This is a genomic window from Ruminococcus flavefaciens (assembly GCF_900108555.1).
Lineage (GTDB): Bacteria > Bacillota > Clostridia > Oscillospirales > Ruminococcaceae > Ruminococcus > Ruminococcus flavefaciens_P.
Genome location: NZ_FNWV01000011.1, coordinates 50883 through 94828, shown reverse-complemented (window position 1 = coordinate 94828; position 43946 = coordinate 50883). Strand labels below are relative to the sequence as shown.

Sequence of the window (43946 nt, the reverse complement as noted above, 5' to 3'; positions counted from 1 at the left end):
TCTAAGCGTGAAGCCGACCTTAAGATAAGATATCCCTTCGTAAGAGTAAGACCTCTCAAAGACTATGAGTTTGATAGGCTCAAAGTGTAAGCGTGGTGACACGTTCAGCTTGCGAGTACTAATCGGTCGAGGGCTTTTCCTTTTTACTTCTGAATTTCTTTGTTCTTGCCTCGCATTACGCTTTATTCGTTTCAAAACTTCACAAATATTTAGTCGGTGCTTATGGCAATGAGGTCACACCCGTTCCCATTCCGAACACGGAAGTTAAGCTCATTCGCGTTGACGATACTTGGCTGGCGACGGCCCGGGAAACTAAATCAGTGCCGACACTCTAAAGGACTACTTCTTGTAGTCCTTTTTTATTTGACAACTATACTGTAATGTGATAAAATTAACTATCTGATTTAATAAGGAGAATGAAATGAAGATCAGTCATACCAACAAAAGCGGAACAGCCGATACTGTTTCGCGCATATTCGGATTTTTATCGTCACATTCCTATATTTCGGCTTTTATCGCCTGTGTGCTTGCCTTGCTGCCTTTTCACGCTTCAGTGATGGAAGAGTCAAGATTTGGCATAGGAGCCTTGTTCCTCGTTTACTGTGTGGTATCTTCCTTTGTTATCGCTGTTGTGTGCGGACGGCGCGGCTATGACATCAAGGTTTCACTGCCGTTTACTATCGCGGCAGCTGCCATAGGAGTACTTGGAATTTCCTACGTAAGGACATTCAACCAAAGGCTTGCAATGGTCATGATAGTGGGCACTGTCCTTTCGCTGACATTGTATTTTACGTTTTACAGGAAGGAGTTTAAACGTCAGTTCAACTGCCTTCTGATATTCTGCCTCAGCTTTACCGTTAAGCTTACCTATGTGCTTGGAACTACCGTTTACGAGCGTCAGCATGACGTTAACTGGTTCGGAGAGCCCGATGAAGCAGCTCCGGGACACCTTGGCTACGTGGCGTATCTTTTTTACAATCATCATCTCTACGACAGTGATTACAGAGGGATCTCTCAGTATTGCCACCCACCTCTGCATCACGCTTTAAGTGCGGTATGGTTAAAGATATTGAACGGTATTTTCGGCATGGATATGGACAAGGCTGTGGAGTCCATACAGGTACTCACTATGTTCTATGCATTGACCATAATCATTACCGCTTACAAGATATTCCGCTATTTCAAGCTGGACGGCAAGGCTCTTTACATTCCGCTCATCATTACGGCTTTTCACCCCTGCTTCACCTTCCTCGGCAGCCTCGTGAACAACGATGCTCTTGCGTGGGCTCTGACTATGGGAGCTGTCTGGTCCACCGTCAAATGGTACAAAGAACCTACCATGAAGAACATCGTCTGCATCGCCCTTTGCATTGGTCTGGGCATGATGTCGAAGCTCTCAGCGGCTCTTGTGGCTCCACCTGTTGCTTTTGTTTTTCTTGTAGTTTTCATCAGGAATATCAAGACTTCATGGAAGAAATACGTTGGACAGTTCACTGTTTTCGGCTGTATATGCGCTCCTCTCGGACTTTTGTTCCCTGTGCGCAGTCTTATCCGCTGGGGTATACCTCTAACTTATGTGCAGGAGCTCCCCGAAATGGATCAGTCCATAAAGGGTATAACTTTTTGGGAGCGTATTACCGATTTTTCACTTGTTCAGGTGAAAAACGTCTATGAGAACTGGCTGTGGCGTGACGAAAACGGCGCACCACATGGCTTTAACGAGCATAATCCGCTGATAGCCATTCTCAAGAATTCCATTTTCGGCGAGTTCATCAACGGAAATAACTTTGCGTCAAGGCAGTATATGGACAAGGTTTGCGTAGTCTTTTTCTGGCTTGCTACATTGATTGCCGCAGCTGCTTTCGTTTCGATAATTGTTGGTACTGTCAGAAAGTGCAAGGCAGACAGAGTTCAGAAGCTGTTTTTCGTAAGCTTCTACGTTATGCTTGTGGGCAATCTTTATATGCTGTCCATGAATTATCGGTTCGTTTGCAGTATGAATTTCCGCTATCTCATGCCGACTGTTATTATCGGAGCTCTTTTCCTCGGCTTTGTCATGCCTGACGACGAAAAGGACGGAAACGCTGCAGTAAAGTTAATGAAAACAGGTCTGCTTGCTGCATCGGTGGTATTTGCAGCACTGTCTTCACTGGTCTATTTTACCGCAATACTATATTGACGAAAAGTCCGAAAGCAATACGTTTGGTACACATAGAGAAGCTTATAGTTATTACTCGGGGAAAACCTTTCTGAGGAAAGGTTCTTCCCCGAACCCCTTTCCAAAGACTTTTATCTGATTTTTTTCCAGATAGGGCGCGTACGAAAAAAAAGACCTACAAGTATATAGGTCGCGCCCTATCTGAAAAAAAATAAAAACAGAAGTTTTAGGGAGGGAGTTTGAGGGTGACTCCCCGCAGTGCGGGGAGATGTCACACAGTGACAGAGGGGCTCGCCTCCGTTAGAGGGACCCTTTTTCAAAAGGGTCTCTCTCAATAATAGTTATAAAACTTTTCTGTGAGTATCGTACATATCGTTTTCGGACTTTTTACCAGTATGTGAAAACAAAACCTGCAAGGGGAGAGAGCACTATCATTATGACTGAGAAGCTGAATGACTCCACCGATGTGAGAGTTGCTCGCTGTTCTGAGGGGAACATCTTTTGCAGCTTCGCATTTGTTCTGACCTGTAGTGCGTCGTCGCCGACTGCGGAGATAAATCCGCCTATAGCAGCTGCAATATAGCTTGTCGAGTGTTCTATACCCACTCCCGTGAGCACAAGGGCTGTTGTTATCATAAATATGACCTTATAGCTTACTTTCGGGAATTTGAGTATAAGCCTTGAACCCACAACGCCGCCGAGCTCCATAAACAGCAGAGCAAGACCAAGTCCCCATTGAGGTATACCTTTTTCGGGCAGCTTCGCCTGTAAGAAGAACAGCAGCAGTATGTCTACAGCTCCCACAAAAGAATTGCACATCATAAGTCCGAGAGCCTTTCGCGCCTGTTTCAGAAAGGAAAGGCTTTCCCTGACGCAGCTTAGTATCTTATGCATGGTGCTTTCGGAGTGGGCTGATTCTTTGCTTTTGACTTCACTGAGAGTGGAGATGACGTAAAGCTGTATCAAGCAGGTTATGAGCTCTGTGCCGTATGCGAGCCTGTAGCCTATTGCAAGGGCAAGTCCTGCACAGAGAGTGGATATGCCGCTGCAAACGCGGTATATTACCAGCTGATTGGACTCGTATTTCTCGAATTTGCTTTGAATACGTGCCTTTTTCATAGAGTCGTAGGCGAGAGCATCGCCCGTGCCCGATGAGAAGTTATAACACAGCGCGTGTAATGCAATAGCAACACATACCATGAACAGGTCGTTTGAGGCTATCATGGCGATACTGCCCAGTATCTGCATAATAGTGCTGACTATGAGCATTTTCTTTCTGCCGAAAACGTCCGCCATGACTCCCGAGGGCAGCTCGAATATAATGCTTGTGATGTGAAATACCGTCTCGGCTATGCCTATTTCAACGAGAGAGAAGCCTCTTGCAGCGAGTATTGCCACCCATGCCCCTGTAAGGGATAAATTGCCGAGAACAGATGATAAATATAGCTTTGATAATTGTTTTCTGATATTAAACATAAAAAATCTCCTTAAACTGAATTTTAAAAGCAGTTAAGGAGATAATGCGCATATTTTATTATAGTACCTTTACAAACTTTAGCTGGCTAAAGCTGAAAAAGGGCGCATTATCCCCGTCATCGGGAAATAATAACCTTTTTTCAGTTGTACGTTTCTGATTTTCCAAAACATACTATCAGCCTCTTGCGTTTGAATTTTTTATCATTGTACCATAATTACGTTATTTTGTCAATACGTTATGATTATGGATTGGGTTTGAAGATAATAGACCTATGCTCATCTGCGGTTCGGTCTATAAGCTCTTCCTCACCGATTATCTGTACAAGATTAAGGATTATATCGTGCAGATCGCTCTTTCTGTAATAGTAGATCGTTGTTTTGTCAGATTTCCTTATAAGGTTTTTTATTATATCTTCGTCAGTTGTTGCAAGGGAGTGTCCATAAATGTAAGTGTGTATTCTTTTTTCGGGATCAATCACATCTTTAGGGAGCAGTTCCTTGTTTAACCACCTTGTATACGCGCTGCCTGTTCCTTTGAATATACGCTGATAGAATTTTTTGAATTCGATATATTCGTTATCGTTATCTTTTTCATCGCCTTTGAGGTATTCACCTATTCCGAGGACGAGGTTGCAGTTTTCAATAGTGTTTTCTTTTTTTGCTTTTCCGTGTATGTAGTTGCAGAAACCATTCTCAAATTTTCCTGTAAGATGTGGTGTGTATAATTTTATATATGTATTTGTATAATTAAAGTTAAGGACATGATCGAACCTTGTACTTTTAAATGGTTCTATTGGCGTACATTTATCATAATCAAAACATTCGTCAAGGAAATCGGTAAGGTATAGTTCAAGACAGCGTATAAGTTTATTCAGATCGTTGAAGAGTTCGTTTTTTATAGTCGATACTCTCTGGAGCGAAAAAGCATTTTCGCTAAGAGAAAAGCCTGACCCTAAAGGCTGACTTATGTTTTCTATTATTTCATATTCAGTATCTATTTTGGTATGTATTCTATCGTTTGTTATGCCTTTTGTGTTTAACAATACTTTTCTTATTCTGTCCAGTTCCTGAACAACATCGGCTATTTCTGCCTCAAAATCTATCCAGTTCACCTTGTTTTTCAGTTTTTTATCATACTGCTTATGGAAATGCTTAAACCATACATTGTCAATTATAAGGTCATAATACTCTTGCCATAAGTTTGAATCGAGATTTGCTATATAATCATAATATTTATTATCAGTATCATCTCCATAAGTACGGACTAATTGATCATAATTAAATTCATCATCGTCATTATCAATCAGATATAAATTTAAATACTGAGCAAATTTCAAAAAGTCCTGATACTTAGTAGGCAGACCGTGAGCGAGATCAAATCCGTTGCCGATAACAAGAATATTCATAGTATTATCCTCCGTCGAAAAGTGTAGAAAAATGTTGGTTTTACTAATTATATCACGATGAGCAGGAGCTTGTCAACAAAAAATACCCCTGCATAAAGCAGGGGTACAGTGAATTTATGAATCGAGGTCATTGTAAGTGATCTGACCGACTGTGGCGTTTTTGTTCTTATTTATCATGTCCTTGAGGACTGTGATGATGGAAGTATTAATAGCACCGCTCTTCTTGCAGACAGATGATCTGAACTCAAAATTGATCCTGCCCATAGGGGTATTCTGACCTGATGTAAGACGTTTGTAAGCGTCTGTAGCATCTTCGATAACGTCTGTATAAGCGATATCATTGATATTGCCCTTTACAGCAACGATGAACTCATCTGAGCCCGTACGGTATATCTTGCTGCCCTTGAATACCTGACCTAAGATATCAACAGTTCTGACGAGCAGCCAGTCACCTACATCGTTTCCATAGCGGGTATTTACATCGCTGAAACCGTTTATATTGTACATTACGAAGTAATAAGGTTCGTTTGGAGTTGAGCTTTTCTCCTCAAAATCCATAGAGAAAGCGATCCTGTTTCGTACTTCTGTAAGAACATCCTTGAACATAGCAGTATAAAGAGATTCCTTGGTTTTGTTGCTCTTGATGATAGTAGAAGCAAGCTTCTGATTTGCCTTTTCCTGCTTCTTGGAGATAAAGTTGAATATAAGTATAAGTACTATGACAGCAATACCGAATGCACCCATATAGATACGCATGAGATGTGAGAGTGAATAAACTTCGCTCTTGGTATCATTGAGAATGAACATCCATTTATAATCGGGTATGTAAGAGTAGATGCCGATATATTTTGTACCGTTTTCCTTATACTCAAAGTTACCGGTCGTGTCCTTGCCGTTGCCGCGAAGGTCCTTGCATATGGACTTGATAGTCTTGTTTGTGGTCTCAGTACCGATGAGTTCTGAGTTTTTATTGAAGATATACTTATCGTCCTTGACATTTATCATAGTGTAAGAAACATCTTTTACACCTTTGATAGAGAGCGTATCGAGTGTATTTACAAGCCCCTCTGTGTATATTCCGAGTCCGACGAAGCCGACAGGCTCTCCGTTGTCTCCGTATACGGCTTTATACATTGATACTATCTGTTTACCCGTTGCAGGGGAGATTATAATGCCTGTGTTGTATACTCCGTCGCCTGCACTTACAAGTGCGTCCTGAAGCTGGCGGAGGGAAGTTTCTTCTTTTCTTGTTGTAATTCCGACTGTTTCGGGATTTGTATGTGCGATACAGTGAGTGTTCCACTCGCCTATCCAGAGTCCTTCCAGGTTATCTATATCTCTTGAATAGTCCTCGGTATAAGCCTGAGCGGAAGCCTGAAGTGCAGAGTTTTCAGGATCGAGAAGGAGCTGTTTAACTTCGCCTGCCTTGCTGAAGTATGTAAGCTTATCCTCGGCATTCCTTACGTATGTTTCGATGATGTTTGCACGTTCTTCGGTAATTGTTTCAAGATTGCGGATAGAATTGCTTCGTGTCGTTGAGCTTATTGTTTTTGTGATAGCTAAAGACAGCACTACCATTATAATAAGCTGTATTATAAGCGCGAGGCTTACAGCAGACATCTTTTTTTGTCCTCTCATATTAAAAAATCCTCCCTGTTTTTTTAAATATTACTTCCTGAAGAAGCCAAATCTCTTTTTCTTTGTTGGCAAACTATCAAGAAACTCGTCAGTGTCATCGTCAACTGATCTTAAAAGACTGTTGACCTTGTTTTTCAGAAGATCGCCTGTAGCGTTTTCGGTGTTCGCTGCTGAAGTTTCTGAGACTGTTGTAATATCCGGTTCAGGGGTATCTGCATCAGATGCTTGAGGAACAGGTGCGGGGGGAGGTGCTGTAATGGAAGCAGCAGGTGGTGGAGGGATAGGTGCAGCAGCGACAGCGTGGGCTGATGTAAATTGCGGCTGTATAGGTGTATGTCCGACGAAATTAGGATTTTCCATCATTCCGCCCATAGGTGGCGGCGGTGCGGCGAACATCCCGACCTCGTTTATGCTGATCATCCTGTCCTGCAGCATGACCATACACCCCATGTTTTCCTGTGCAAGCGATAAGATATAGCCAAGACAGTTGCTGCATGGCAGCATGGGAGCCCTCATCTGTGTGCTTATCAGAAGAAGACCGATAACTATTCTTTCGCCTGATGCGAGCATATTGTTTACCGCGTCGATCTCGGCGTGGATAGGATTATTCATGTCTGAGCGGCTAATGCCGGTGAAGATCCTACCGGAGGCTGTCTGCAAAGCGCAGACTGTGTCAGACGGTGTAACAAAAGCTCCTGCTTCTAAAAGTCTTATAGCTGTTGAATGAGCAGCATTAAAGATCGCCTCTGAATTCATTATTTCACCTCACATTTTTAAATTAGTAGCATTAGTACCTCGTGATATGGTGATAAAAAAATCCCTCATAATCGAAATACTAATTGATTTTGATTGGAAGGCTTGTTACTGCATATGTTCTTTATAATAAAATTATACACCTTTATACAAGTTTTCATCAACCCCTAAAATGATGAAAAGGTGGATATTTCAACTTTATAAAATGTTCATATTGTGCTGTGAGCGGCAAAAATGCAAAAATTCAAATTTGAGTTTGGCTAAATATAGACAGTTATCACGCTTAGATAAAAAGTATGTTATATTAACCGAAAATTCATAATACGCAAAAAATATTACTTAATATTTAATACAAACGGTATAAATGGTAATCTCTGTTTATAAAAACTATATGTTGCTAAACAGTTTGTATATATCAAAAATATTGAGTAAATCTGTTGATAATAGCAAAATCTATACTTTATGAGCGGCAGATAACAGAAAAACTGCTGCTTTTCGGGGCGTAATTGTGAGCTTTGACGAAGGGAAATAAGCGGGATCACACTGCTTCATACGGGGACTATGATGATATGATATACGATGATATAATAGGAGATTTCGGAGAAAAAACGAGCTCTTTTCTCTGCGTTGACTGCTTGTGGTAGCTAAAATGTGATATTTTTAGTGATATCTCCCTTTTGCAGACCCCGAAACCTATGAGACTGCTGAATTTTTTTGCCTCCGAAAATAATAAATTCTTGCAGCGAATTATGATATGATAAAGGCAAAAGAAAAACTCGCAGGGGATACCTGCGAGCTGATGTTTCTGTGTGATATGCTTATTTAATTCTTATTTCCAGAGCTTCTGCACGGCGTGACTGACCTGTAGTTCCGCAAGTCATACCGTTTCTGCTGTAACCTGTCCAGCCTGTGCCTGCTAAGTGCATTCTGTATTCGATAGTGTAGTATTTTGCAAGTCTGCCTGTGAGTCTGATCTGAACAGCTTCGATAGCTCTTGACTGACCTGTAGTTCCTATTTCTACCATATTGGGGATAATCGCTCTTTTGAAGCCTGTCCAGCCTGTGCCTGCAAGATGAGCATTTATTTCAATGCCGCCGCCGCCGACAGGACGATTGATGATGCCGAACCTTAAAGCTTCAAGTCTGAGTGATCTGCCTGTAGTACCTACAACTACGCTGGCTCCGGTATTATCTCTGCCGCCCATTATCTCTGTTACAGGATCCTGCCAGCCGATGTTCTGAACGTGTGCCTGTACGCGGAGTGCAGGGTATGGTGAGAGATAATTAGGTGCTTCCGCTGTTGTAGTTCCTGTTGCAAATGCAAGGATAGATACAGAGATCACCATAGTTACGATCAGGCTGATGAGCCTTTTTAATTTGTTTGTACTTTTCATAATAAACCTCCTGTATAATTTGGGTAAAAAATTATGTTTTGAATAATTACATTTTATCATACTATAATTGAAAAGTCAATCGCTTATTATAAATAATATTAGGCATTTATTGCGCATTTTCGAGTATTCGGTCTCTCAAGCTTTGTATGGTGTAGTTTCGTGTTTCTCTTTTTCAAAAGATGATCTCGGGCATTTCTGTGCCTGTCTGACTTGTCATTTTTCTTTTCTGAAAGCTATTCGCTTCACACGGTTACACACTTCACACGCAGCGGCAGAGCTGACCGAAGTTTTATCATCAAAAAAGAAAAAATATTTCTTTGGCTTTCCCATATCAAAGAAACAGAATATCTGTGTAAGTGTGTAAGCCCCGATATCCTTTCTTTTCAGGTGTGTATAAAAGTGTGTATCGAATCGTGTAAAACTGTTGCTCAATACATGATCGTCGGGGGACGATAAGTGTATCTCATTCCGATAAATCCTCTGGCTCTCCTGCCTTGTTCATTGACGGCATTTTCCGTGTAGGTGATGTTATAGTCATCGGCGTGAGATTTCAGGTAGCCAGTGAATGTTCTCCTTGATAATTCATCAAGGCTGTTGAGCCTGCACCAGCTTTGATAAGCCCAGTATAATTCCTGCGAATGTATCTGTCCCACAGCGTCATACTTGAAGTCATGTTCGCTCTCCATAAAAGGAATAATATTATTGCTCTCACGCTCGCTTCGCCTGAGATTTTCTTTCGCCTGATCGCTGATCGTAAACTCAAAGTCATTGGCGATGAGCCGCTCCAATCCTTCAAGGCACCAGAGGAATATTCCTTCTTTTTCAGCAAGCAGTTTTTCTATCAGGTGCTTGTCATTTACCCTGTCTTTCGGAACGGGCTTTGCGATCAGTATCATCTGCCTGCGGAAGAACCCCTGACTGCGGTCATAAAGAGCAGAGAGCGGAGTGTTTCCGAATGCGATAACTCTTGTATACAGAAGTGCCTGAAATGAAGGGCTGCCTTTTGGTTCGATCTCCATTGGTATCTCCGCTGTGATAAGCTGTTTGAGAAACTCTGTCTTTTCAAGTGCCGACATATCCATATCATCATCTATCATGCAGAGCTTGCCGAGGAGCTTGACCTTGTTAAATCGGGCAGCAGCTCCGTTGTCCAGACCTGACACACTTCCGCTTACAGAATTCTTATATCCCATGATCTCAAAAAGCACCTTGCCGATACGGGACTTTCCCTCGCCGCCGTTGCCTGAGATCATCAGCATTTTCTGCGCTCTTGTTGACGGTATCATCAGATACCCCATATACTCCTGCAAGGTCAGTACGTCCTGCTCATTCAGAAGCTCGCGTACAAAGCTGAGCCAGCGTTCGGGCTTTGGTGCGTCAAGTTCGTAATTGATGTCCAGACGGTTCAGGGTGAACTTCTTTTCGTATGAAAATTCAAAGTGACCTTCTGATAGATGAAGTGTGCCGTTTTTAACGTGTATGGTCTTTTCATCGGGAACGGGTGCAGGGCGATAGCATTTTATCTTCATAGCCTCCACAAGACGCTTGGTGCGGTCTGCTACGTTTTTTGTCACATACTGACTTATACAGCGATAAATAAGGTTGTTCAGCTCTTCTAAGGGATATTCGCCGTCATTATCATAGAATATTCCATTGATGCAGGATAACTCCAGATATGACAGGAGCTCTGTACAGAACATATCCTCATTGATCTGCAAGCCGTCCCACCACTTCGGATATTCGCTCTTATCTTCGGTCTTTTCCTGATGTGCGGCTTCTTTGAGCTTCCTCAGTGCCTTTTCCTTATATGGAGCTGCAAGCCTGTCGAAGTCAGAAGTCAGTTTGAACTTCTTTGCTATCTGCCTCAGTGCCGTGATATACTGCGATATCGCAAACTCATCAGGCAGCATGAGGATCTTTTCATATGTCTCTGTATTGTTCAGTATATCATCATATGTCACAGCGGATAGTTCGGTATTGGTTTCAGTTATTGTCTTTTCCATTTTAAGACCTCCTTTTATAAAAGGGGTAAAAAACGGGACTTTTCAACGAAAAAACATTGAATATCAGAAAAAGTTTTCAGAAAGTTCAGATTATTCATCGCCGACCTCCGCTTCTGACCTGAAATAGCCTGAGTCCTCCCATACCTTCTTGTCAGGGCATAAATAGTTATACTCGCTTGCATTGCTTCAAGGTTATATAATAGTGGGTGCTGTATGGGTGCTGTACGGGTGCTACCGACAGTTTTTTAGCAGTTCTCAGCGCGCTTTTCATGCATAAAGAAAACCTCGCAAACGCAGTGTTTACGAGGTTTTTCGTTGTTTTTGATAAAAAAGTAAGTTCGGGACTGATTATCTCTTTGAGAACTGAGGAGCGCGACGAGCAGCCTTGAGACCGTACTTCTTTCTCTCCTTCATTCTTGGGTCACGAGTGAGGAATCCAGCCTTCTTGAGAGCAGGACGGAGCTCAGCATCGAATTCAAGAAGAGCTCTTGAGATACCGTGTCTGATAGCACCAGCCTGACCGGTAACGCCGCCGCCTGCAACTGTGCAAACAACGTCGAACTTCTCAACATTGTCAGTAAGAGCGAGAGGCTGACGAACGATGAGCTTGAGTGTTTCGAGACCGAAATACTCATCAATGCCTCTGCCGTTTATAGTAACATTACCTGAACCAGGGTAAATTCTTACTCTTGCTACGGAGTGCTTTCTTCTGCCTGTTCCGTAGTAGTATTTAACTTTTGATTCGTACATTTAAAAGCACCTCCTATTAAAGCTCGTAAGCAACAGGCTTCTGAGCCTCCTGCTTGTGATTAGCGTCCTTGTAGGTTCTGAGTCTCTTGAGCTGAGCTCTGCCGAGGCTGTTGTTAGGGAGCATACCGTTAACAGCGATCATCATAGCTCTGTCAGCCTGCTCAGCCATCATGTCCTTGTAAGAAATGGACTTGAGACCGCCGATCCAGCCTGTGTGCCAGTAGTACTTCTTCTGCTCGAGCTTTCTTCCTGTAAGAACAGCCTTAGCGCAGTTGATAACGATAACGTGATCTCCGCAATCTACGTTGGGAGTATAAGTGGGCTTATGCTTGCCTCTGAGAATGTGAGCAGCCTTAGCAGCAACACGACCGAGGGACTGACCTTCAGCGTCGAGGATATACCAAGTACGGCTTACTTCAGTGGGTTTTGCCAGTGTAGTTGACATAATATTTTCCTCCTGTAATTATATTTCGGAAGGAAAGCGAATTCGGAAACAAGAGGCAGAGCCTCCGAATGAAGCTTTAAGGACCTGCCTCTTGCTTCCCGAAAAAACGCCTGTTCCTTCACAGTGCAAGACTTATTATACACGATATAAAAGAGTATGTCAAGAGTTTTTCGGGAATTTTTTTAATATATACCCTGTTTTCTCTCTCAATCTCTCACTTATGCTCTGTTTCTCTCTCTTTCTCATGTTTCATTTCAATTTTTTGAAGTAGAAAAATGCGGAGATATTCCGTGAAATTGTGTGCAAATTGTTGAGCGTTAGCCCTTAGCCTTTAGCAAGTGAGTAGGGAGTAGTAATTAGAGAGTAGTACTGTAGGGACGACCATTGGTCGTCCGCAGGTAAGTAGTGAGTAGCGAGTTCCGCTCACCCGTATAATCAGGAAAAAGTGCAAAGGGCGGATATTATCCGCCCCTACTATTCGCTCGGAACGCCGAGCGACACCCTGTAGTACAGGGAGATGTCCATAGGACAGAGGGGACGTGCAGCATTTAGCTACGCCGTCCCCTACACTAACCACTATGCACTGATCACTAACAACTACTGACTACTCTCTACTCACTCGAACTGCCCTGACCATTTTTATTGTCATATATGTATTCTTGCCAATTATTGCTTTTTAGCCCCCATAATCATTGACTTATTTGCACAATCGTGATACAATATAAACACAAAAATTTATTTTTGGAGGAATTTACTATGAAAGGAAAACACATCAACAAGCTGATCGCAGGTGTTATGGGTGCAGCTATGACACTGACAGCAACAGCAGCAGCTGTTCATGCGGTAGCACCCGCAGACGTACAGCTGACAAACAACAAGGTTTCTGCATCAGCAGAGGGAAAGGTAGTATTCGATCTTGGCTTTGAGAGCGAGGACGATCTCGCTAACTGGTCAAACAGAGGCGGCGACGATACTACAAAGGTATCTATTTCGGCAGACGCTGCAAAGAGCGGCAAGAGCGGACTTCTTGCAAGCGGAAGAAGCGAGAGCTGGAACGGTCCTGCATTCCGTCTTGACGGCGTACTCGAACCAAATAAGCAGTATTACCTCAGTGCTTCCGTAAAGGGTAAGTACTACACAAGTGCTATGCTCAGCTTCCAGTCAACAGCTGACGGAGTTACATCTTACTCCAACCTCGTTCAGAACCTGAACGGCAGCGACTGGGCAACTGTAAAGGACGTGCCTATAAGCTACAGCGACGGTATGGAAGGCGTTTATGTTTACTTTGAGGGCGGCTCGGACGATCTTTACATTGACGACTTCAAGATCGTTGAAGCTCCTCATATAGATATTGAGAAGGATCTTCCTTCACTCAGCGAGTTATACAAGGATCAGTTCAAGATAGGTACTGCTCTTACTCCTGATGACCTTGCTTCACAGCCATTTATGGATCTGGTACAGAAGCACTTCGGCGAGAGCATCACAGTCGGCAACCAGATGAAGCCCGACTATGTTCTCAATAAGGACGCTACACTTAAATATTTCGAGGAGACAGGCGACGACGAGACTCCTCAGATAAGCTTTGCACAGGCTAAGCCTGTTCTCAATTATGCAAGAAAATATGGTATCCCTGTAAGAGTTCACACTCTCGTATGGCACAGCCAGACTCCTGAGTGGTTCTTCAAGGAAGACTTCGACGAGAAGAAGGACTACGTTTCACCCGAGAAGATGAAAGCTCGTATGAAGAACTACATTAAGAGCTATTTCGAGACTCTTACAAAGCTTTACCCTGATATAGACTTTTATGCCTGCGACGTTGTAAACGAAGCATGGACAGATGACGGTAAGCCGCGTGAGGCAGGTCACTGTGCTCAGTCCAACAACTATGCTGCTTCTGACTGGGTCGCTGTATTTGGTGACAACTCATTCATCGACTATGCTTTCGAGTATGCAAGAGAGTATGCTCCAAAGGGCTGTAAGCTCTACTACAACGACTTCAACGAGTACATGACAGGCAAGATGAATGCCGTGATCGAGATGGCTGAAAGAATAAAGAAGGCAGGTAATATCGACGGTATCGGTATGCAGTCTCACCTTGATGTAAGAGAGAGCTTACAGGCTGCATTCCCTTCACTTTCTATGTATGAGACAGCTCTTAAGAATTACACAGGACTTGGCCTCGATGTTCAGATCACAGAGCTTGATGCTACTGTACAGGACAGATCGGGAGATAAGTATTTCGATGTTCAGGGCGATTACTACAAGGGACTCTTCAAGCTTTACGAGAAGTATGCTGACAAGATCTCAGCTGTTATCTTCTGGGGCGTTACAGATACAAAGAGCTGGAGAGCTCCGCAGAATCCGCTTATCTTCGATAAGGACTATATGGCTAAGCCTGCATTCAAGGCTATCGTAGGCGACAGAACAGCTGCTGATCCTGTAAGAACTACTATTGCAGACGGCGGCAAGGTAACTACAACAACTACTACAACTACGACCACATCAGTTACAACTTCTGCTCAGACAACAACATCTGTAGGCGAAGAAGTAAAGGTAACTAAGTTCGGCGACGCAAACAACGACAGTCAGATAGACATGGGCGACGTTGTTATCATCATGCAGGCACTTGCTAACCCTAACAAGTACGGCATAGATGGTACAGACGAACACGCTATCACAAAGCAGGGCTGGGCAAATGCTGATATAGCAGGCACAAGCAAGGGCGTTACAAATGACGATGCACTTGCAATACAGGAGTATCTCCTTGGCAAGCGCAATCTTGAGGGCGGTTTAGACGGCTTACAGGAAGTCGGCGGAAACGCTTCAAAATAATTCAATTCAGACATGATATGGTAAATATAAAAGCTGCACGGCTGGTACGTGCAGCTTTTTGCTGTATATTGACTTTTTTCAGCATTTGTGATATCATAAGCGTGTATTGCATCACCCCGTAAATCTCGGAATACTTACGAATACTATCAAAGGAGAATTATTATGGATCTTAGAAATTTTTCGGACGGAACCCCAACATTTGAAGGCGGCAGAAAGAAAGCCTCGCCTGTACCTGCTATAATAATCATGGTTCTTTTGGCAGCTTTAGGTCTTTTTAAGGGAATATCAGGATTTTTCAATGAAAGCATCTCTCTTGAAGAGGCTTTTCAAAACGGCATATCAAGCGGAAAAAGTGTCAGCGGTGAGCCTGCTTACGGCGCAAACCACCCGAACTTTGAGTATTCTCACAAAATAAGCGGTTTGCCGATACTGAAAGAATACTACTATATAATCATGTCGGACGATATGCAGCATGGACTGCTGGTACGTGCTGACAAGGACTTCGGCGAAAACTTTGACAGCGATACCTATAAGAATATAAGCGGCGTTGAAATAAAGGGCAATGTAAAGAGCACAAGCAGAAAGGTAAAGGAAAACTTTTCCGGCTCGGATTACAGAATACTTCCAAATGAATACTACATTGATCTGCTCAGCAATAAAATGAGCATCAGGTGGCTCATTTTAGGCATTTACAATGCTCTGGCAGTGGTGCTTCTGACAATACATTTCATAAAGAACCGCGGTTCAGCTCCCGAAACAGTTGTCGGAAAGTGCATTGCGGGAGTAATGATAGTCGGAGCTTTAGTCTGCACATACCTGCTTGTATATATGTTAGTTCAGATATGAGCAGAAAGACTGCACTGACAGGGATTTTTGATTGACAATATCATAAATAGATGATATAATTAATGTATCTATTGAAATATTACAGAAAGAGGTCATATTTATGGCAAAAGATAAAAAGCTGGTATCTGAGATAACCTCAATGGACGAGGATTTCGCTCAGTGGTATACCGACATCTGCAAAAAGGCAGAGCTTATCGAATATACAAGTGTTAAGGGCTGTATGGTAATACGTCCTTACGGTTACGCTATATGGGAGAATATGCAGCATATCCTTGATACTACTTTCAAGGAGCTGGGACACGAGAATGTTTGTATGCCTATGTTTATCCCCGAGAGCCTTCTCCAGAAAGAAAAGGATCACGTTGAGGGCTTTGCTCCCGAGGTTGCATGGGTAACTCACGGCGGAAGCGAAAAGCTTGAGGACAGACTCTGCGTACGTCCTACTTCCGAGACTCTTTTCTGTGAGCATTATGCTAATATAGTTCATTCATACCGTGATCTTCCTAAGCTCTACAACCAGTGGGTAAGCGTTGTTCGCTGGGAAAAGACCACACGTCCTTTCCTCCGCTCAAGAGAGTTCCTCTGGCAGGAAGGTCATACTATCCACGCAACAGCTGAGGAAGCTATTGAGGAGACAGAGCGTATGCTCAATGTGTATGCTGATTTCTGTGAAAAGTCACTTGCTATGCCTGTTGTAAAGGGCAAAAAGACAGAGAGCGACAAGTTCGCAGGAGCTGTATCAACATACGCTATCGAAGCTCTTATGCACGACGGTAAGGCTTTACAGGCAGGTACTTCACACTATTTCGGCGACGGCTTTGCAAAGGCTTTCGGCATTGAATATACAGACAAGGAAAACAAGAGAGTAAATCCTCACCAGACAAGCTGGGGCGTAACAACTCGTCTTATCGGTGCAGTTATCATGACTCACGGCGACAACAGCGGTCTCGTACTTCCTCCTGCTGTAGCTCCGATACAGGCAGTTATCGTACCTATCGCACAGCACAAGGAGGGCGTTCTCGACAAGGCAAACGAGCTTCTCAATGAGCTCAAAGCCGCAGGTATCAGGGTCAAGGTCGATGACAGCGAGAACTCACCGGGCTGGAAGTTTGCCGAGTACGAAATGAAGGGCGTTCCTGTTCGTATCGAGATAGGACCTCGTGATATAGAAGAAAATCAGTGCATCGTAGCTGTACGTTACAGCGGCGAAAAGAAAACAGTATCTCTCGGCGATCTTGCTGTATATGTAAAGGCACTCCTCGAAAAGGAGATACCCGAGGGTATGTTCAATAAGGCTGCCGAGAACCGCGCAAACAGGACTTATACCTGTACAACTCTTGACGAGATCAAAAATGCTCTTGAAGAAAAGGGCGACGGTTTCGTAAAGGCAATGTGGTGCGGCGAAGAAGCCTGCGAGGACGAGGTTAAGGAAAAGACAGGCGTTGGCTCAAGATGTATCCCATTCGAGCAGGAGCAGATCAGCGACAAGTGCGTATGCTGCGGCAAGCCTGCTAAGTATATGGTTTACTGGGGCAAGGCTTATTAATGCGTAATTCATAATTGTAGGGACGAGTTCCGCTCGCCCGTGCCTTATGCAATGAATAACATTAGCGCGCTGTAGGGGCTGCCTTTGGCAGTCCGCTATTTACAATGCAAACAACAAGATACGATGTGTAGGGGCGAGTTTCGCTCGCCCGTCAATAACGAAAAAATAACTCTTGTAGGGAACGCCGCCCTCGGCGTTCCGCATATATGAATGAAAAAACGGGGCGATGTGGGCATCGCCCCCTACTAATAACTAACCACTAATCACTTAATCAGGGGTGAGACATATAAAAACAGTTGAGATATTCACAGACGGTGCTTGCAGCGGCAATCCCGGACCGGGGGGCTACGGTGTAGTGCTTCGTTTCGGCAATATAGAAAAGGAGCTCTCAGGCGGCGACAGTGCCACCACAAACAACAGAATGGAGCTTCTCGGTGTCATCACAGGGCTTTCTGCTCTGAAAGAGCCATGCAAGGTCATTCTTACTACCGACAGCAAATACGTAGTTGACAGCGTAACAAAGGGCTGGGTATACGGCTGGAAGAAAAAGGGCTGGATAAAGTCCGACAAGAAGCCTGCGCTGAACGTTGACCTGTGGGAGCAGCTCCTGCCGCTCCTTGAAAAGCATGACGTTACGTTCAATTGGGTAAAGGGACACGCAGGACACCCCGAAAATGAACGCTGTGACCGACTTGCAGTGGAACAGCGCGATATTTACTCAAAATAGGAGAAATATCCTTTGGAAAAGCGATTTGTTTACGCAGATAATGCTGCGACTACGGCAGTCTCGGAAGAAGTCCTGAACGCTATGCTGCCCTATCTCACAACGGAATACGGCAACGCTTCGAGTATATACAAGCTGGGACGCGACGCACAGAAGGCTGTTGAGACAGCCCGTGAAAAAGCGGCAAAGGCGATAGGTGCAGAGCCGAGGGAGATATTCTTTACAAGCGGCGGTTCAGAGTCGAATAACTGGGCTATAAAGGGTGCTGCGGAGCTTATGGCTGAAAAGGGGAAGAAGCACATCGTTACTTCCGTTTTCGAGCACCATTCGGTGCTTCACACCTGCGAATACCTCAGTGACCGCGGCTTTGAAGTAACGTATGTCCCTGTAAATGACAAGGGGCTTATCGACCCCGAGGGCGTAAAAAAGGCTATCCGCGAGGATACTGCACTTGTTGCTGTCATGTACGCAAACAACGAGATAGGCACTATCCAGCCTATTGATGAGATAGCCGCCCTGTGCAGGGAAAGGGGAGTGTTTTTCCACACAGACGCAGTACAGGCTGTGGGGCACGTTGATATTGATGTACACAGGCAGGGCATAGATATGCTGTCTCTTTCGGGACATAAGATACACGCTCAGAAAGGTATAGGCGCACTTTATATCCGCAGGGGCATAGTTCTGCCTAACTTTATACACGGCGGCGGTCAGGAGCGCGGAAAACGTGCAGGTACGGAAAATGTGCCTGCTATCGTAGGTCTGGGAGCAGCTTTAGAAGCTGCAGCGCGCAATATTGCAGAAAAAGCTGCTGTAACAGCTTCAAAGAGAGACCGTATCATTGACGGGCTTCTCAAAATACCGCATACCCGTCTTAACGGCGACAGAGAAAGGCGTCTGGCAGGGAATATCAATATCTCCTTTGAGGGCATTGATGGGGAAGCACTCCTGCTTATGCTTGATCTGAACGGTATCTGCGTTTCATCGGGTTCAGCCTGTACATCGGGCTCAAATGACCCGTCACACGTACTTATGTCTATCGGTCTCAGCAGTGAAGCTGCTCACAGCGCACTGAGACTTTCTATAGAGGAGGATATAACAGATGAGGATATCAGCTATATCCTCGAGGTTATCACTAAATCAGCCGAAAAACTGCGTTCTAAGTCGCCTGCATGGGAAAGAATGATGAAGAACGACAAAACTAACAGACAATGAAATGGAGGTAAGATCATGGGATTTCTGGATAAGCTCAAGGACAGGATATTCAACCGCGAACCGTCTGACACAGGTTTTATGACCGATGACGAAAAGGAGCTTCGCGAATACGAGGCGTATTATACTCCGCAGTCGGGAGTTGCAGAGGGTACGTATTCAGAGTTTGTTGTTACCGATGTTTTTTCTATAACAGGCAGAGGCACGGTAGTTACAGGTACAGTAACAGGCGGTGTGTTCTTTGTGGGTGACAATGTGCTGCTGGTACACAATGGAGATGCAGGCACACCAACGACTATTATTGGTATAGAGCAGTTCCGCAAAGTTTGCGAGTCGGTTTCCGAGGGGGCAAATGCAGGCTTTATTCTGAAGGATATCGACAGGAAACAAGTCTCCAGAAACGACATAATCAAGAAGAAATAGCATTTAAGCCCCGAGACATTATGTTTCGGGGCTTTTAATTGTTTTATTCAGTTGCGGACTGCCAAAGGCAGCCCCTACAGTGCGCTAATGTTATTCATTGCATAAGGCATGGGCGAGCGGAACTCGCCCCTACAATTATGAATTAAAGTTCAACTTTGCGTTTTTTATTCTTCTTCGGACTCTTCCTCGTCGGAAACGTCCTCTTCGTCATCATCGACATCTTCATCATCATCGTCGTCGTCATCATCATCGTCATTTTCATCGGCGATGAGCTTCTTGTATTCTCTTTCCTCGGCTTCTTCCTTAGCCTTTTTAGCAGTTTCTTTTGCAGCCTTTCTTGCGCTTGTGGGAGCTGTTTTTTTGCTGCGCTTCATAAGGACTATTGCGAATACGATAACGGCAATGATAATGCCTGCCATTGCGGCAATGAAAGCAAACTTCGCAATATTTACATCTTTTGCTGTATACTCTAAGCTGTTAGCCTTTGCGTATTTTTCAGCTGCCGAGCCTGAGAACACGCTCATAGAGAAGCCGCTTACCTTGGTTTTCTGCTCGTTTGCATAAGTGAAACCGAAAGCATCTTCGCCGACCTGAGATACGCTCTTTGGTATATTTACCTGTTTCAGCTCCTCACAGCCGAGGAACGCTTCCTTGCCTATGGTCTTTAGTCCCTCTGTAAGTACTACCTTATTAAGCTTCATACAATAGGCGAAACCAAGCTCGTCAATAAGTTCAAGAGAAGCCGGCAGGTCTACGGTCTCAAGTCCCATATCGAACATAAATGCACCAAATCCGATGCTTTTGAGTCCCTCTGCGAAGTCTGTTTTCTTGATAGATGAGCAGTTCCTGAACGCTTCGTCCTCTATGTATACCAGCGAATTAGGCAGGAACAGATCAGTTATCTGGGAACAGGTGGAAAATGCACCGCTTTTGACAGTGTTTATACCGTCGGGAATGACTACATCGCCGCTTATCTCAGTCGATGCGCGGTAGATAAAGTGCTTATCTTTATCCATGAGCATATCGTTCTCATAGATGAAATTGCTCGTTGCGGAAGCGTCGATATCATTTATCGAGAACCAGCAGCCCATAGCGTTGTCGTTTATTTCTTTAAGTGAAGCAGGCAGACGGAATGAGCTTATCTTGCCGCACTGATAAAATGCATAGTCACCGAATGAAGTTATGGTATCGGGAAGCTCTACATTTTCGAGATTGTCGCAGAGTGCGAATGTAAACGGAGCAACTTCCGTAAGAGTATCAGGCAGCTTTACGCTTTCGAGGGCACTGCATGAGAAGAAAGCGTATTCACCGAGAGATCTCAGATTTTTCGGCAGCTTTACGCTTTTGAGCGATGCACAGCCGTAAAAGGCTCTTGGCTCAATAGTAGTTATAGAGTCGGGGATATCAAGTGCGGTTATTGCAGTACAGTTCAGAAATGCGCCCTCACCGATAGCTGTTACAGCAGTACCGTTTCTCATTGAAGGTACAGCTTCTACGATAGTAGCCGTACACTGAGTTATCTTGTAAGTATTATCGTCCTGGAGCTCATAGACGAACGAACCGTCAGTCAGCGGATCATCGCCTGCACCCTGCAAATTATCGGCAGCAGCACTGAACGGTACGCTGCATAATGTCATAAAGCCTGCTGCAAATAAAGCGGCAGCCTTTTTTATATCAATCCTCATCGGATACTTCCTCCTCATCATCGTCCTCATATTCTTCATCATCTTCATCTGCGTCCTCGTCAGCCGCTTCTTCCTCCTGCTTTTTGCTGCGGAGCTCGGCTGCTTTTTCTTTTCTTTTTGCTTTATCGGCAGCAGCCTTTTTCTTTTTTACGCCCTTGCCGATAAGTATGCCGAGGACTGTGAGGATAGCTGCGCCTATGATACCGATGATGGCATAAAGGAAGCGTGTATCTATGTTCTTTCCGAGTATTTCTGTTGTATTTGCAATGACCTCGATACCGTTATCTTTAGCATATTCATATGCCTTAGAGCCTTCGGGAGCATAGAGCTTGAAGCCTGCAACGAGAAGGTCCTTGCCTGTTTCGGAGTCCTCCTCCGAGTCAGTGTCGGTGTCGGTATCGGTCTCGGCATCGGAAGAATGGTCTTTGCAGTAACCGAATGCACAAGTGCCGATAGTTTTGAGGTTTTCGTAAAGTCTCAGACTTTTCAGCGAAGTGCAGTTATAAAAAGCATCAGAGTCGATAGTATTAAGGTTTTCGGAGACCTCAACGGAGCTGAGATTGGTGCAGCCCTCAAATGCGTATGCAAGTATTTTCTCGACCTTGGACATCTTCACGCTTTTGATGTTCTTGTTGTTGAGGAATGCGGATATGCCTATCTCCTTTACACTGTCGGGAACAGTGAAGCTGTCGCCTGATTTGTTGGCAGGGTAGCAGAGGAGAGAGGACTTGTCCTTTGAGTAGAGGATACCGTCATTTGAGCTGTAATTTCCGTCGCCCTCGCCGATGTTTATTTCTTCAAGCAGCGGACAGTATACGAAAGGTTCATCGTCATCCCAATTTTTAAGACAGCCTGCGGCTGTTACTTTTTTCAGTGCGCCGCAGCCGCTGAAAACAGCCTCTGCGATAGTTTCAGCACCCTTGAATTCGATAGTTTCAAGCTTTGCACATTCAGCAAAGGCAGCCTGACCTATCTTCTTTACGCTTTCGGGGATAACGAGAGTTTTGAGCTCGGGACATTGCAGGAATGCACTTTCTCTTATTTCCGTAACGGTATCGGGGAGGATTATCTCCTCAGCCTGACAAGGTGTGAAGCAGCCGGGGTATACGACAGTAATTGTATTTCCGTCTATTTCCGAGGGTACGGTAATGGTCTTGTCCGCAGCTCTGCATGAGATAAGCAGAGTTGTATTGTTCTTGATAGCGTAGGTATAATCGCCTGAATTGACTGTTTCAAGGCTCAGGAGCTCTTTCTCCTGTGTATATTCCTCACGGGTGAGGAAAGTGAAGTTATTTTTATAGTCGTAGTCGCTGTCGGAGTCTGTGGAATATTTGTAAGCCGCACCGCCTATCTTACCGACTAAGGTAAAGTCATTCATGGGTATGATTCCGCCGTATTCCGATGAGCGGTAGCCGAAAGCGGAATAGCCGATCTCCTGCACAGAATCGGGGATAACTATAGTATCGAGACCTGTATCCACGAAGGCATACTGTCCGATAGACAGGAGCGACTCGGGGAGAGTTATATCCTTTATAAGACTACAGCTTGAAAAAGCACCGCCGCCTATAGCTTCAAGAGTATCAGGAAAAATGATGTTTTCCATTGTGCTGCAATTCGAGAATGCATAGTTAGGGATAGCCTTTATTGCAGTCTTGCTGAGATCCACGGATTTAAGGTATATCATGTCGCCGAATGCGAAAGCACCTATCATTTCAAGAGTAGTGGGGAAGTTCAGAGTAGTAAGCTTTGCGCTGTAGAACGAAGCAAATCCGAGAGTAGTAACTTCCTCGGGTATAGTAAAGCTGTCGCCCTCCTTGCACCACGGGTAGCAGATGAGAGTTTTCTTGTCCTTGGTGTAGAGAACTCCGTCTTCGGAAGTATACTCGGTATTACCGCTGTCTACCTTTATCTCCTTGAGCTTTGTGCAGTACATAAAAGGGTTGTCTGCGGAGATATACTCAATGGAAGCAGGGATAGTAACAGAAGTATACGGATTGTTTTCGTGGTCTTTACCCAGAGCGTTCTTGCCAAGCTCAGTGACTTTTTTGCCTTCGAGAGTATCGGGTATAACGAGAGACTCCGCAGTGCTGGTGCAGTCCTCGATACAGATATTTCCCTCGGAAGTAAGAGAATACTTGAAATCACCGCTGGTCTTGTAGTCCTCTTCCGCAGCAGCGGTTGTTATTTCGGTACCGTCATCTGCCTCAACAGATGCACCGTCAATAGCTGCAAATGATACCAAAGGTGAAGCCGCAGATGATGCGCAGAGTATAAGACCTGCAATAAAAGCGGCAGTTTTTTTACAGTTAAACATAAATATTACCCTCTCATTATTTATGCGGCATAAAGCCGTTAATTCACATTCATTATATCATAATATTGCAAGTATTTCAATGAATTTCACTTAGTTTTCGCATTTAAAGGCGGATATTTCAGATATTGTCCACATTTACGCCAAGACTTTCATACAGCATGGCTTTCAGAGACGATATGCTGAAAAATGGCTCGTCTGCGAAAAGTTCAAGGAGCTTTTCCATATTTTCCTCGCAGTATTCCGTCTCTTTTGAGTAGTTTTTAGCTATCTCTGAGTATTCTGACAGGTTGAGTTCAGTCCCTTTCAGTGCGGAATATCTGAACAGGCAGCTGATAACGATAATGCTCACTGCGGCAAACTTGGTATATCCCAGTATTTCACCGTCGTAAACGCTTTTCAGCAGGTAGCGGAATATAAGGTACTGTGCTATCCTGCGGAGATATATGTCAGTGGAGCTTTCGTGCTCAGGCAGACAGACGAGTTTCTCGTTGCAGTCCTTTATGTATGGCAGCCAGTTCACGTCAATGGGTTCAAGCTCGCTGAAACAGCCGAAAATACGGCTCAGAGCGTCACCGCTGTCATTGGCTTCATTATCGGGAAAGGGCATATCAATGCTTTCCTGTGCATCGGCGGCGATATCGAGGATAGCTGAAATTGCCTCGACAAGTGGGATATTCTCATCGCCGAGTATACGGAGCATATCGCTTCTTGCGGAGAGTATCAGCTCGAAAAGCTCCTCATCATAGCCGCCTGCGGCTTCTTCATAGGGGATATCAGTCTCCGAAAGCGCGAACGGACGGGACAGTATAAGCTCCGCAGCGGCTTCGCAGCACAGCCCTACGCCGCCCTCTTTCAGTCCCTCGAACCACTCGAAATACCGCGGGTGATCTGAGCATATGCGGCACAGCTTGTCCTCGCCAAGCTCGGTGTATATATCGCATAGTCCCTCAGCATTGAGAAAGGGGCAGCGTTCATCTTCCGTGAGTACGAAGCAGCCGTCACGGATATTGTCCCTGAGTCTTTTACCGAATTCTCCGCCTATACTTTCGTAATAAGCGGCAGTATCGGCGTCGATATCTATTTCCCAGCCCTTGCAGCAGCTGTCTCTGCATTTCCCTGCGATACAGCGGAAATCTCTGCAATATTCGGGTGTCCTGTATATCATAAGAAGTCTCCTTTATGGCAATAGTAAAGGGACTGAAGTCAGTCCCTTACATTTTCTACAAATTCTGTTTTGCTGTGCTTGATTATCTCAGCTCTGTTGAACTCCTCGGGAGTAATGAAGGTAGGAACTATCTCGTGGAGCTGTTCAACTACCAGATCACAGAGGTTTTCGTTAGCCGCATTGCGCAGCCTTCTGAGCTTTTTGATGAATTCTTCGCCGTCAAGCTCTATCTGCTGACCGATAAAGATAAGCTCGTTTGAGGTCTTTCTCAGACCTTCCTCGTTCATGAGGAGTTCTTCGCGGAGCTTTTCGCCCGGACGGAGACCTGTGAACTTTATCTCAACGTCTTTGTACGGTTCCTTTCCGTACATACGTATAAGGTTTTCAGCCAGCTTTACGATATGAACAGGCTGTCCCATATCAAGCACGAATATCTCTCCGCCGTGAGCTATTGCAGCGGCTTCGAGGACGAGGCTCACAGCCTCGGGTATTGTCATAAAGTATCTTATGACATCGGGGTGAGTTACGGTAACAGGCTTGCCCTGCTCTATCTGCTTTCTGAAGAGCGGTATTACAGAGCCGTTAGAGCCGAGAACGTTTCCGAAACGTGTTGTTACGAACTCGGTATAGCAGTCTCTCTGCTGTGAGAGGTACTGTATTATCATTTCGCAGCAGCGTTTTGAAGCCCCCATGACATTCGTAGGATTAACAGCCTTGTCGGTGGATACCATAACGAATTTCTTTACTTTGTGGAACTGCGCCAGCGAAGCGGTATTGAAAGTACCTATAACGTTGTTTTTGATAGCCTCCATAGGAGAATTTTCCATAAGAGGAACGTGTTTGTGTGCAGCCGCATGGAATACGATATCCGGCTTGTACTTTTCAAATATGCGGTTCATGCGGTAATAGTCTCTTACGGAAGCGATAAGCACGGTAAGATTAAGGCTGTCGCCGTAGTCCATAACGAGCTCCTGCTGGATAGCGTAAGCGTTATTTTCGTAGATATCAACAATGATTATCTGCTGAGGACCGTATTTTGCGATCTGGCGGACAAGCTCAGAGCCGATAGAACCGCCTCCGCCTGTTACCATACATACTTTTCCGTAGATGAAGTGACGTATCTCCTCGTTATCGAATTTTATAGGAGAGCGTCCGAGAAGATCCTCGACCTTGATGTCGCGCATCTGAGTGAGGATAGGAGTGTTTCCGTTGTCAAAGATAAGGTTTCCGATGAAAGGAACTACCTTAACGGGGAGCTTTGTACACGAACATATATCGAGGATACGCTTTCTCTCGTCCTCAAGGCAGGAGGGGATAGCGAAGATTATCTGCTCGATGTGCTGCTGATCCACGAATTTGATTATCTCATTTGTAGTACCTACAACTGTAACGCCGAGTATTTCCGAACCTATCTTTGATCTGTCGTCGTCGATGATACATACAGGATCGTATGCTGCGCTTACCTTGTCATCTGTGAAAGATGATTCGGTAGCATTTTTTATCTCGGTAAGTATCATTCGGCAGGTCTGACCGCCGCCCACTATCATAGTACGCTTTTTGCCGCTTTTGGTGACAGAGTCAGAGAAGGTGACAAAGGTCTCCTTAAAGAGAAATCTGAAAAGGCATACGCCGATAAGAGATATCAGACCGTGAACGCAGGCATAATTGATGTTTACGTTTTTTCTGATGATATAAATAAATCCACAGGCGATAATGATACCGCCGATGACTCCGTAGGCGCATGACAGATAATCACGTTTATGGAAAAATCTCCAGAGCTTGCTGTAAGCTCCGAATATAAACAGCGAGCCGCAGCAGGTGACAGAGCTGACGACAAAGCTCATTAGCATATCGGAGCGTGATATCTCCGAATTAAAGAACGAAAGAATAAAATTTGCGATAAGAGCAGATGACATGATGATGAATGCATCTGCAAGAGCAAGAATTACTCTGCGGAAACTAAACTTTTCTAATAGATTTTTCATACTTTTCCCCCATTAGCTCATAAATAAAGCCGTTAAAATTATGCCCCCTGTTCTCCGATCTCCGGCGGAGCCATGACACGAAGCTGTTCTTCTGTTACTTTCAGAAGAGAATTTGATGCTTCAAGCACATCGGGGTCACATACCTCCAAACAAACATCCCAGTTCGGACATCTCGTGTCCGTATTATGTGCATCGCTTCCGAAAATGATAGTCTTCTTCTCTTTGACAAGCCGTTTTAACAAGTCTCTTTCTCTCTGTAATAAGAACGCATCATTATTAAACTGAAAAATGGCGTCAGTCTTGAGTATTTTCTCAAAATTTTCGGGCGAATAATATGTGAGGTATCGGTGTATGTGAGCAAGCACTACTTTCAGCCCGTACTCTGAAGAGATAGCGTTTATTTCCTCAGACATCCAATCCTCATAATCTCGGAAAGGCAGCTCAAGAAGGATCATATCAGAATCCTCGATAGCAAGCTGCTGTATCCCGGGAATTTTCGATATTCCGTGTTCTATGGCGACTTCTGCGCCAAGAAGTATATTAGGTATTGCGGTATAATCGGCAATACTGTCAAAAGCGTCCTCACGCTTTAAAAGATATTCTGTCAGTGAACGTTCCTCATGCGCATAAAAATGAGGAGTTGCGATGATCCTTTCAACGCCCTGCTCCTTCATTATGTCTATCATGTCCAGAGCGGTATCCGCATCGGGCGCACCGTCGTCCATGCCAGGCAGAATATGACAATGATAATCAGTAAGCATATTTGGTTGTCTTCCTTTTTTCTACAATAGAGCATTAATTGCATATTATAAAGCATATTTATATCTCTGCTTTTGTTATATTTTTTATCCCAATAGTATCGCTATTTCTTTTTATATGTACAGCGATACCGTTATAATTATATAACAGTTCATATTGTTTTGTCAATAGGTAACAAATGTTAATATTATTTTATAATTGAATAAGTGCAAGAAATTATTAAATCAAAGCATAAAAAATGCAGCTGCGTGATGCAGCTGCATTTTAGAGGTATATGAGAACTGAATTAAGAATTAGTCTACAACTGTACCTTCAGCAACAGGAAGTGAATTGATCTTGTGGAGAAGGAAGAGCTGGATAACCTGAGCGTCCTTTACAGTAACGCCGTCGTTGCCGTAAACGTCAGCAGCTTCAGCAGCCTTGCCGTTGAGCTGATACTTGTTAGGATTTGCGAGAGACTGCATGATGAGAACTACGTCGCCCATGTCAACTTCGCCGTCCTGGTTAGCATCGCCGTTGCCTGTGCTCTTTGTGTTAGGTGTGCTTACTGTTGTTGTTTCAGTAACAGTAGTTGTTGCACTTGTAGTTGTAGTAGATGTAACTGTTGTAGTAGTAGTTGTGGTAGTTGTAGATGTAGTAGTTGTTGTTGTTGTCTGCTGAGCAGCACCAACCTTATAATCCTTCATCTCAACCTTCTCTGGGTTGTACCAGATCTGGAACTCTATAGAAGTTGCATCAGCAGGAATCTTATCAAGAGCGATAGTAACTGCTGCTGTACCGTCGGAACCGATCGTTGTTTCCCACTCGATCTGTGTCCAGTCAGGAGTCTTGAAGCCGAGGCAGCCGTTTGTGAGTGTGCCTGCTTCACCTGTGAGGTTGATTGTGAGGTTGCCGTTTCTGTTGCTGTCGAGGTCGATCTTGTACTTCTTTGTCTTGTCAACAGGAACTTCAACTTCTACGTCAGGAGCATTGAGAACTACCATCTGCTTAACAACTGTAACAGCAGCAGTTCTTGCCTGAATGTGGTTAACGTTTGAGAGATCGCCGCTCCATGAAGCAGGGAGCTGCTTGTCAACGAGGTAGTAAGCAATGCCGTTCTTCTCGTCTACTGTGTAAGGTGATATCTCTGTCCAGTTGTCATAGCTCTTGTCTGAGAAGCAAAGAACAGGTGTATCGCCGGTGTACTTTATAGCAACTTCCTTGCCCTTGAGATCGTTCCATGAGATCTCTACGCCTGGAGTTGTGTTTCCGTATACAGGAGCAGCAGCCTTAGCAGCGTCTATCTCAACGTCTGAGCTGATGAGAGCCTTGCCTGCTGAGAGATCCTGATGGCTGTACTCAGGCATCTTGCCTTCGCTGCCCCAAACGATCTTGTCATCGTTCATGATCTCCATCATCTTGTTGATGATAGGAAGGCTTGAAGAATACCATTCGCCTGTCTCACGGTTGATATAGCCGTGGCACTCACCCGGAGCCTTTGGATTTGACTCGATGTTGTTGTCCCAGAGAACGCAGGGGATACCATACTTCTTAGTTGTTGTGAAGTACTGAGTTGTCCAGTCTACACGAGCCTGTGTGTTGCCGAAGTTAGATGTACCCATCTCACCGATAACTACAGGAACGTCCTTATTGATGAACATATCGCGGAAGTTCTGGAGGTTGTAAGCAAGATCGTTGCTGAACTCCTTTGTGAAGGTGTCGTGATAAGCACCTGTCTTTTCGTCAGTGTTCATTGTGAAGTTATAAGGTGTGTAAGCGTGGATAGAAACAGCGAGGAAGTCGTCATTCTCAGGAAGAACGATCTGATTGAGGAAAGTCTTGTCTGAGCTTGCTACATAACCCGGGAGCATAAGGAGACGAGTCTTAGCGTAAGGACCGTCCATGCCTCTGATGAGCTTAACGAAGTCGGCTTCCAGCTTGTTGATAACGTCAGCCTCAGCAACAGGTGTTGCATACCACCATTCCCAGTCTGTGCCCTTAGCACGCGGCTCGTTCATGCACTCAAATATGAGGTGCTGATCGTAATCCTTGAATTCTGTAGCGATCTGCTCCCAGAGCTTCAGGAGTCTTGGCTTGATATCGTCATAAGCTGTAGCAAGATCAGGTCTGTTGATCCAGCCTTCCTCATGGTGAATGTTGAGGATAACGTACATACCGTTCTTGTAAGCGTAGTCAACTACCTCGTGAACTCTTGCCATCCATGCAGGGTCAACGTTGTTGTTTGAGTCAAGGTGCTGGAACCATGTTGTAGGGATACGAACAGTGTTGAAGCCCTTTGCCTTGAGAGCCTTGAAGAGAGTCTCGTTTGCCTTTGGGCAGCCCCAGCAGGTCTCTGAATCAAGACCGTATGTTGTGAGAGGATTGCCGTTCTCGTCCTGAGCATAAGCGTCAAGAGTATTACCTAAGTTCCAGCCCACCTTCATATTCTGAGTGATCTGGAAAGCTGTCATTGTGTTTGCAGCTGTTGCATAGTCGCCTATAGGAGCTATGCGGAGTGAAGAGAAGATGCAAGCTGCCGCAGCAGAGATGCTGACCAAACGTTTAACGTTCTTTTCAATAAACATTATGTTTTCCTCCTTAATAATATAAAAATGATATTTGGTTTATTCGATCGAAGCTCAGTGCAAAAAGCTTCAATCTAACTTTACAACTAAATTTTATCATATGTGTAGAATAAAGTCAAGTGGATTTGTGCAAATTACATAATATGTTATATAGAATTCTGATTTGTTATTTTAGCACAATTGTCCAGAGAGAAGCTATATACCGTGAAATGTTTATTTCTAATTTTTTATTTTGATATAACATTTCACACAATGAGAAAAAGAAATTAAATAACGAGATAAAGTATTTTACTATGTAACATTTATTTAATAAATTAGCTCTCATTTTACCATGTATCACAAGTGCGTTAAAGCAAAAAAGAAAGTCCCCGCACATTGGCGGGGACATGATATTACTTCTTCTTTTTCTTGTTTTTGTTGTTTGAAGAATTCTGCGCAGGCTTTTTAACAGCTTCCTTTACGGTCTCTGTTGCATTTTGTGCAGCCTCGGCGGCTTCTTCGATAGCCTCTTCAGCAGCTTCTTCAACTGTATCTTCTACTGTTTCTTCAGCGGATTTCATCTCTGCGGCAGTCACTTCAACAGCGTCTTCGATAGCCTTTAATGCATCTTTTGATATAGACTCGGTCTTTTCCTTGACATCATCTGCGGCATCTTTTGCATCCTCAGCGATATCCTCGGCTTTGTCCTTAGCCTTTTTGAGTGACTCTTCGGCGATAGCTCCCTTTGATTTTATCAGCTGTGATTTTTTCTTGCCTTTTTTCTTTGCAGCCTTTTCCTGAGCAGCTATCTCAGCAAGGTATTCATCAGCCTTGCCGCTCTTGATTATCTCTTTAGCCTTCTGTACTTCGAGGAGCACCTTGTTGTGCTTCTTATCATAAATAAAGAAAAGTACGAGAATAGCTATACCGAGTATAAGTGTGAATATACCGAAGTTAAATCCGGGAGGAGTATACTTCATTGAAACAGTGTGGTGACCTGCTGGGAGACGTATACCTATCAGAGTACCGAGAACGAGGACTTCGCCCTTAGCACCTGCCTCAGCAGACTTGCTGTCGTTTACGAGCACTGTCTTGTCAGAGCCCTCAGGCTTTGTCTCTGTAATGAAGTTCTCAGCAGCCTCACCGTCTATCTCTATCTTCCAGCCGGGCTCATAAGGGATAGTGGTCATGAGTATCTCGCCTTCCTGAGCATCAACATCACCTACAAGGTAGCGGTCTGTAGTCTTGCTCATATCGAGATTCCACTGACGCTCCTTAAGCTTGTTGATATCCTCAGCGAAAGCATCTTCATCAAGGTAATAGAAGTTGAAGCCCTGGTTCTTTCTTACCATGATGTACTCGTTGCTTCCTGTGTATCTGCCGTCTGTAGGCGGGATAGTAAGTCTTATCTCAACTTCGTCACCGGCATTGAACGGGCCCATTCTTACGATAGGTGAAGAGTTGGTGTTGAAGTAAGTACCGTAGCCGTCATAAGCTTCCGTACCTGTTTTCTGACCTCTGTATACACCGTCATCGCCCTTTACAGCTACCCATACGTTACAGGTCTTTCTCATTTCAGAGCCGAGGTGCATATAGATGTTGCCGTCCTTAGGAACAGTTACATCAACGTTTACAACAGCGTCGTCAACGCCTGCGAATGCTTCGTAGCAGTCGTGAAGAGTGCCGTTGTTATTGTAATCGTGGAGATATACCTTTGTATCATCGTATTTTACAGTACAATCGAAAGGAACATAATACTGCTTTGGAACAAGCGGAACAGCTGAGTAATCGGTAGTATTTCCTGTCATTGAGCTGAGGAAGTTGTTAAGGCTGTTGAAGGGGTTATCGTTGCCGAGACCTGAAAGTCTCAGGATATCCTGATTAGCCATGTAACCGATATTCAGCGCATTTGGATTTTCGTAGATGTCAACTGTTGCAGGAACGTCCTTGTCCTTCTTATAAGAAGTTGAGAAACGATATTCGTATGAGTGATCAAGCATCTGTGTGCTGCCGCTGCTTCTTGCAGGATCATCAAGGATATACTTGAAGCCGAGGATAGAATCGGCAACAGGGTTGCAGCCCTCATACTTTGACTCGAAGCTCTGAGTGAAATAGCCCATAGCCTCGATGAATGTGATAGCCTTTGCGTTCATTACCGAGCTTGAGTGGGAAATACCCTTGAGACCGTATGCAAGATCATCGTTTACCATACGAGAATAGGTCTTTTCAGCACGGTAGAAGCCGTTGTCGTAGTTCTTGAGCTCCTTTACAACATCGGGAGCGGAAAGTATCTCGGTGTAAGTGCTCTTGTCGGAGTTACCTACTTCCTTGAATATCTTTCTGAACGAGTCATAGCAGTTGTAGCCTGTCTCGAAGAATATGAACAGTGCCATAACAACGGATATAGCACTTTTAGCCTTTTTGGTCTTGGAATGGCTGTACAGATAAACGCCTGCGAGGTAGATGCCTGCGAGTATCATACCGAAAGCGATAGTACCCAGCCATGTCTCTTCCCAGCTCTCCGAGCCGCGCTCCATATTAGCTTTGTAAGGAAGAATAGCAACATACTTGTATTTGCTCTCGTTATAATTGAATGACTTCATCATCTTGCAGAATATCGCCGTCAGTATACCGATAACTGCTGCCGATGAGCCTACACTCAGCGGTGACAGCTTATAGCCGTCAAGCTTTGAGAATACCTCTGCTGCCATTGATACGAGAACGAATGAGAGCAGGAATGAATATCTGTATGGGAGCCAGTTAGGATCCTGACCGCCGTGCCACATCATATTGATAGGCTTTACATACATACTGAACAGAAGGGCAAAGGTCATAAGACCATAGCCTATCTTGTTGTTTGTCTTTATCTTCTTGTTCATGAAGAACAATGGGAGAAGAACGAATGTGAGAACGCCGCAGTATATCTCAGGTCTGCCGTAGAAGCGAGTTCCCTCGTCAACGTTAACTGAGTAATACTGGTTCGGGAGCAGACAAGGAACAAGTTCGATAGGATTGAACATAGCTTTGTAGCTGTAATCAGGAACAGAGAAGTCGAACTTACCAAGTGCAAGGGCGTTGTAGACAGGCAGTATCATGAACATACTGCAAAGCAGTACTACCACGGTGGAAACGCCCATAATACCTATGGTCTTTGCGTATTCCTCTATGCTCTTGAATTTGCGCTTAGTACCGAAGAACAGGTAATAAACGAAGTAAATGGCGATGAATATGGCTATCATGAAGCCAATATAGAAGTTTGCCACGAACATTATGGCTGTAGGTATGATGTAATTCAGCTTTCTGCCGTCATCAATGAGATATTCCACGCCGAGGATTATAAGTGGCAGGAATATAGGTCCGTCGATCCACATGGGATCTATGAGCTGGATAACAACATATGCCATCATAGCATACATTGTTGAGAACATTACAGACTGGAGCGGTTTGAGTCTCTTTGACTTCTGCGCATAAATGCAGAATGTAAGACCTGCCGCACCTACCTTTGTCATCTGCATTATCATAACGCTTTCGATTATCATTTTTCTCGGAAGCAGCATGACGATGAAGGTGAACGGACTTGCGAGGTAGTATCCTATGATACCCATGAAGCCGCCCGAAAGGTTTCGGCTCCAGTTGTAGAAAATACTTCCGTCGCCCCAGAAAGCATTTCTCAATGCTTCAAAGTAGTAGATGTACTGACCGTTAAGGTCGAGCGTCAGTACGGAACGTTCGCCGAATGGGTAAACATCAAAGCAGATATACGACACGAATGTCAGAAGAAAAGGTACAAGAAAAGCGATGACGTAATAAAGCGGCTTGAACTTCTGTCCCTTTTTCTCGGCTATGATGTCTGCGGCAGTTATTGCAGGTCTGGTGCTGCCGATCTTGTTGCGGGATGAGGACGAAGCAGTCTTCGTTCCCGTAGATATTGACTTAGCCAATTTTGTTCCTCCTTTTGTTTCGGGCGGTGAAAGCCATAGTACCCGATTATAATACTATTTTCTATTATACTACAAAACTTTCCGCTTTGCAATAGAAAATTCGTCCTGTTCAGATAAAAAAAGAACATCTACTATATAGACGTACTTTCCGCAGTATTCTCTCATAAAAAACGTGTAGAAATTTTCAATAAAAATGAGCGGCAGTGTTGTACTCTTTTGTAAATTTTCTCGGCAAGGCATTGACTTGTATTGCATAAAGTGCTATAATTTGAATGTTATGGGTGATTTACAGGTGTGTTACAGGATCTGGGATCCATACATTATAATATTTTAATCTAAGGAGATAATCAAGAGTGGGAAAATATTTTGGAACTGACGGCTTCAGAGGTACTGCAAACGAAAATCTTACTGCTGACCATGCTTACAAGGTCGGACGCTTCCTTGGCTGGTATTACGGAGAGCTCAAAAGAAGAAGCGGCTCAGATGAAGCACCGCGCATAGTAATAGGCAAGGATACACGCCGTTCGAGCTATATGTTCGAGTATTCTCTGGTAGGAGGACTTACTGCTTCGGGTGCTGATGCATACCTTCTCCACGTTACAACTACACCTTCTGTTGCATATATATCAAGAGTTGACAGCTTTGACTGCGGAATTATGATATCCGCAAGCCATAACCCTTATTATGACAACGGAATAAAGCTCATAAACGGACAGGGCGAGAAAATGGAAGATACAGTCATCGACCTTGTTGAGGCATATCTTGACGGAAACCTCAATGCTTTCGGTCAGGAGTGGAAGGAGATACCTTTTGCTCACGGCGACAAGATAGGCAAGAGCGTTGACTATGTTTCTGGCAGAAACCGCTACCTCGGATACCTTATCTCTCTCGGAATGTACTCATTCAGAGGAATGAAGATAGGTCTCGACTGTGCAAACGGTGCAGCATGGAATATTGCAAAGTCGGTATTCGATGCTCTCGGCGCAGAGACTTATGTAATAAATGCAGCACCTACAGGTGTTAACATCAACAACAATGCAGGCTCAACACATATCGAAGGACTCCAGAAATTTGTAGTTGAGAACGGTCTCGATGCAGGCTTCGCATATGACGGAGACGCTGACCGCTGCCTGTGCGTTGACGAAAAGGGCAATGTCATCACAGGTGACCATATCCTTTACATCTACGGAAGATACATGAAGGAGCGCGGAAAGCTTCTCAACAATACAGTCGTTACTACAGTAATGTCCAATTTCGGGCTTTACAGAGCCTTTGACGAGATCGGCATAGATTACGCAAAGACAGCCGTAGGCGATAAGTACGTATACGAATATATGAAGGAAAACGGCTGCTGCATCGGCGGTGAGCAGTCAGGACATATAATCTTCTCGAAGTATGCTTCAACAGGTGACGGTATCCTTACAAGCCTGAAGATAATGCAGGTAATTATGTCACGCGAGAAGAAGCTCAGCGAGCTTGCTGCACCGTTCACAGTATATCCTCAGGTGCTTGAAAATGTCAAGGTAAAGGATAAGGCTGCTGCACAGGCTGATCCCGATGTACGTGCAGAGGTGGACAAGGTTGCCGCAGAGCTTGGCGACGGCGGAAGAATACTCGTTCGTGAGAGCGGTACAGAGCCTCTTGTAAGAGTCATGGTAGAAGCAAAGGACGAAGCTGTATGCAGAAGCTGCGTTGACAGAGTAGTTTCTGTTATCAAGTCAAAAGGCCATGCAGTCTGATACATTATAAATGGTATATAAATAATACATCGGCGATCTCTGAAAAAGGGATCGCCGTTTATATTAGTACGATATGACAAAGGGGAACAGTATAAAAAAAATAAATTCAGTTAAATACTGGAAATTTCACAAAGCTATTGACTGATGTTTTTTTTGGTGATATAATGATTATTACGGCGTGTTATGCCACAAAATAAGTATATGTAGTTAATTGGAGGTCAAAATGGCTAAGAATAATGAGCGCAATCTTAATGTTACGATCAAAAATCCGAGCGATGAAAAGGATGAAGTTATTATTTCCATATCATCTATTATGAAACAGCTTAAAAGATTTCTTGTTTTATGGCTTGTAATAGCTATAATCGCAGGTATCTTCGCTTTTTCTTTCTCTGCAATAATGACTTTTTCAAAGAAAACACCTGCAAAGGCTCTGGTAAGCTTTTCATACAGCGGTATTGAAAAAGGTCTTGATCCTGCCGGACGTAAATTCGATATCAATTCCATGAAAAATCCTCTCGTTATCGAAAGAACTCTTACAAAGCTTGGTTTCGACTTGAAAATGGTTGAAGATATCAGAGAGAATATCACTTTTGATTCAAAGATCCCACAGGATGCTTATGAGAGACTTACTACATATAAAAGCGTAATGGAAAGTGCTTCAAGCGGAAATCTTGCCGCAGCACAGTCTATGCTCGATGTTACATGGTATCCTACACAGTTCACGATATATTTTGATTTCGGCAATGCAGGCTTTAGCAGAACAGACGGCGTTGAGTTCCTCAATACTCTTCTTGACTGCTACCGTGACTTCTTCTATGAGCAGTACGGCTACAACGAGTCACTGGGAGCTGCTGTAAAGGTCGTTGAGTATGACAGCTATGATTATGCACAGCAGATCGACCTTTTCAGAAATTCGCTCAGAACAGTAAGAAATTACCTTTCTTCACTTTCAAACGATGACAATACAGCATTCCGTTCAAGCGTTACAGGATATACATTCAAGGACCTTTCAGAATATGCAAAGACAGTTTACAGCATCGACCTTGACAGAATATCTTCTTACATCTCTGTAAACAATGTAACAAAGGATAAGGATTCAGCACTTGCTTACTATGATTACAGAATAGAGAACCTCAACCGTGATAAGGACGAATATGCAGAGCGTCTCGCTTCGATCGATTCTTCAATATCACAGTACCAGAAGGATAATATCACAGTATACGGTGATAATGTAAATACAGAGTCTACAGTTCATTCAGACCAGTATGACTCACTGTTCAGACAGAAGACATCAGTACAGGCAAGCCTCGCACAGGCAAAGCAGGATATCAATTTCTACGAGTCAAGACGCGATGCTCTCAAGAACAACAAGAACAGCTCTAAGGCAAACATCGAAAAGGTAGAGGCTGATATCAAGTCACTCAGCGAAAAGGTATCACAGATAGTTGACCTTACACAGAAGACAGCTGATGATTATTATGAGAACGTTCAGTTCGCACACGCATATAATATTCTTATCCCTGCTTCAAGATCAGTCGCAGCAGGAATAGTTGATGCAGTCAAGGGCTCTATAAAGCTTCTTGTAATTGTTGAAGCACTTATCTTCATGATCTACCTCTGCATGGCATTTTTCAGCGCTCTCAAGAACGATACTGCAAAAAGAGCAAAAGCTGTAAAGGCTTGCGGAAATGATGATGACGACGAAGATGCAGATCTTGATGAGCTCGTTGATATCATCGAGGAAGAAGCCGAAAAGGCAAACGCATCACAGAAAAACGCTAATAAAAACAAGAAAAAGTGATATTAAGGGCTGCATTTGATTGCAGCCCTTTTTTATGTATGGTCAATGTTAAATCCACGTAAAAAAAGAGCAGTAATTATTGACTTGTCTTTCTTTCCTGTTATAATAATAATGGAACAAAATAAAGGTATAAGAACAGGAGAGAATTATGGAAGAATTTTCAATATTTAATATCTTCACACTTCTTGGCGGACTTGCCTTCTTCCTTTACGGAATGAAAGTAATGTCAACGGGACTGGAAAAACTTACAGGCGGCAAGCTTGAAGTTGCACTGAAAAAAATGACCTCCAACAAATTCAAAGCGTTGCTGCTCGGAATGGGCATAACCATTGCGATACAGTCATCATCGGCTATGACGGTAATGCTTGTCGGATTTGTAAACTCGGGTATCATGAATCTTGAACAGACTATCGGTGTCTGCTTTGGTTCTGATATAGGAACAACGCTTACTGCATGGATACTTAGTCTTGCTGGTGTTGACGGAAAGAATCCGTTTATAAAAATGCTCAAGCCTTCATCATTTGCACCTTTAGTTGCACTTGTAGGTGTTATATTGATAATGGCAGCAAAGAAAAACAAGAAAAAAGACGTAGGACGTATCCTTGTAGGTTTTGCCATTATAATGACAGGAATGACTTTTATGTCAGATGCGGTATCACCCTTGGCTGATTCGCCTAAGTTCCAGACTATCCTCACGGCATTTAAGAATCCTATCCTCGGCGTACTGGTCGGAGCAGGCTTTACAGGAATAATCCAGAGCTCCGCAGCCTCTGTCGGAATATTACAGGCATTTTCACAGACAGGCGCTCTGACATATGGTATGGCGCTTCCGATAATCATGGGACTTAATATAGGTACCTGTGTAACAGCGCTTATTTCCAGTATCGGAGTAAACAAAAACGCCAAGCGTGTAGCTTGTATACACATACTGATAAAGGTCCTCGGAACGCTTATACTGCTACCGGTATCAATGATACTTGAAAGTGTTATTCAGCTTAGTATATTTGATAAGACCGTTGGTTTTGTCGGAATAGCAGTTATGCACTCTATATTCAATATAGCAACAACAATTATTCTTTTACCGTTCTCAAAACATATTGTAAAGCTTTCTAAGATAATAATAAAGGATGATAGCGTAGAACAGGTAAGTTCAAAAAAAACGATCACAGGTCTGGACGATATCCTTCTCAAAACACCTGCCGTAGCAGTTCATACTTGCTTATCAGCAACATTACAGATGGCTGAGCTCACAAGAGAGACTATCATCATGGCATTGAAGCTCCTTGTGGAGTATGACGGCGAGGCTTGCGATACAGTTATCGAGAACGAGGATATAATCGACGGCTTTGAGGATAAGATAAACAGCTATCTGATAAAGATAGCAAAGAGCAGTGTTACAGGTGCAGACAGCCGAAGCGTATCGAAGATGATGCACTGTGTGGGCAATTTCGAGCGTATTTCCGACCATGCTGTGAACCTTGTGGAATCGGCTCAGGAAATGCACGAAAAGGGTATAAACTTCTCTGAGGAATGTATAAACGAGATAGTGGTCATAACAGACGCTATCACAGAGAATGTTAATAAGGCATTCGACTCATATGAAAAGAATGACCTTTCTATCGCACATAAGGTCGAGCCGCTTGAAGAAGTTGTGGACAACCTTAGCACAGAGCTTAAAAACAGACATATCCGCAGACTCCAGAACGATGAATGTACTGTTGAGCTTGGATATATCTTCCAGGACGTGCTTACCAATCTTGAGCGTATTTCCGACCATTGTTCAAATATAGCAGGCTGTCTTATCGAGACAGACGAAAAGACCAATATCCACGCATATCTCCACGATGTCAAGGAGAATGACGAGGGATTCAGAAACGAGTACAGAGAGTATGCAGAGGAATATTTCCGCAGACTCGGTGCATCGGAAGTTAAAGCATAAAAACAAGCGGCTGACATTTCGTCAGCCGCTTTTGTGTGTATAACAGTATCTTTGATATCAATTGTAGGGGCTGCCAAAGGCAGCCCCTACATATTGTTACGTAAGCGATGTACGATTATGGGTTTTGATAATGGTTAGCGAGCTTACGAGCGACAACGTGGCAAGGGTGCAGCGTCACGCTGCTTAATACGGAAGCACGAACTTTCCTGCTTTCCAAACGCCGTTTTCGTTGACGACTGAGAAATCCTCTGTTTCTGTGTAAGGCTCATTGCCGTAATCGTCCCCTGTGTAGAAGTTTTCGACTGTGAACAGTATCTCGTCATCTGACTTTGACTTTATCTCCGTCACCTTTGAAGATGAATAGAAGATATCGCTGCCGCGGTTGCCGCAGAAAGCGTAGAGAGAGCCGTTCTTCTCAAAGTAGAGCTGTGAGAGCTCGCTGTTTGGGTAACGTGAGCTGAATACCTTGAAGTATTCGTTTTCGAGGTCGCTGAATGTTTTGATATTGCTGTCTGTTATGCGGTAGCACTTCCAGCCCATGTCGTTTTCAGCTGTGTCATTAAAGTCAACATCAAATGGACAGCCTACAGTGAAGCTCATCTGTGTCTTGCAGGCTGACTCGAAAAGAGCCTGTGCAGCCGCAATGAGTGTACGGTCATCGACCTTGTCCTGATCTGCTTCAAATACTACCGCACCGTCCTCGTTGTAGGCGAAAGCACCGCCGCCCAGCGGATCGGGCTGAGTTGTGGGAGCAGTTGTGACTGTCGTAGTAGATGTGGTTTTGGCAGTAGTTTTTGCTGTTGTGGAAACAGAGGTAGTCGTATCAGTCGTGTCTGCCTGAGAAGTGGTCTCGGCAGGCTTTTTCTTTGCGGTATTAGAAGATTTGCCTGTTTTCTCCCCGCATGAAGCGGCTGATATTACAAGTGCAGTTGCTGCGATAAAAGACAATATTTTTTTCATTATTCTTCCTCCTGTTCATCATCGTCAAGGACGAAATCAATAATTCCGTCACTGACATTTACAGCGGCACATATTACCTGAACGGTCTGTCCTAAGGTATAGGAAACGCCGCTGAATTTCTCTGTAAGTGCTACGGGCTCGGTATAGTCGTATTCGCCCTCGGGGAGAGTCCTTATGTGGACAAGTCCCTCAACTGTATTGGGCAGCTCGGCATAGAAGCCAAACTCTGTAACGCCCGATATCTTAGCGGTGAAGCTTTCACCAATGTGAGCTTTCATATACTCAGCCTTGTAACAGTCCTCACACTCGCGCTCGATAGTTACAGCGCGTATCTCCGCAGCGGAAGAACGCTCCGAAGCATTGACAGCGAAGCCCGAATAGCGTTTGCTTAGCCATTCGTTGTTGTAGCCTGCAAGTATATCCGTGATTATGCGGTGTATAGCAAGGTCGGGATAGCGTCTGATAGGCGAGGTGAAGTGTGCATAGTCATCGAGCACAAGTCCGAAATGTCCCAGAGGCTCGGGAGAATACTTCGCCTTAGCCATAGAGCGGAGCACCAGCATATTGATAGCCTCGAACTTCTCTGTACCCCTCGCGCTTTCCAGTATCTTAGCCGCGTGAGCAGGCTTGAACTCGTTGAAAGGCGGACATTCAAAGCCATATTTCGGCAGCATTTCGTGAAGAAGCTCTGACTTCTCTTCTGGGGGAGCTTCGTGTATACGGTAAACGAAAGGTACTTTTTTATCCTTTGCAAGCTTTGCAGCCGCTTCATTGGCTGTAAGCATGAATTCCTCGATTATACGCTCAGCCTTGCCGCGCTCACGGGGCTGTACATCATAGCAGATGCCGTCCTCGCCGATAAGCAGCTTGCTTTCCGTAGTTTCTATCTCAGGAGCATGGCGGAGCTTTTTCTTAGCGATGAGCTTGTCCGCAAGCTCGTTCATAAGTGTGATATTGTCGCGGACTTCTGCGTATTTTGCAGCTATCTCGTCAGTTTCCGAGTCGTCAAGTATACGGTTTATCTCGGAATAAACGCCCTTTACCCTTGAACGGATAACGCTCTTGCAGAAGCGGTAGGAAAGCATATTGCCGTCGTTGTCAAGCTCCATGAAAGCCGACAGCGTGAGCCTGTCCTCATTTGGATTGAGGGAGCATATGCCGTTTGAAAGCTCCTTCGGCAGCATAGGTATCACCTTATCTGCGTAGTAGATGCTTGTTCCGCGCATGAGAGCTTCCTTATCGAGAGCACTGTTGCCCTTTACGTAGTGTGAAACATCGGCGATGTGGACTCCGAGGCAGTAGCCCTTTTTAGTCTTTTGTACCGATACTGCGTCATCGAGGTCCTTTGACTCAGCACCGTCAATGGTGAATATAGTCATATCGCGGAGATCCTCGCGGTTGTTGAAGCAGTACTCCTGCACACCGCCTGCGGATATCTTACGTGCTTCTTTCAGCACTTCCTCGGGGAAAGCTGTGGGAGCACCATGCATGACAAGTATTGAAGCTGCCGTAGAAGCAGCATATTCCGAGCTTCCGAAAACAAGGGTTATCTTGACCTTGTGCTCGGCGTGTCGTCTGCCGCGGTAAACTATGTCAGCCAGTACCTTGTCGCCGTTTTCAAAGGGGATACTTTCCTCGCGGACAATGATGATATGATTTCGTGAAGCAGTATCGGGGACGAGATAAGGTCTGCCGTCCTCGAATTCAATTTTTCCCGTAAGCTGCGAGCTTCCAAATTCAAGTATATCCAGCACTTCGCCCTCAGGCTCGCCCGAGCGTGAAGCAATAGGGGAGATGAGCACTCTGTCGTTGGGCATAGCTCCAAGCATACATTTTCCGGGGATAAAGTACTCAACGCCGTCATCTGTCATGGCAAAGCCGAAGGTGCGGCTCAGGCGTGTGACAGTTCCTGGATAAGCCTTGACCCGTGAGCAAAGAGCCACCTTCATGCCTTTTTTCATCATGATGATACCATCGGTGCGGAGCTGTGAAAAAGCCTCGGTGAAGTTTTCTCTTCCCGATTTCTTAGTCTTGCACTTTGACTCAAGCTCACTCAGGGGCATGGATTTTTTGCCATAGGCTTTCAGGAAAGTGACTATTTTATTTTTATAGCTCTCCATCGAAACGGCGGAGCTGCCTTTTTTGACTATCTGCTTCTTTTTACTTTTTTCAGACATAAAAGTCTCCTTTTGCAGTTTATCCGATAAAAATTTAAGCCCCATGACTTTAAGTCACAGGGCAGCTTTTCTTACTTTGTGAAGATCGGTACGATATTAACAGCGAGCACAGCAATGAAAAGGAGTATTGCAAGAGTTCTTGTGATCTTAGCGAGAATAGCTTCCTTAGTTCTGCCCTCATTCTTACCGTAGAATGAATCAGCACTTGCACCTGTGAGAGCTGCTGTCATACTATCCTGTGATTTCTGTTCCTGTGAAAGGCAAAGTATAATTGTGAGAAGACTGATAACGAGAATTACAACTCCGCCGATTATCTCTAATGTTGACATAAAAACTACCTCCGAAAATACAGTTATAGATTACGGCATAAGCCGATACATTTCAATTAGCTATACTATTATATCACAGTCGAAGCTGATTTGCAAGGGGTTTCTCTGAAAAAGCGAGACAAAATTAGCGTTTAAAATTGTTGAAATCATACAACTTATGGGGGTATAAACAAAAAAGCAGCTCCGAAGAGCTGCTTTTCAATGTTCGATTTAAGATCAAACTGTTTCTGTTGGTAATGAGATAAGACCGAGGCAGTACTTCTGGATAGCTAATGCATCGTTAGAAGTTACGCCGTTGCCCTTCTTGTGAACGTCAGCGTTTACCCAGCCCTGCTGTGAGATACGATGACGGTCTGTACCCTCAACGCCGTACTTATTCGGATTTGCAAGAGCCTGCATGATGATAACAGCATCTGAAAGGTCGATCTGCTCATCGTTGTTTGCATCGCCGAGCATTGTTGGCTGGAGAGGAGGATCTGTAACTACGTAAGGCTGTGTTACTACAGGAGCTGTTGTAGTTGTTGTAGTTGTTACCTTCTTTGTAGTAGTTGTTGTAACCTTTGTAGTAGTTGTTGTCTTTACAGAAGGTGTTGAGCTGCCGCCTGTTTTCAGTGTAACAGAGTCAATTGTGAACTGGTCACAGTCGATCCACCAAACACCGAACTTGATCTCTCCGCCGTATTCAGTCTGAATGATAGAAGAGATATCTGAAGGAACCTTCCATGTGATAGTGCCGCTGTTGCCGTTGATAGACTGAGTGATCTCGTCGCCCATAGCCCAGTAGCCGTTAGCCTTATCAGTTGTGGAAGTACCGAACTGACCAACATACTTACCGATGTTGCCGTTTGCAGAGATATTTACCTGTACCTCTGTGATCTTCTCGTTCTTTGGGATACCGAAGTCTTCGTAAGCAAAGCCGATCATTCTCTCGTCTTCGCCAAGGCTGCTGTAAGTAACCTTCTTGTTAGCCTTGAGAGTATAACCGTCGCCTGAAGGTGTTGAAGGA

Annotated in this window: 29 protein-coding genes and 2 rRNA genes; 12 read left to right on the top strand and 19 right to left on the bottom strand. The window is 44.3% G+C overall.

Annotated features, from left to right (window positions below; genetic code table 11):
• From BLW60_RS13460 to BLW60_RS13450, 3 genes are all read left to right on the top strand, one after another.
• Nucleotides 1-143, top strand: a 23S ribosomal RNA gene (locus BLW60_RS13460); the annotation flags it as partial.
• 69 nt (nt 144-212) lie between these two features.
• Nucleotides 213-329, top strand: a 5S ribosomal RNA gene (gene rrf / locus BLW60_RS13455).
• A 92-nt stretch (nt 330-421) separates the two neighbouring features.
• Nucleotides 422-2179, top strand: a complete 1758-nt coding sequence (locus BLW60_RS13450) for a glycosyltransferase family 39 protein (RefSeq protein WP_074718248.1) — start codon at nt 422-424, stop codon at nt 2177-2179.
• A 366-nt stretch (nt 2180-2545) separates the two neighbouring features.
• On the opposite strand, the gene BLW60_RS13445 is transcribed toward BLW60_RS13450, so the two are convergent.
• The 8 genes from BLW60_RS13445 to rplM form a co-directional block, all read right to left on the bottom strand.
• The gene (locus BLW60_RS13445; protein WP_074718246.1) at nt 2546-3634 is read right to left on the bottom strand and encodes an MFS transporter; all 1089 of its coding nucleotides are present in this window, start codon (nt 3632-3634) and stop codon (nt 2546-2548) included.
• A 242-nt stretch (nt 3635-3876) separates the two neighbouring features.
• On the bottom strand, nt 3877-5040 hold the full coding sequence (locus BLW60_RS13440; protein ID WP_074718244.1) for an AbiH family protein: 1164 nt from the start codon (nt 5038-5040) through the stop codon (nt 3877-3879).
• 114 nt (nt 5041-5154) lie between these two features.
• Nucleotides 5155-6678, bottom strand: coding sequence for a diguanylate cyclase domain-containing protein (locus tag BLW60_RS13435; protein ID WP_074718242.1), 1524 nt, complete (start codon nt 6676-6678; stop codon nt 5155-5157).
• A 30-nt stretch (nt 6679-6708) separates the two neighbouring features.
• Nucleotides 6709-7434 (bottom strand): cytidine deaminase, encoded by a 726-nt coding sequence (locus tag BLW60_RS13430; protein ID WP_074718240.1) that lies wholly within the window; start codon nt 7432-7434, stop codon nt 6709-6711.
• Between the two features lie 815 nt (nt 7435-8249).
• A complete protein-coding gene (locus BLW60_RS13425; protein ID WP_074718238.1) occupies nt 8250-8825 on the bottom strand; it encodes a hypothetical protein in 576 nt (191 codons plus the stop codon).
• A 428-nt stretch (nt 8826-9253) separates the two neighbouring features.
• Complete coding sequence (locus tag BLW60_RS13415; RefSeq protein ID WP_081348266.1) at nt 9254-10828, bottom strand: DNA primase family protein; 1575 nt, start codon at nt 10826-10828, stop codon at nt 9254-9256.
• Nucleotides 10829-11176: 348 nt separating this feature from the next.
• On the bottom strand, nt 11177-11578 hold the full coding sequence (gene rpsI, locus BLW60_RS13410; RefSeq protein WP_074718234.1) for a 30S ribosomal protein S9: 402 nt from the start codon (nt 11576-11578) through the stop codon (nt 11177-11179).
• Nucleotides 11579-11594: 16 nt separating this feature from the next.
• The gene (rplM, locus tag BLW60_RS13405; protein ID WP_074718232.1) at nt 11595-12023 is read right to left on the bottom strand and encodes a 50S ribosomal protein L13; all 429 of its coding nucleotides are present in this window, start codon (nt 12021-12023) and stop codon (nt 11595-11597) included.
• 756 nt (nt 12024-12779) lie between these two features.
• On the opposite strand from rplM, the gene BLW60_RS13400 reads away from it, so the two are divergent.
• The 6 genes from BLW60_RS13400 (at nt 12780) to BLW60_RS13375 (ending at nt 19603) form a co-directional block, all read left to right on the top strand.
• A complete protein-coding gene (locus tag BLW60_RS13400) occupies nt 12780-14855 on the top strand; it encodes an endo-1,4-beta-xylanase (protein ID WP_081348265.1) in 2076 nt (691 codons plus the stop codon).
• 162 nt (nt 14856-15017) lie between these two features.
• A complete protein-coding gene (locus BLW60_RS13395) occupies nt 15018-15701 on the top strand; it encodes a hypothetical protein (RefSeq protein ID WP_074718230.1) in 684 nt (227 codons plus the stop codon).
• 100 nt (nt 15702-15801) lie between these two features.
• Entirely contained in the window at nt 15802-17247 is a 1446-nt protein-coding gene (gene proS / locus BLW60_RS13390) for a proline--tRNA ligase (protein WP_074718228.1), read from the top strand.
• Nucleotides 17248-17533: 286 nt separating this feature from the next.
• Nucleotides 17534-17974, top strand: a complete 441-nt coding sequence (gene rnhA, locus BLW60_RS13385; protein WP_074718249.1) for a ribonuclease HI — start codon at nt 17534-17536, stop codon at nt 17972-17974.
• Nucleotides 17975-17986: 12 nt separating this feature from the next.
• Complete coding sequence (gene nifS / locus BLW60_RS13380) at nt 17987-19183, top strand: cysteine desulfurase NifS (protein WP_074718226.1); 1197 nt, start codon at nt 17987-17989, stop codon at nt 19181-19183.
• A 15-nt stretch (nt 19184-19198) separates the two neighbouring features.
• A complete protein-coding gene (locus BLW60_RS13375; RefSeq protein WP_074718224.1) occupies nt 19199-19603 on the top strand; it encodes an EF-Tu/IF-2/RF-3 family GTPase in 405 nt (134 codons plus the stop codon).
• Between the two features lie 164 nt (nt 19604-19767).
• Here the strand turns inward: BLW60_RS13375 and BLW60_RS16320 are convergent, their stop codons facing one another.
• The 7 genes from BLW60_RS16320 to BLW60_RS13330 all read right to left on the bottom strand — a co-directional run bounded on the left by BLW60_RS16320 (nt 19768) and on the right by BLW60_RS13330 (nt 33995).
• Nucleotides 19768-21288: a leucine-rich repeat domain-containing protein gene (locus tag BLW60_RS16320; protein ID WP_175460944.1), complete on the bottom strand. Its 1521-nt coding sequence runs from the start codon at nt 21286-21288 to the stop codon at nt 19768-19770.
• Entirely contained in the window at nt 21278-23602 is a 2325-nt protein-coding gene (locus tag BLW60_RS13355; protein WP_074718222.1) for a leucine-rich repeat domain-containing protein, read from the bottom strand. The genes BLW60_RS16320 and BLW60_RS13355 overlap by 11 nt, the downstream gene beginning before the upstream one ends.
• 118 nt (nt 23603-23720) lie before the next feature.
• A complete protein-coding gene (gene fliB, locus BLW60_RS13350) occupies nt 23721-24767 on the bottom strand; it encodes a flagellin lysine-N-methylase (RefSeq protein WP_074718220.1) in 1047 nt (348 codons plus the stop codon).
• A gap of 38 nt (nt 24768-24805) precedes the next feature.
• Nucleotides 24806-26752: a polysaccharide biosynthesis protein gene (locus tag BLW60_RS13345; protein ID WP_074718218.1), complete on the bottom strand. Its 1947-nt coding sequence runs from the start codon at nt 26750-26752 to the stop codon at nt 24806-24808.
• Between the two features lie 38 nt (nt 26753-26790).
• Nucleotides 26791-27513, bottom strand: a complete 723-nt coding sequence (locus BLW60_RS13340) for a CpsB/CapC family capsule biosynthesis tyrosine phosphatase (protein WP_175460943.1) — start codon at nt 27511-27513, stop codon at nt 26791-26793.
• A gap of 291 nt (nt 27514-27804) precedes the next feature.
• The gene (locus tag BLW60_RS13335; protein ID WP_074718216.1) at nt 27805-30075 is read right to left on the bottom strand and encodes a cellulase family glycosylhydrolase; all 2271 of its coding nucleotides are present in this window, start codon (nt 30073-30075) and stop codon (nt 27805-27807) included.
• Nucleotides 30076-30467: 392 nt separating this feature from the next.
• Entirely contained in the window at nt 30468-33995 is a 3528-nt protein-coding gene (locus BLW60_RS13330; protein WP_074718214.1) for a YfhO family protein, read from the bottom strand.
• Between the two features lie 353 nt (nt 33996-34348).
• On the opposite strand from BLW60_RS13330, the gene glmM reads away from it, so the two are divergent.
• From glmM to BLW60_RS13315, 3 genes are all read left to right on the top strand, one after another.
• Nucleotides 34349-35734, top strand: a complete 1386-nt coding sequence (gene glmM, locus BLW60_RS13325; RefSeq protein WP_074718212.1) for a phosphoglucosamine mutase — start codon at nt 34349-34351, stop codon at nt 35732-35734.
• A 223-nt stretch (nt 35735-35957) separates the two neighbouring features.
• Nucleotides 35958-37535 (top strand): lipopolysaccharide biosynthesis protein, encoded by a 1578-nt coding sequence (locus tag BLW60_RS13320; RefSeq protein ID WP_074718210.1) that lies wholly within the window; start codon nt 35958-35960, stop codon nt 37533-37535.
• 148 nt (nt 37536-37683) lie between these two features.
• Nucleotides 37684-39474, top strand: coding sequence for a Na/Pi cotransporter family protein (locus BLW60_RS13315; RefSeq protein WP_074718208.1), 1791 nt, complete (start codon nt 37684-37686; stop codon nt 39472-39474).
• A 183-nt stretch (nt 39475-39657) separates the two neighbouring features.
• Here BLW60_RS13315 and BLW60_RS13310 read toward each other — a convergent pair whose 3' ends face one another.
• From BLW60_RS13310 to BLW60_RS13295, 4 genes are all read right to left on the bottom strand, one after another.
• Nucleotides 39658-40434, bottom strand: coding sequence for a hypothetical protein (locus BLW60_RS13310; protein WP_074718206.1), 777 nt, complete (start codon nt 40432-40434; stop codon nt 39658-39660).
• Nucleotides 40434-42611, bottom strand: a complete 2178-nt coding sequence (rnr, locus tag BLW60_RS13305; RefSeq protein ID WP_074718204.1) for a ribonuclease R — start codon at nt 42609-42611, stop codon at nt 40434-40436. Before rnr ends, BLW60_RS13310 begins: the two co-directional genes overlap by 1 nt.
• A gap of 71 nt (nt 42612-42682) precedes the next feature.
• Nucleotides 42683-42940 carry a preprotein translocase subunit SecG gene (gene secG, locus BLW60_RS13300; protein WP_074718202.1) on the bottom strand — a complete coding sequence of 86 codons (258 nt, stop codon included), beginning with the start codon at nt 42938-42940 and terminating at the stop codon, nt 42683-42685.
• Between the two features lie 216 nt (nt 42941-43156).
• On the bottom strand, nt 43157-43946 hold a 790-nt coding region (locus tag BLW60_RS13295), incomplete at its 5' end, for a DUF5620 domain-containing protein (RefSeq protein WP_175460942.1).

Bases quoted from the DNA above. Each gene is read 5' to 3' on its own strand.
- BLW60_RS13450 (WP_074718248.1), top strand. From the start codon at position 422: ATGAAGATCAGTCATACCAACAAAAGCGGAACAGCCGATACTGTTTCG.
- BLW60_RS13355 (WP_074718222.1), bottom strand. From the start codon at position 23,602: ATGTTTAACTGTAAAAAAACTGCCGCTTTTATTGCAGGTCTTATACTC.
- fliB (WP_074718220.1), bottom strand. From the start codon at position 24,767: ATGATATACAGGACACCCGAATATTGCAGAGATTTCCGCTGTATCGCA.
- BLW60_RS13440 (WP_074718244.1), bottom strand. From the start codon at position 5,040: ATGAATATTCTTGTTATCGGCAACGGATTTGATCTCGCTCACGGTCTG.
- BLW60_RS13340 (WP_175460943.1), bottom strand. From the start codon at position 27,513: ATGCTTACTGATTATCATTGTCATATTCTGCCTGGCATGGACGACGGT.
- BLW60_RS16320 (WP_175460944.1), bottom strand. From the start codon at position 21,288: ATGAGGATTGATATAAAAAAGGCTGCCGCTTTATTTGCAGCAGGCTTT.
- rnr (WP_074718204.1), bottom strand. From the start codon at position 42,611: ATGTCTGAAAAAAGTAAAAAGAAGCAGATAGTCAAAAAAGGCAGCTCC.
- BLW60_RS13425 (WP_074718238.1), bottom strand. From the start codon at position 8,825: ATGAAAAGTACAAACAAATTAAAAAGGCTCATCAGCCTGATCGTAACT.
- BLW60_RS13435 (WP_074718242.1), bottom strand. From the start codon at position 6,678: ATGAGAGGACAAAAAAAGATGTCTGCTGTAAGCCTCGCGCTTATAATA.
- secG (WP_074718202.1), bottom strand. From the start codon at position 42,940: ATGTCAACATTAGAGATAATCGGCGGAGTTGTAATTCTCGTTATCAGT.
- BLW60_RS13335 (WP_074718216.1), bottom strand. From the start codon at position 30,075: ATGTTTATTGAAAAGAACGTTAAACGTTTGGTCAGCATCTCTGCTGCG.
- rpsI (WP_074718234.1), bottom strand. From the start codon at position 11,578: ATGTACGAATCAAAAGTTAAATACTACTACGGAACAGGCAGAAGAAAG.
- proS (WP_074718228.1), top strand. From the start codon at position 15,802: ATGGCAAAAGATAAAAAGCTGGTATCTGAGATAACCTCAATGGACGAG.
- BLW60_RS13400 (WP_081348265.1), top strand. From the start codon at position 12,780: ATGAAAGGAAAACACATCAACAAGCTGATCGCAGGTGTTATGGGTGCA.
- BLW60_RS13320 (WP_074718210.1), top strand. From the start codon at position 35,958: ATGGCTAAGAATAATGAGCGCAATCTTAATGTTACGATCAAAAATCCG.
- rplM (WP_074718232.1), bottom strand. From the start codon at position 12,023: ATGTCAACTACACTGGCAAAACCCACTGAAGTAAGCCGTACTTGGTAT.
- BLW60_RS13375 (WP_074718224.1), top strand. From the start codon at position 19,199: ATGGGATTTCTGGATAAGCTCAAGGACAGGATATTCAACCGCGAACCG.
- BLW60_RS13315 (WP_074718208.1), top strand. From the start codon at position 37,684: ATGGAAGAATTTTCAATATTTAATATCTTCACACTTCTTGGCGGACTT.
- BLW60_RS13415 (WP_081348266.1), bottom strand. From the start codon at position 10,828: ATGGAAAAGACAATAACTGAAACCAATACCGAACTATCCGCTGTGACA.
- BLW60_RS13310 (WP_074718206.1), bottom strand. From the start codon at position 40,434: ATGAAAAAAATATTGTCTTTTATCGCAGCAACTGCACTTGTAATATCA.
- BLW60_RS13345 (WP_074718218.1), bottom strand. From the start codon at position 26,752: ATGAAAAATCTATTAGAAAAGTTTAGTTTCCGCAGAGTAATTCTTGCT.
- BLW60_RS13445 (WP_074718246.1), bottom strand. From the start codon at position 3,634: ATGTTTAATATCAGAAAACAATTATCAAAGCTATATTTATCATCTGTT.
- BLW60_RS13430 (WP_074718240.1), bottom strand. From the start codon at position 7,434: ATGAATTCAGAGGCGATCTTTAATGCTGCTCATTCAACAGCTATAAGA.
- BLW60_RS13395 (WP_074718230.1), top strand. From the start codon at position 15,018: ATGGATCTTAGAAATTTTTCGGACGGAACCCCAACATTTGAAGGCGGC.